Genomic DNA, 56,751 nt, shown 5'->3' with positions numbered 1-56,751 from the left:
TCCTGTCCCGCCGACGGGGGATCCCGCCGCCGCGGCGGTGCGGAGGCGTTCGTCATCCAGTCGCCGGGCCGCGTCACACAGCGGCTGGTCAGCGCGCAGATCCGCGATTTCGGGCCGGAACGGCCTCCGCCACGGCACGCCCGGGAAGAGGTCACGATTTGACCCGTGACGTTGCACTTGCCAACTGCCTACGATGCCTTCGCAAACCCTTCTTCTGCGAGATTGTGGGGACTACATGAACAAGAACACAGCTGGTGCGGCCCTGGCGGTGGCGATCGGGTTCTCTGCCCTGGCGGCGGCGCCGGCGGCGGCCGCGCCGGGCGACCCGATGGTCTTCTCCGACTGCGCCACGGCCAACCAGTACGGCGTCCACAACATCCCCGTCGGCTCGGTCAGCTACAGCGCGAGCCTCGTCGACGACGACGGCGACGGGATCGTGTGCGAGAGCGCCGAGTGGACCTACGACCCCACGCGCATCCCCGTGGAGAACGAATCGGGGGGCTACACCCACACCATCATCGACTGGATCCCCGGAGCCGGCCCCGGCCCCGACGCCCAGCCCGGCGTGGTGCCCGGGGTCGACCCGTACACCCAGGTGGGCGAGGTCCCCGTGGGCGGCGCCGACACCGGTGCCGCCGTGGAGGAGGGCTCCGGGACGAGCGGTCTCGTCCTCGGCGGCGGTCTCGCCCTGGCCGCCGCCGCGGTGGCCGTCCGCCGGCGCAGCACCGGCCGGGCGTAGCCCGGGCCCACCCGGCGCACTCGGAACCGATCCCCGTGACGGATCCCACCGCCGACCGCCGCAGGGGCCGCCTGGCCTCTGCGGCGGTCGCCCTCCTGCTGCTGAGCGGCTGCGCGGGCGAGGCCCCCGCGCAGCCCGCGGCGCCGTCGTCGACGGCGTCCGCCACGTCCTCGCCGATCCCCTCGGCGAGCCCGTCCCCCGCTCCCACGACGCCCGCACCCAGCACCGTGGCCGCGCCCGCCCCGGAGCCCGGGCCGGCGGTCCTGGCGGCCTCGTCGCCCGTGTCGATCCGGATCCCGTCGGTGGGTAGCGCGTCCCCGCTGCTGCACCTGGGCCTGCGCCCCGACGGATCGCTGGAGGTGCCGCCGACCCACCCCGGTGCCCCGGCGTCCTGGTACATCGGCTCACCCACCCCGGGGGAGCGCGGCCCGGCGGTGCTGCTGGGCCACGTCAACGCGACCGACGGCGGTCCCGGCGTGTTCGCCGGCCTGCGCAGCCTGGTCCCCGGCGACACCGTCGAGGTGGCGCGGGAGGACGGCAGCACGGCCGTCTTCGCGGTGCAGCGCGGGGAGCAGTACGCCAAGGACGCGTTCCCCACCCAGACCGTCTACGGCGACACCGCGGGGGCGGAGCTGCGCCTGATCACCTGCGACGGCTACGATCCCGCCACCGGGCTGTTCGACGACAACTACGTGGTCTACGCGCAGCTCGCCGGCTGAGCGGCCGTGCCCCGCGCGGGGGAGGGCCGGGGTGAAAGAGGGGACACGCCTCGTCCGCTCGATGGAGGTGCTTCCGCTAATTTCCCGGGAGGATGGAGGAGCGAGCTCTGCCCGTCCCACCGAAGGAGATCCCCATGAGCGACCCGCATCCCGACCGGCCCGGCAACCCCGCCGGCCCGCCCCGCTACAGCGCGGACAGCGGCGACCAGTACGGCGCCGCCCGGCCCACCGGGGCCGCCCCGCCGGAGGTGGGCCGGCTCCTGACCCTGACCCTCGCCTCGGCGGGGGTCTACTTCCTGAACCAGATCGCCGGGCTCTTCACCGACCAGAGCCAGAGGTACGCGGATCTGGGCCTGTCCGCCGACCAGATCGCCCAGGCCGAGAGCGGCGCGACGGTCACCACGATCGTGACCGTCGTCGTGGCCCTGGCGATCTACGCCCTGATCTACGTGTTCCTGAAGAAGGGCAAGAACTGGGCGCGCGTCCTGGGCATCGTCCTGTCGATCCTGAGCATCGTCGGGGCCGGCCTCGGCCTCATCGGCACCCTGGCCTTCGGAGGCGTGGGGATCGTCCTGCTGGTGCTCGGGCTGCTGCTGATCGTGGTCAACGTCCTGTGGCTCGTGACCGCGTTCAAGGCCCCGGTCAAGCAGTGGTTCTCCCAGCTGCACCTGGCCTGAGCCGCACCACCGGCGCCCGGCCGGAACGCCGCCCCGGCCGGGGCGGCGTTCCGCAGTCCAGGCGACTCCGGCCGAACGCCGGGGTCCCCCGGGATGTGCGGGGACCCGGGCGCTCAGGCGGGCGGTTCGATGACGCGGTCGCGGCCCACCTGCAGCGCGGAGACGCACAGCACCACCATGAGACCCGCCATGAGGAGCAGGGGCGGTTCCCAGCGGCCTCCGGCGTCGTAGAGGGCGCCGAAGACGGCGGGGGCGACCGCTGCCATCCCGTAGCCCACGGACTGGGCCATCCCGGACAGCGCCGCGGCCTGCTGGGGGCTGCTCGAGCGCAGGCTGAACAGGGACAGGGCGACGACGATGAGGCTGCCGCAGCCGGCGGCCCCGAGTACCACCCACAGCAGGACCAGCGACGGCGCGGCGGCCAGGCCCGCGTAGGCGGCCAGCGCCAGCGCGGCCCCGGTGAACGCCACGGCGCGCTGGTCGCCGAACCGGGTCATCAGCATCCCGGAGCCCAGGCTGGCGGCCGTCCCCACCAGCAGGAACAGGCCCATGTGCGCGCCCGCGGCGGTCGCCGAGACGCCGTGGCTGCGCTCGATGCTCGGCAGCCACGCCATGAGGACGTAGAACGCCACCGACTGCAGGCCCATGAACAGGGTGACCTGCCAGCCCAGTGCGGAGCGCCACGGCGAGCGGAAGCGGTCCGGGCCCTGCTCGTGCGCGCCGGCCGCGGCGGGCCGGCGCCGCAGCCAGGGGAAGAGGACCGCCAGCGCGAGCACGGCGAGCACCGCCCACACCGCCAGGGCCAGGCGCCACCCGGCCGGGCCGGCGTGGGCGATGGGCACCACCGCTGCGGAGCCGGCCGCCGCCACCGCGCTCTGGATCGACGTGTAGAGCCCGGTCACCTGGCTCACCCGCTGCGGGAACTCCCGTTTCACCAGGGAGGGCAGCAGCACGTTGAGGAAGGCGATCCCGATGCCCACCAGGGCGGTGCCGAGCCACACCGCGCCCGGGACCGGCGCGGAGCGGCCCACGATGCCGACGGCGAGCAGCAGCAGGGACAGCCACAGGGCCCGGTCCAGTCCCGTCCGGGCGGCCACCGCGGGGGCCACGGGGGAGAACAGGGCGAACATGGCCAGCGGCAGCCCGGTCAGGAGCCCGGCCTGGCCCGCGGAGATCCCGAGGTCGCGGCTGATCTCCTCGAGCAGCGGGCCCACGGTCACGAAGCCGACCCGCAGGTTCACCCCGATCAGCACCACGCCGAGGAAGCCGAGGCCCAGCCGGGTCCGGCGGCCGGTGGCCGGTGACGCGTCGGAGAGCACGGAACGCCCTTTCAGGAGACGGAACAGGGATCTCCGGACAGGGTACGGGGCGGCGTGCCCACGGCGCGCCGCCCCGTGCCCCGTCCGGTCCGTGCCGGGTCAGCCGAGGAAGAGATTCAGGATGAACAGCAGCGGGATGGACCCCGCCCAGACCGCGGTGGTGATGCCGGACCAGCCGCGCAGCGCGTCCAGGCCCTGCAGGCCCGTGAAGCGGGTGACCACCCAGAAGTAGGAGTCGTTGAAGTAGCTGAAGCACATCGAGCCGGCGGTGCACGCCAGGACGGCGACCACGGGATCGATGCCCAGGCTGCCCACCAGCGGGGCGGTCACGGAGGCCGCGGTGATCATCGCGACCGTGCCGGAGCCCTGGGCGATGCGCACGAGGGTGGCGATGAGGAAGGGGACCAGGAAAGCCGGGAGCGGCGTCGCGGCCACGGCCTCGGCGAGGGCGTCACCCACGCCGGAGGTGCGCAGCACCTGGCCGAACGCACCGCCGGCGCCCGTGATGAGCAGGATCAGTCCGGCCGAGGCCGCGGCCTCGGCGAACCAGCCGTGCGCCTTGTTGCGCGGGCTCCACCGGGGGAGGAGCACGTAGAGGGCCAGGATCATGCCGATGACCAGGGCGACCACCGGGTTGCCGACGAAGGCGAAGGGCACCGCCCAGGCGGAGGGCTCGTACTCGTCCCCGCCGATCACGCCCTGGGCGTTCTGGTCGATGGCGCCGGTGACCGTGTTGGTGATGATCAGCAGCAGGGGGATGAGCAGCGGCAGGGAAGCGGTGAACGCGCCGATCCTGTGCGGCTTCGCGCCCTCCGGCGCCCGGCCGAGATCCACCGACGGGTCGGCGGTGGGGGGCTGCCCCGTCTCGGCGTCGAGGCCGCCCCGGGGGCCGTCGTCGAGGGCCGTGCCCGCGGCGTGGGCGCCGCCGACGCCGGCGGTCGCGACGGTCCCGTAGACGGCCTCGCGCACGTGCTCCTCCACCTTGGGCTCGAGCTTCGGGCCGATCCACCGTGCGTAGGCGACCACGATCGGCAGCAGGACCACGGTGAACACCAGGCCGACGAGGATGACCGCGCCGAGGTCCGCGCCGAGGATGCCGGTCACGGCCAGCGGGCCGGGCGTGGGCGGGACGAGGTGGTGGGTGAGCGTCATGCCGCAGCCCAGGGCCAGGGCCAGCGTCACGTAGCCGGCCCGCTCCACACGGGCGATCGAGCGGGCGAGCGGGTTCATGATCACGTAGCCGGAGTCGCAGAACACGGGGATGGAGACCAGGGCGCCCACGCTGCCCATGGCCCAGGGCTCCCGGCCCTTGCCGAAGGCGCGCAGGAAGGCGTGCGCCAGGGAGTTGGCGGCGCCGGAGACCTCGAGGATCTTGCCGATGCCCACGCCCAGGCCGATGACGATGCCGATCGAGGCGAGGGTGTTGCCGAAGCCGGTGGTGATCGCGTCGACGATCTCGAGCGGGGCCTGGCCGGCGACGGCGCCGGTCAGCAGGGCCGCGATGAGGAGGGCCACGAACGCGTCCAGGCGGGTGCGCAGCACCAGGACGATGATGGTGGCGATGCCCAGCACGAGGGCCAGGAGGAGTTGTAGATCCACGGTGATGCAGCTCCTTGCGGACGGGTGGGACGCCCGGTGCCCGGGCGGCGGTGCCCGGGTCCGGGGAATTGACGGGCTGGGCGTTGCATGTGAGGCTAATCACACATAAGACGTCTGACAAGAGGCAGGAACGCTGTGACCGCTGAAACCGACGTGCTCGCCGGCTACCCCCCGGAGGTCCCCGTGGACCCCCGGGACGTCGCGGCGTCCGTGGCCGCCACGGGCCGCGTCCTGGTGGTGCTCGACGACGACCCCACCGGGACGCAGTCCGTCTCCGACCTGCCGGTGCTCACCCGCTGGGAGCCGGAGGACTTCGCCTGGGCGTTCGGCACCGGCGCCGCCGCCGTGTACGTGCTCACCAACACCCGCAGCCTGGACCCCGACGAGGCCGCCGCCCGCAACCGGGAGGCGGTCGGCAACGCCCTCACGGCGGCGCAGGAGGCCGGGGTGGCGCTGGGCTTCGTGAGCCGCAGCGACTCGACGCTGCGCGGCCACTACCCCCTGGAGCCCGACGTCATCGCCGAGACCCTCGCCGAGCGCACCGGGGAGGACGTCGACGGCGTGGTCATCGTCCCCGCCTTCCCCGAGGCCGGGCGGATCACCGTGGGCGGGGTCCACTACACGCGCGACGGCCACGGCGGGCTGGTCCCCGTGGCCGAGACCGAGTTCGCCCAGGACGCCACGTTCCGCTACCACCACTCCGAGCTCGCCCGCTACGTCGAGGAGAAGTCCGCCGGGCGCTTCCGGGCCGCCGACGTGCTCGTCCTCGACCTGCACGCCGTGCGCGGGGGCGCGGCGGGGATCGCCGACGCCCTCGAGCCCGCCGCGCACTCCACCCCGGTCGTCGTGGACATCGTCACGGAGAACGACCTGCGCGCCCTGGCCCTGGGCCTGGCCGAGGCCGAGCGCCGCGGCAAGAGGCTGCTCTACCGGGTGGGCCCGCCGTTCGGCCGGGCCCGGCTCGGCCAGGACGAGCGCCCGCCCCTCACCGGCGCGGACATCCCGGCCGGCGGGGCCGGCCCCGGTGCGGTCGGCGGACTCGTCGTCGTGGGCTCCCACGTGGGCCTCACCACGCGCCAGCTCGAGAACCTCACCGCCCGGCACCGCCACGCCACCACCGTGGAGCTCTCGGTCGAGGCGGTCCTGGACCCGGACCGCGCCGAGGACCATCTCGCCGGCACCGTCGACGCCGTCGTCGCCGCGCTCGCCGCGGGGGACGTCATCCTGCACACGAGCCGCCTGCTGGTGCGCGCCGAGGACCCGGCGGAGAGCCTGCGGATCGCCCGCACGGTCTCCGCGGCGGTGGTCGCCGTGGTCAACCGGACCCTGAAGACCTCCCCGCCGCGGTTCGTCGTGGCCAAGGGCGGCATCACGTCCTCCGACGTCGCCGCGCACGGCCTCGAGATCCGCCACGCCATGGTCCGCGGGCCCATGCTCCCGGGCATCGTCTCCCTGTGGGAGCCCGTGGACGGCCCGGCCCGCGGCATCCCCTACGTCGTCTTCGCCGGCAACGTGGGCGGGGACGAGTCCCTCGCGGACGTCGTCGCCAAGCTCAGCAGCACCTTCTGACCCCGTCCGGCCCCCATCCGACCCCGTGAGGAACGAGAACCCCGCCATGAACCACTCCACGGTCGCCGTCCTGGGCCTCGGGGCCATGGGCCTGCCCATGGCCGCCCGCCTGGCCGGCGCCTTCGCGGTCAACGGCTACGACATCTCCGAGGAGCGGCTGCGCCTGGCGGAGGACGCCGGCGTGCGCCGCCACGACTCGGCCCGCTCCGCGGCCACCGGCGCGGACGCCGTGCTCCTGGCGGTCCGCAACGCCCCGCAGCTGGACGAGGTGCTCTTCGGCGCCGACGGCGTCGCCGCCGCGCTCGCCCCCGGGGCGGTCGTGATCCTCGGCTCCACCGTGGGCCGGGAGGTGATCCCGCCCGTCGTCGAGCGCCTGGCCGAGCACGGCGTCGCCCTCGTCGACGCGCCGCTGTCCGGCGGACCGGTGCGGGCCGGCGCCGGGGACCTGCTGATCGTGGTCGGCGCGGAGCCCGCCGCGCTCGCCACCGCCCGGCCCGTCCTGGAACGCCTCGCCTCGACCCTCACCGTCGTGGGGGACGCCCCCGGGGACGGGCAGGCCCTGAAGACCGTCAACCAGCTGCTGTGCGGGGTGCACATCGCCGCCGCGGCCGAGGCGCTGGCGCTGGCCGACGCCCTGGGCCTGGACCAGGAGCGGACCCTCGCGGCCCTCGAGGCCGGCGCCGCCGGGTCGTTCATGCTCTCCAACCGCGGCCCGCGGATCCTCGAGGCCTACGCGGAGGACGGGGCGGAGGTGCTGAGCCGGCTCGACATCTTCGTGAAGGACCTCGGGATCGTCGGCTCCGCCGCCCGCGCGGCGGGCCTGGCCGCCCCGGTCGCCGCCGCGGCCGAGCAGCTCTTCCTGCTGGGCCAGGCGCACGGGCTCGGCGCGGCGGACGACTCGGCCGTGATCAGGGTGGTCGCCCCGGAGCGGCGCGCCGATGGCTAGGAAGTCGCTCGTGGAGTCGGTCGCCGAGGAGCTGCTCGAGCGCATCCTGCGCGGCGAGGTGGGCCCGCACGAGGCCCTCCCGCCCGAGGCGCAGATCGCGAGGGAGAACGAGGTCAGCCGGCTCACCGTCCGCGAGGCGCTCAAGGCCCTGCAGGCGCAGAACATCGTCCAGGTCCGGCGCGGGCTCGGCACCTTCGTCAACCCGCCGGACGAGTGGACCGGCCTCGAGGCCATCCTGAAGGCGGCCTCCCGCGGCGTGGCCTCGAACCAGGTGGCCCTGCGGCTGCTGGAGGTCCGGCGCATGGTCGAGACCGGCTCGGCGGAGCTGGCCGCCCAGCACGTCACCGACGAGGACCTCGCCGCGATGGAGACCGCGGTCCGGGAGCTGGAACTGGCCCACGAGGCGCAGGACCTGGACGCGGTGACCGGCGCGGACATGGCCTTCCACGACGCCGTGCTGCGCGCCTCCGGCAACCCGTTCGTCCCCGTCCTGCTGGGCCAGCTCTCCCAGCTGCTCTACACCGAGCGCCGGGCCACCTCCGCCTTCCCGGAGGTCCAGCGCCACGCCATCCGGCACCACCGCCTGGTCCTGGCGGCCATCGCCTCCCGCGACCCCGTGGCCGCCCGCCAGGCCATGCAGGACCACATCGACCAGACCTACGAGGACTACGAGCACTACATCGGCCACCCGGCCGCCGCGGTCCCCGGACCCGACCAGCACCCGTCCCACGACCCCTCGTCCCAGCCCGGGCAGCACAGCACAGGAGATGACTGACATGACCGAGACCACCGCCTTCCCCGCCGAGCGCACCGCCGTGCTCACCGGCGCCGCCTCCGAGCGGGGCATCGGCCGCGCCACCGCGGACCTGCTCGCGAGCCTGGGCTGGAGCGTCGCCATCCTGGACGTCGACGGCGACGCCGCCGCCGAGGCTGCCCGGGACATCGCCGGCCGGCACGGCGTGCAGGCCCTCGGGCTGCGCACCGACGTGTCCGACGAGGCCTCCGTGCACGAGGCCGTCGACCGGGTCGAGGCGGAGCTGCCCCCGATCGTGGCCCTCGTGAACTGCGCCGGGATCAGCTCGCCCACCAGCTTCATGGAGGAGACCCGCGAGACCTGGGACCGGGTCTTCGCGATCAACATGACGGGCACCTTCATGGTGACCCAGCGGGTCCTGACCGGGATGATCGAGCGGAGGCTGGGCCGCGTGGTCAGCATCTCCTCGGTCTCCGCCCAGCGCGGGGGCGGCACCTACTCCAAGTCCGCCTACAGCGCCTCCAAGGCCGCGATCATCGGCTTCACCCGGGCCGTGGCCCGCGAGATGGGCGAGCACGGGATCACCGTGAACTGCATCGCCCCCGGCCCCGTGGACACCGACATCATGGGCGGGACCCTGACCGAGGAGCGGAAGGAGGGCATGGCCGAGGACATCCTCGTGGGCCGCGTGGGCACCGTGCGGGACATGGCCGCGCTGCTCGCCTTCCTCGTCGGGGAGGACGCCGGATATATCACGGCAGCGACATACGACATCAACGGCGGGCTGCAGATCTCCTAGTCGGACCGCAGACAGCCTCGCGGGCGCGGCGGCGGGCGCCGCGTCCGCCGGGTCCGGCCGGCCCCGGGCTCGGCCGCCGCCGGGCTCAGCCGCCGCCGAGGAGGTGGCGCAGGGTCAGGGCGTTGCGCACGGCGTGGCCGTGGCCGTCGTTGTTGAAGTACGCGTACACCTCGTGGCCGGCGCGGTCCCACTCGCGGATCCGCTCGGCCCACCAGGCCAGGTCCGCGTCCGGGTAGGACCCGGCGTAGAGGTGCTGGTGGTCCGGGCCGTGGAAGCGGACGTAGACCACCGGGGCCGTCGCCTCGAGGACGCAGGGCAGCCCCGCTCCGCTCATCACGCAGTACGCGGCGCCGTGCCGGCGCAGGATCGCGAACACGTCCGGGTGCACCCAGCTGTCGTGGCGGAACTCCACGGCCACCTGGATCCAGTCCGGCAGCGCGGCCAGGAACCAGTCCAGCCGCGCGTCGTCGCGCTCGTGGGCGGGGGCGAGCTGGACCAGGAGCACGGCCCGCCGGTCCCGCAGCTCGTGCCAGGACCCCGCGATGCGCTGCGCCCACACCTCCGGCGCGTAGAGCTTCTTGGCGTGCGTGAGACCGCGCGGGGCCTTGACCGACATCCGGAAGCCCGGCGGGAGACGACGGTTCCAGCCGGCGAAGGTGCTCTCCCGCGGCCACCGGTAGAAGCTCGCGTTGAGCTCCACGGTGGAGAAGACGCCGGTGTAGCGCGCCAGGCGTCCCGCCGGGGGTGTGCCCGGCGGATAGAGGACGTGCTCCCAGTGCTCGTAGCTCCACCCGGAGGTGCCGATGTGCCAGCCCATGCGTCCACGCTAACCGCACGGGGCGGCCCGCGGCGCCGTGCCGTCGTCGTGCCCGGCCCCGGGGCGGGGCACGACGACGCGGCCGGTCACCAGCGGGGGTGGACGCTCTCGCGGAAGTACGCGTCGTAGATCCGGCGGACGCCCTCGTCCAGCTCGCGGCCCAGCTCGCCGGTGTCCGCGGCCGAGGCGTTCGCGCGGGCCTGCTCGACGTTGCGCGCCCCCGGGATCACCGTGCTCACGCCCTCCTGGGCGATGACCCAGGCGAGGGCGGCCTGCGCCGTGGTCGTCCCGTCGGGCAGCAGCTCGGAGAACTCCTGGACGGCCTCGAGCCCGCGCTCGAAGTCGACCCCGGAGAAGGTCTCGCCGACGTCGAAGGCGGTGCCGGTCCGGTTGTAGTTGCGGTGGTCGTCCTCCGCGAACCGGGTGTCCTTGGTGTACTTCCCGGAGAGCAGGCCCGAGGCCAGGGGCACCCGGGCGATGATCCCGACGCCGGCCTCCCGCGCCATCGGCAGGACGGCGTCCAGCGGCTTGAGCCGGAAGGCGTTGAGGATGATCTGGACGGTGGCGGTGTTGCCGCGCGCGATGGCGGCCAGGGCCTCGTCGGTGCGCTCCACGCTGACGCCGTAGTGGCGGATCGCGCCCTCCTCGACGAGGGTGTCCAGCGCGTCGTAGACCTCCTGGTCGCTGTGCACGGACGTGGGCGGGCAGTGCAGCTGGACCAGGTCCAGGACGTCGGCGCCCAGGTTCCGCCGGGAGCGGTCCACCCACTGCCGGAAGTTGGCCAGGACGTAGTTCTCGGGGAGCTGGTCCACCCGGCGGCCCATCTTCGTGGCCACCGTGACGTCCAGCTCCGGGTTCTCCTGCAGGAACGCGCCGATCGTCTGCTCGCTGCGGCCGTCGCCGTAGACGTCGGCGGTGTCGAAGAAGGTCACCCCGGACTCCACGGCCGCCTCCAGGACGGCGGTGGCCTCGGCCGGCTCGACCTCGCCCCAGTCGGCGCCCAGCTGCCAGGTGCCCAGCCCCACGGTCGATACGGTCCGTCCGGTCCTGCCCAGTGTGCGGTGTTCCATGCGTCGTGTCATCCGTTCCGCGTTCGATGGAGATCTCCCCGACCCCGCGGGAGACGGCGCCCCGCAGCTCGGGTGGCACCGGGGACAACCATGCGGTGCGGTGTGCCCTGTGCGCAAGCACCCGCGCCGCGGCCGGGCCGCCGCGGCCGGGGCCGTACACGGGGGTGCCGGCGGACCCGCCCCGGCCGTGGAGTACCGTTCTGGCCATGACCGACGAGGGTGGTGCGAGCGCCGCACGCCCTCGGCGTGCCCCCAACATCCGGGACGTGGCCCGGGCGGCCGGGGTCTCCCACCAGACGGTGTCCCGGGTGATCAACGGCCATCCGAACCTGCGGGACTCCACGCGCCGGCGCGTGCTCGAGGCGATGGAGGAGCTGCGCTTCCGCCCCAACCGGGCCGCGCGGGCCCTGGTCACGAGCGAGTCCCGGATCATCGGAGCCCTGGTCTCCTCGGGGGCCGAGTACGGGCCCACGGCGAGCCTGCAGGCCGTGCAGACCGCGGCCAACGAGGCCGGCTACGTGGTGGACACCGTGCACATCGACCACGCGGACCGCGCCTCCATCGAGGCGGCGCTGGACCGGCTGGTGGGCCACGCGGTCGAGGGGCTGGTGCTCCTCGCCCCGCAGTCGCGCACCCTCGAGGTCATCGAGCAGCTGTCCATCAGGATCCCGTTCGTCACGGTGCACTCGCTGCACGGCGCGGACCACCGGATGTCGGTGGACCAGATGGCCGGCGCCCGGCTGGCCACCCGTCACCTGCTCGAGCTGGGGCACCGGCGCGTGCTCCACGTCCCCGGGTCCGAGGGGTGGGTCGAGACCGACGCCCGGCGCGAGGGCTACCGGGAGGAGATGGCCGCCTGGGGGCTCGAGCCCGTCCTGGCCGCCGCGGGCGAGTGGACGGCTGAGTCCGGCTACCGCGTGGGCCTCGCGCTGCGCGAGCGGCGGGACTTCAGCGCGGTCGTCTGCGGCAACGACCACATCGCACTGGGGCTGGTGCACGCGCTGGCGGAAGCCGGGCTGCGGGTGCCGGAGGACCTCAGCGTGGTCGGCTTCGACGACGTCCCGGAGTCCGCGCACTTCCTGCCACCGCTGACGACGATCCGGCAGGACTTCCCCGAGCTCGGCCGCCGCTGCCTGGCCGTGCTGCTGGCCGAGCTGCGCGGCGACGAGCCGGTCCGGATCGAGGACGTGGCGCCCGAGCTCGTGCGGCGGCGCTCCACGGCGGCACACCCGGCCTGACCCCGCCCTTTCCGCCGTTACCGAACTGTTATCAAATCCTGTGTCACAGATCACCCGACGGCACGGTACGGTAGCTCGGACATGCAAATGTGACCGTTCACATTCGGGTTCGCGGACCACACCGCGCGATCCGGAACGGGCGGTCCGAGCGACAACGAGGTCCACGGTGAGCCAGAGCAGCGATACCCCCACGTACGTCGTCGGCGTCGACTACGGCACCCTCTCCGGGCGGGCCGTGGTCGTGCGGGTGCACGACGGCGCCGAGCTGGGCTCCGCGGTGCACGAGTACCGGCACGGCGTCATGGACACCGAGCTGGCCGCCACGGGCGCGCCCCTGCCGCCCGAGTGGGCGCTGCAGGTGCCCGCCGACTACGTCGAGGTCCTGCGGCAGGCGGTGCCCGCCGCGGTGCGCGCCGCCGGCGTGGACCCGGCCTCCGTGGTGGGCATCGGCACCGACTTCACCGCCTGCACCATGGTCCCCGTGCTGGCCGACGGCACGCCCCTCAACGAGCTCCCCGGGCTCGAGGACCGCCCCCACGCCTACGTGAAGCTGTGGAAGCACCACGCGGCCCAGGCCCAGGCGGACCGCATCAACGACCTCGCCGCCCGGCGGGGGGAGCGGTGGCTGCCCCGCTACGGCGGGCTGATCTCCAGCGAGTGGGAGTTCGCCAAGGGGCTGCAGCTGCTCGAGGAGGACCCGGAGCTCTACCACCGGATGGACCACTGGGTCGAGGCCGCCGACTGGATCGTGTGGCAGCTGACCGGCAACTACGTCCGCAACGCCTGCTCGGCCGGCTACAAGGGGATCCTGCAGGACGGGGAGTACCCCGACCGGGACTTCCTGGCCGCGCTCAACCCCGGCTTCGCCGGCTTCGCCGAGGAGAAGCTGGACCGGGAGGTGGGCGCCCTCGGCGACATGGCCGGGACGCTCAGCGCCGAGGCCGCGGCCTGGACGGGTCTGCCCGCCGGCATCGCCGTGGCCGTCGGCAACATCGACGCCCACGTCTGCGCCCCGGCCGCCCGGGCCACCGCCCCGGGGCAGATGGTCGCGATCATGGGCACCTCCACCTGCCACGTGATGAGCTCGGACACCCTGCGCGAGGTGCCCGGGATGTGCGGTGTGGTGGACGGCGGGATCATCGACGGGCTCTACGGCTACGAGGCCGGCCAGTCCGGGGTGGGGGACATCTTCGGCTGGTTCACCGCCCACTTCGTGCCGGGCCCCCTGCGGGAGGAGGCCGCCGCCCGCGGGCTGAGCGTGCACGAGCTGCTCACCGAGCAGGCGAGCCGCGAGCCGGTGGGCGCCCACGGGCTCGTGGCCCTGGACTGGCAGTCCGGCAACCGCTCCGTGCTCGTGGACCACGAGCTCTCCGGACTGCTCGTGGGACTCACCCTCGCCACCCGCCCGCACGAGGTCTACCGGGCGCTGCTGGAGGCCACCGCCTTCGGTGCCCGCACGATCGTCGAGACGTTCGCGACCGCCGGCATCCCCGTCACCGAGTTCGTGGCGGCCGGCGGGCTGATCAAGAACGCGTTCCTCATGCAGGTCTACGCCGACGTGCTCGGCATGCCCATCTCCGTCATCGGCAGCGACCAGGGCCCCGCCCTCGGCTCCGCCATCCACGCGGCCGTGGCCGCCGGCGCCTATCCCGACGTCCGGGCCGCCGCCGAGGCGATGGGCCGGCTCGAGCGCTCCGCGTACACCCCGGACCCCGCCCGCACCGAGGCCTACTCGGCGCTGTACGCGGAGTACACCGCACTGCACGACCACTTCGGCCGTGGCGGCAACGACGTCATGCGCCGGCTCAAGGCGCTCCGGCGCCACGCCCGATCCGCCCAGGAGGTCTCCGCATGAACACCGTGACGCCCGAGCTCGAGGAGCGCATCGCCCGGATCCGGCAGGAGGTCGCGGACCTGCACACCGAACTCGTGCGCTACGGCCTGGTCGTGTGGACCGCCGGCAACGTGTCCGGGCGCGTGCCCGGGACCGACCTCTTCGTCATCAAGCCCAGCGGCGTCAGCTACGACGAGCTCGGCCCCGACAACCAGATCCTGTGCGACCTCGACGGCCGCCCCGTGCCCGGGACCCCCGGCGCGGAGCGCTCGCCGTCCAGCGACACGGCCGCCCACGCCTACGTGTACCGGCACATGCCCGAGGTCGGGGGAGTGGTGCACACCCACTCGCCCTACGCCACGGCGTGGGCCGCCCGCGGCGAGCCCGTCCCGTGCGTCCTCACCGCCATGGCGGACGAGTTCGGCGGGGAGATCCCGGTCGGGCCTTTCGCGATCATCGGCGACGACTCGATCGGGCGCGGCATCGTGGAGACCCTCGCCGGGCACCGCTCCCGGGCGGTCCTCATGCGCAACCACGGTCCGTTCACCATCGGCAAGGACGCCCGGGACGCCGTCAAGGCCGCGGCCATGCTCGAGGACGTGGCCCGCACGGTCCACCTGTCCCGCCAGCTCGGCGAGCCGCTGCCCATCGAGGCCGGGCACGTCGACGCCCTGTTCGACCGGTACCAGAACGTCTACGGCCAGCAGCCCGCCACCTCCCCCTCGATCCCAGGAGCGCACTCCCTTGAGCCCTCTCAGCACCGCCCTTGAGCCCTACGAGGTCTGGTTCCTCACCGGCAGCCAGGACCTCTACGGCGAGGACACGCTCCGCCAGGTGGCCGAGCAGTCCCGCGCGATCGTCGGGATGCTCGACGACGCCGGCCTGCCGGTCCGGGTCGTCTGGAAGCCCACCCTCAAGGACGCCGCCTCGATCCGCCGGACCGCGCTGGAGGTCAACGCCGAGGACCACGTGATCGGCGTGGTCGCGTGGATGCACACCTTCAGCCCCGCGAAGATGTGGATCACCGGCCTGGACGCGCTGCGCAAGCCGCTGCTCCACCTGCACACCCAGATCAACGTCGCGCTGCCGTGGGGCGAGATCGACTTCGACTTCATGAACCTCAACCAGGCCGCGCACGGGGACCGGGAGTTCGGCTACATCCAGACCCGGCTCGACGTCCCGCGCAAGACCGTGGTGGGCCACGTCTCGGCCCCCGAGGTCACCGGGCAGATCGCCTCCTGGCAGCGCGCGTGCGCCGGCCGGGCCGCGGTCCAGGGGCTGCGGATCGCCCGGTTCGGGGACAACATGCGCAACGTCGCCGTGACCGAGGGCGACAAGACCGAGGCCGAGCTGCAGTTCGGGGTCTCCGTGAACACCTGGGGCGTCAACGACCTCGTGGCCGTGGTGGACGCCCAGTCCGAGGACCGTGTGGACGAGCTCGTCGCCGAGTACGAGGAGCTCTACGACGTGGTCCCCGAGCTGCGCCGCGGCGGCGAGCGCCACGAGTCCCTGCGCTACGGGGCCCGGCAGGAGCTCGGGCTGCTCCAGTTCCTGGAGGACGGCGGCTTCGGCGCCTTCACCACGAACTTCGAGGACCTCGGCGGGCTGCGCCAGCTGCCGGGCCTGGCCGTGCAGCGGCTCATGGCCCGCGGCTACGGGTTCGGCGCGGAGGGCGACTGGAAGACGGCCCTGCTGGTCCGGGCGGCGAAGGTCATGGGCGCCGGGCTGCCCGGCGGCGCCTCCCTGATGGAGGACTACACGTACCACCTGGTCCCCGGCGAGGAGAAGATCCTCGGCGCCCACATGCTGGAGATCTGCCCGAGCCTCACCACGGCGAAGCCCTCCCTCGAGGTGCACCCGCTGGGCATCGGCGGCAAGGAGGACCCCGTGCGCCTGGTGTTCGACACCGACACGGGCCCCGGCGTGGTCGTGGCGATGTCCGACATGCGCGACCGCTTCCGGCTCACGGCCAACACCGTGGAGGTCGTGCCCCCGGACGCCCCGCTGCCCCACCTGCCGGTGGCCCGGGCCGTGTGGCGCCCGCACCCGGACCTCGCGACCTCGGCCGCGGCGTGGCTCACGGCCGGTGCCGCCCACCACACGGTGCTCACCACCGCCGTGGGCGCGGACGTGGTCCGGGACTTCGCGGACATCACCGGCACGGAGCTGCTGCTCATCGACGACTCCACCACGCTGCGCGAGTTCCAGCGCGAGGTGCGCTGGAACGCGGCGTACTACCGCCTCGCGCAGAAGCTCTGACCCACCGACCCACGGACATCCGGGCAGCGACGCCCGGACCGACGAAAGGCACGACCATGATCGCCAGGACCACTGTGCAGAAGACCCTCACCGGGGTGACCGCCCTGACCCTCGCCCTGGGTCTCACGGCCTGCGGCGGCAGCCGCGGCGCCGGCGGGGAGGAGGGCTCGAACGAGGGGGCCCGGATCGGCGTGGCGATGCCCACGCAGCAGTCCGAGCGCTGGATCGCGGACGGGGAGAACGTCAAGGCCCAGCTCGAGGAGCTCGGCTACGAGGTGGACCTCCAGTACGCCAACGACGACATCCCCACCCAGATCTCCCAGATCGAGAACATGATCAACGGCGGGGCCAAGGCCCTGGTGATCGCCTCGATCGACGGCACCACGCTGACCAGCGTGCTGGACACGGCCGAGACCCAGGAGATCCCCGTGATCGCCTACGACCGCCTCATCAACGAGTCGGAGACCGTGGACTACTACACGACCTTCGACAACTACGAGGTGGGCGTGCAGCAGGGCACGTCGCTGCTCACCGGCCTCGGGGTCCTCGACGAGAACGGCGAGCCGACCGGCGAGAAGGGCCCGTTCAACGTGGAGCTCTTCGCCGGCAGCCCCGACGACAACAACGCGACCTTCTTCTGGGACGGCGCGATGGACACGCTCCAGCCCTACCTGGACGACGGCACGCTCAACGTCCCCAGCGGCCAGACCGAGTTCGAGCAGGCCGCCATCCTGCGCTGGCTGCCGGACACCGCCCAGGACCGGATGGAGGACCTCATCACGGTGGGCGGCGGCGACCAGCTCGACGGCGTGCTCTCCCCCTACGACGGGCTCTCGATCGGCATCATCTCCGCGCTGCGCTCCGGCGGCTACTCCCAGGACGAGCTGCCCGTGGTGACCGGCCAGGACGCCGAGATCGGATCCGTGAAGTCCATCGTCAACGACGAGCAGTACTCCACGATCTTCAAGGACGTCCGTGAGCTCGGCGAGCGCGCGGTGCTCATGGTGGACTCCCTCATGAAGGGCGAGGAGCCCGAGGTCAACGACGAGGAGACCTACGACAACGGGGTGAAGGTGGTCCCCGCCTACCTGCTCGAGTCGGAGATCGTCACGAAGGACAACTACCAGGAGGCCCTCGTGGACAGCGGCTACTACGAGGCGTCCGAGGTCGAGTGACCGCGACCGGCCGGGCGGCCCGACGCCGCCCGGCCGGTCCGTCCCACCCACCACCATCCAGCTCGAGACGAGGAGGCCCGCATGAGCGAGCACGTTCTGGAGATGCGCCGGATCAGCAAGTCCTTCCCCGGCGTCAAGGCGCTGCAGGACGTCACCCTGGCCGTCGCCCGCGGCGAGGTCCACGCGATCTGCGGGGAGAACGGCGCCGGCAAGTCCACCCTCATGAAGGTGCTCTCCGGCGTGTACCCGCACGGCACCTACGAGGGGGACATCGTCCTGGAGGGCGAGACCGTCTCCTTCCGGGACATCAAGGACAGCGAGCGCAGCGGGGTGGTCATCATCCACCAGGAGCTGGCGCTGTCCCCGTTCCTGTCCGTCGGGGAGAACATCTTCCTCGGCAACGAGCGCGCCACCCGCGGGTTCATCAACTGGAACGAGACCAACGCCAGGGCCGCCGACCTGCTCCGGCGCGTGGGCCTCGACGTGAACCCGAGCGTCCCGGCCGGTGACATCGGGGTGGGCAAGCAGCAGCTCGTGGAGATCGCGAAGGCGCTGTCCAAGGACGTGAAGCTGCTCATCCTCGACGAGCCCACGGCGGCCCTGAACGACGAGGACTCCGCGCACCTGCTGGGCCTGGTCCGGGGTCTGCGCGAGGACGGGATCACCTGCATCATCATCAGCCACAAGCTCAACGAGATCCGGGCGATCGCCGACTCCGTGACGATCCTCCGCGACGGGCAGACCATCGAGACCCTCAGCCTGCACGACGGGTCCGTCACCGAGGACCGGATCATCAAGGGCATGGTGGGCCGCGAGCTCACGAACCGGTACCCGGAGCGGGTCCCCGACATCGGTGCGGAGGTGCTCCGCGTCGAGGACTGGACCGTGCACCATCCCCAGGAGCACTCGCGGGTGGTCGTGGACGGGGCCCGCCTGACCCTGCGGGCGGGCGAGATCGTGGGCATCGCCGGGCTCATGGGCGCCGGGCGCACGGAGCTGGCCATGAGCATCTTCGGGCGCAGCTACGGGTCCAACATCACCGGACGGCTGTACAAGAACGGTGAGGAGATCACGGCGCGCACCGTCAGCGAGGCGATCCGGCACGGCATCGCGTACGCCACGGAGGACCGCAAGCGCTACGGGCTCAACTTGATCGACGACATCAAGCGGAACATCTCCTCGGCGGCCCTGGGCAAGCTCACGTCCGCGGGCTGGGTGGACGGCGGGCGCGAGACGCTGGTGGCGCAGGACTACCGGACCAGCATGAACATCAAGGCGCCCTCGGTGTCCTCGATCACCGGCAAGCTCTCCGGCGGCAACCAGCAGAAGGTCGTCCTGTCCAAGTGGATGTTCGCCGATCCCGACGTGCTCATCCTCGACGAGCCGACCCGCGGCATCGACGTGGGCGCGAAGTACGAGATCTACACGATCATCAACGCGCTGGCCGCGCAGGGGAAGGCGGTCCTGGTGATCTCCTCCGAGCTGCCGGAGCTGCTGGGGATCTGCGACCGGATCTACACGCTCGCGGAGGGCCGGATCACCGCCGATCTGCCCATCGCCGAGGCCACCCCCGAACGACTCATGCAGCACATGACCAAGGAAAAGGACTGACCCATGGTTTCCACCCTCGCCGACGAGGAGCGGGCCCTCGCCAGCAGAAGCCCCCAGAAGAACTCCACCGTGGCCGGTGCCGGCCGGTTCCTCATGAGCCGGCTCCGCCAGATCGGCATCTTCCTGGCCCTGCTGGTGATCGTGACGCTGTTCCAGGCCCTCACCGGAGGCGCGCTGCTCCAGCCGGACAACGTCTACAACATCATCGTCCAGAACAGCTACATCCTGCTGCTGGCGATCGGCATGGTCATGATCATCGTGGCCGGGCACATCGACCTCTCGGTCGGCTCCGTGGCCGCGTTCGTGGGCGCCATGTCCGGGATCATGATCCGGGACTGGAGCCTGCCGTGGTGGGCGGCCCTCGTCGCCTCCCTCGCGGTCGGCGCGCTCGTCGGGGCCTGGCAGGGCTTCTGGGTGGCCTACATCGGGATCCCCGCCTTCATCGTCACCCTCGCCGGCATGCTCGTCTTCCGCGGTCTGACGCAGATCGTGCTCGAGAACCAGCGGATCACCGGGTTCCCGCCGGAGTACCGCCAGCTCGGCGGCGGCTCCCTCTTCCCGGGCCTGTTCCCGCCCGCGACCAACATCCTGGACTGGACCACGGTGGGCATCGGCCTCATCGCCACGGCGCTGCTCGTGGTGAGCCAGCTCCGGGGCCGGGCCAACCGCGCGAAGCTCGCCCTCGAGGACGAGCCGCGCGCCTGGTTCCTCACGCGCCTGGTCTTCGGCGTCGTCGTCATCCTCGCGCTGACCTTCCTGCTGGCCAGCTCGCGCGGCGGCACGCCGATCGTGCTCGTGGTCCTCGGCGTGCTGGTGGTCGCCTACAGCGCCGTGATGAACCGGACGGTCTTCGGCCGTCACGTCTACGCCCGCGGCGGCAACCTCCAGGCCGCGCAGCTCTCCGGCGTGAACACCAAGCGCGTCGACTTCCTGCTGTTCGTCAACATGGGCGTGCTGGCCGCCCTCGCCGGCCTGGTGTTCACCGGCCGGCTCAACTCCGCCGGACCGGGCGCCGGAAGCCTGTTCGAGCTGGACGCGATCGCCGCGGCCTTCATCGGCGGCGCCGCCGTGACCGGTGGGGTGGGCACGATCATCGGCGCCATCACCGGCGGTCTCATCATGGGCGTGCTCAACAACGGCATGTCCCTCATGGGGGTGGGGATCGACTACCAGCAGTTCATCAAGGGCCTGGTGCTGCTGCTGGCGGTCGGCTTCGACGTCTTCAACAAGCGGCGGGCGTCCAACGCCCTGAAATGACGGACGAGCCCGTCCGGCGCGGTCGCCGGACGGGCTCGTGGTCACCGCCCACCGCGGCGCCCTTCCGGGGCCGCGGTGGGCGCCGTCGTCTAGCGGCGGCCGTTCTTGTTCTCGCGACGCTTGGCCATGACGCGGCTGAAGACGGCGGTGCCGACCATGAACAGGATCTTGCGCATGCTGGTGCTCCTTCCGTTGTCCCGATCGGATCCGTTCCGGCCTGCCGGGACGGATCCGGGCGGCCCGCGGCACGCCTGCCGGCGTGCACGGTGCGGACCGCAGTGGTTCCACGCTACGGGGTGCGGCCCGAAAAGGTAAGCGGGCTGAAGGATGTCCGGTGGCGGGTCGTCGCCGGGCGCGTCGTCGAAGGCCGCGACGACGTCGGGGCGGTGCCGCGCGGCACCGCCCCGACGTCGTCCTCGTCCGGAGGTCAGTCCTCCGGCAGCTTCGCGGTGAGGATCTCGCGGATGTAGTCGCGGTTGACGGCGGACACGCTGAGGCCGTCGCCCCCGTAGTGCTCCACGCACATGGGCCCGTCGAAGCCGGCCTCCAGGGCCATGCCGATGGCGTCGCGGTAGTTGATGTAGCCCAGGGCCAGCGGCGCCGGGGCGGAGGCGTAGGAGCCGGTGGCGGGGTCGTGGTCGCGGAAGTAGTTCTTCAGCTGCCAGTAGTTGGTGTGGGGCAGCATCGTGGTCAGCATCTCGCGCCAGTCCTCGACCTCGCGGTGCAGGCGGACGATGTTGCCGATGTCGGGGCACAGGCCCACGTTGGGCAGGTCCACGGCGGTGACGAGCTCCACGGAGCTGTCGGCGGTGCCGAGGAAGGTGCCCTCGTACATCTCCAGGGACAGGCTGACCCCGCGCTCCCCGGCGTACTCGCCCAGCTCCCGGAAGCGCTCGGCGGCCTTCTCCCGGTTCTCCGGGGTGTCCTCGTCCTCGGCGCCCGGTGCCAGCCAGAACCAGGCGGCCTCCTTCTGCGCCTCCGTGAACGGGTCGTGCAGGCCCAGGCAGACCATGGGCGCCTCGAGGTCCACGGCGGCGTCGATGGTGCGCTTCGTGTAGGCGATGTTCTCCTGCGCCCGGTCCTCGTCGGGGGTGATCACGCTCTTGCGGGTCACCGCGATGTCGCTGAAGGCGAGGCCGTAGGAGCGGGCCGTCCCGAGCAGCTGCCGGCGTCCGTCGGCGGTGAGGTCCGCCGGGCGGACCCAGGAGTCGGTGAGGTCGACGTGGTCGAAGCCTGCGAGACGGACCTCGCGCAGGGTCTGCTTCCAGGCCCCGGGGCCGGCCGCGGTGCGGTCGCGGCCGTCGGCGGTGGTGCCCGTGAAGTTCAGCAGGGCGGCCCCGATGGGCCAGGTCTCGGGGGTGTGCGGCATGGTGCTCTCCTTGGTGGGTGGTCTGGGCGAGGGGGTCACGCGGCGAGGGCGTAGACGACCCACGCGAGGGCGAAGGCCATGAACCCGATCGCGGTGGCGATCACGGTCCACGTCTTCAGCGTGGTCACGGTGTCGAACCCGCAGAACTTGCCGATCAGCCAGAAGCCCGAGTCGTTGACGTGCGAGAACGTGATGGAACCCGCGGAGATGGCGACGACGATGGCGGCCAGCGCGACCCCGGACAGCCCCAGCTCCGCGACCGCCGGCGCCATGATGGAGCCCGCGGTGGTGGCGGCCACGGTCGCGGAGCCCTGGGCCACGCGGAAGGCGATCGCCACGAGGAAACCGGCCAGGATGACGGGCAGCCCGGCCGCGTCCAGGCCACCGGCGATGGTGGAGCCGATGCCGGTCTCGGTGAGCACCCGGCCGAAGGCGCCGCCGGCGCCGGTGATGAGGATGATGGAGCAGACGGGGGCGAGGGCGTTGTCGACCAGGTCCTCCAGCGCGCCGCCGATGGTGCCCCGGCCGCGGCGCGGGCGCAGGTACAGCAGGTACATCGCGAACAGCGTGGCGATCAGCAGGGCGATCGGGGTGCTGCCGATGAGCCGGGACAGGCGGAAGAGGACGTTGTCCTCGCCGACGACGTCGCTGGCCTCGAGGGTGGTGAACAGGGTGTTGAAGAAGATGAGCACCAGCGGCAGCAGGAGGACGAAGATGATCGTCCAGAAGCCCGGGCGGGGGGTGTCCTCGTCGAGGTCCGCCTCACCGAGCAGGTTGGGCACGGGCATGCCCGGGTAGCGCTTGGCGATGACCAGGCTGAGCCGGTAGCCGGCGAGGTACCAGGTGGGCAGGCCCACCAGCAGGGCGATCAGCACCACCATGCCCACGTCCGCGCCCATGACCGTCGCGGCCGCAGTGGGGCCGGGGTGGGGCGGGGTGAGGGCGTGCATCATCAGGAAGGCGCCGATGGAGGGCAGCACGTAGAGCATGAAGGACCCGCCCAGACGCCGTGCCACCGTGTAGATGATCGGCAGCATGACGATGAACCCGGCGTCGAGGAAGATCGGGAAGGCGTAGAAGAGGGAGGCGACGGCCAGGGCCAGGGGCGCCCTCTTCTCGCCGAAGCGCCGCAGCATCGCGTCCGCGAGCACCTGGGCGCCGCCCGAGATCTCGACCAGACGGCCGAGGACCGCGCCGAAGCCCACGAGCAGGGCCACGTTGCCCACGGTGGTGCTGAACCCTGCCACGACCACCGCCACGACGTCGGCGACCCCGATGCCGGCGGCCAGCGCCGTGAGGAGGCTGATGATGATCAGGGCGAAGAACGCGTGCAGGCGGAGCTTGATGATCAGGAACAGCAGCGCGGCGATCGCCGCGACCGCGATGGCGATGAGCGCCCACGTGGGCCGTTCCGCCAGGACGAGGGCGTCCGCCGTGGCGGCGGGAAGAAGGATGTGCATAGCTGAATCACCTTTGATCAGGATGCGAGCCGCCCACTCTCTCGCTGTGGCGTGGACCACATCCGGCGGGCCATTGGCCAATACCCTATAGGATATTGGTGAGCTGTCCAGCCTGTTGTGGAATCGGCGTCATAGTGGGGCTTCTGGCTCCGCACCCGGCCCGGCCGGCACGTGGGACAATTCCTGTCAGGGCGGACGCGAGCGAGGGAAGCGGCATGGAGAAGGACGTTTCGAGTGGCGCGTGGGTGCAGCGCAGCATCCTCGCGGACCAGGTCTACAAGGAGATCCTCTCGCGCCTCATGGACGGGCAGCTGAAGTCCGGCGACCCCATCAGCATCGACGGCACGGCTCGTGAGCTCGGCGTCTCCCCGACGCCCGTCCGGGAGGCCCTGGCGCGGCTCGAGTCCACGAACATGGTGGTCCGCGCCGCGCTGCGCGGCTACCGCGTGGCCCCCCTGCTCACCCACGAGGAGCTGCTCGACCTCATGGACGCCCGGCTGCTCATCGAGCCGTACAACGCCGAACTGGCCTGCACCCGCGCGGATCCGCCGTTCCTGGCGGCCCTCGAGCGCTCCATCGACGACCTGCGCGAGGCGCCGAACGGGCCCCACTTCTCCGACTACCGCTCCTACTGGGAGGCCGACGAGCGCTTCCACCGCCTCATCGCGGAGCAGGCGGACAACAAGTTCGTCCTGGGCGCCTACGAGTCCCTCGGGGGGCACGTGCACCGGTGCCGGCTGTTCAGCGGCCTGGGGGTGCAGGACGCCCGCAGCGCCATCGAGGAGCACGCGCGGATCCTCAAGGCCCTGCGCCGGGGGGACGCCGCGGCCGCCCGGATCGCCATGGCCGGGCACATCTGCGGAGTGCGGGAGCGGGCGATCCACGAGTACGAGAGCGCCGACCGGGTCGACCGGGGGGCCCGGAGCGAGAGCGCCTGAGGCCCGTTCCGGCCCCGGTGGTGCGACGCAATGTGGTTGACACCACACTCGGGCCCGTGGATCCTATAGGAAACACGGCGAAGACTTGATCCGGTGTCCGAGGTCGTTCCCGACCCGCGCTCCGATGCCGCCGTGTCCCAGGCGGAACACGTGCACATCAGAGGAGATGGCGATCATGACTCAGCGCTCAGTGGCAGTTGTCGGTTCGGGATACATGGGCGGGGGCATCGCCCAGGTGCTGGCCCTCGGCGGGGCGCGGGTCGCGCTCGCCGACATCTCCCAGGAGATCGCCGAGAAGAACCTCGAGCGCCTGCTCGGCGAGGCGGAGCAGTTCGTCGCGGACGGGCTCTTCCCGGCGGACGCGGTCGAACGCCTGCGCGAGAACCTGTGGGCCGCCCCCAGCATCGAGGAGGCCGTCGCGGACGCGTCCTACGTGGAGGAGGCCGTCCCGGAGATCCTCGACATCAAGCACGGCACCCTGCGCCGGATCAGCGACGCCGCACCGGCGGACGCCGTGATCGGCTCCAACACCTCCACCATCTCCATCGCCCAGCTCGCCGAGGCCGTCGAGAACCCGGGCCGCTTCCTCGGCGTGCACTTCTCCAACCCCGCGCCGTTCATCCCCGGCGTCGAGGTCATCCCCCACGAGGGCACCACGCCCGAGACCGTGGGAACGGCCCAGGAGATCGTCGAGCTGACCGGCAAGAAGTCCGCCGTGGTCAAGGACGTCACCGGGTTCGTGCTCAACCGCCTGCAGTACGCCCTGTTCCACGAGGCCGCCCAGCTGGTCGAGGAGGGCATCGCCTCGGCGGAGGACGTGGACACCCTGGTGCGCACCACCTTCGGCTTCCGTCTCCCGTTCTTCGGGCCCTTCGCGATCGCGGACATGGCCGGGCTGGACGTCTACTCCTTCTGCTACGCGTCGCTGCAGACCTCGTTCCCCGAGCGCTTCGCCACGCCCGCGGTCCTCCAGGACCTCGTCGACGCCGGGAAGCTCGGCACCAAGTCCGGCGCCGGCTTCCTGCAGATCCCCGCCGAGCGGTCGAACGACCTCGTCGCGTACCGCAACAAGGCCTACGTGGCCATGGGCCGCCTGCTCGACGAGCTGGGCCCCAGCCCCGTCGACGAGGAGACCGCCCAGCAGGGCGGCGCGTCCGCCGACGCGGGCTGAGCCGGCAGCAACAGCAGATACTGTCGGCAGGAGCGGTGCCCGGCGCCGCTGTCCTGCCGGCGACCCTCCGAGACCACCGAGGCTGGAACGATGACTTTTCTTGTGAACGATCCTGCGGAGTTCGCGTCCGACGCGCTGCGGGGCTATGTGGCTGCTCATCCCGAGCACGTGGCCCTGGCCCACGGCGGGGTGGTGCGCTCCTCCGAGACGCCGGTGGGACAGCCGGCGCTGGTGATCGGCGGGGGGTCGGGGCACTATCCGGCCTTCGCCGGGTGGGTGGGCCCGGGGATGGGCCACGGTGCGCCGTGCGGCAACGTCTTCTCCTCGCCCTCGGCCTCCCAGGTGTACTCCGTGGCGCGCTCGGCCGAGAACGGTGGGGGCGTGGTGCTGGGCTTCGGCAACTACGCCGGGGACGTGCTGCACTTCGGGCAGGCCGCCGAGAAGCTGCGGGCCGAGGGCGTGGACGTGCGGATCGTCCGGGTGTCCGACGACATCGCCTCGGGCCCGGCCGAGGCCCATCGTGAGCGCCGTGGCATCGCCGGGGACCTGGTGGTCTTCAAGATCGCCGGGGCGGCGATCGAGGCCGGGGCCGATCTGGCGGAGGCCGAACGGGTGGCGTGGAAGGCCAACGACGCGACACGGTCCTTCGGCGTGGCCTTCGAGGGCTGCACCCTGCCCGGGGCCGGGGAGGCGCTCTTCCACGTGCCGGCCGGGGAGATGGCGATCGGGCTCGGGATCCACGGGGAGCCGGGGGTGCGGGAGGTGCCGATGGGCACGGCCGACGAGATCGCCGATCTGCTGCTCGACGGCGTGCTGGAGGAGGAGCCGGCCCGGGCCGAGGACGGCTACCAGGGGCGGGTGGCGGTGCTGGTCAACGGTCTGGGCACGGTCAAGTACGAGGAGCTGTTCGTGGTCTACGCCCGGGTGGCCGAACAGCTGGCCGAGCGGGGCCTGACCGTGGTGGCCCCGGAGGTCGGCGAGCACGTCACCAGCCTGGACATGGCAGGGCTGTCGCTGACCGTGGTGTTCCTCGACGAGGAGCTGGAGCGCCACTGGCTGGCTCCGGCCGACACCCCCGCCTTCCGCCGCGGCACGGCGGACACCACCGACCGGCCGGCGCGCACGGGGGTGCACACCCCCGGACAGGAGGACGTGCCCCCGGCCGCCGCGGCCTCGCAGGAGGCGGCCGCACGGATCGTGACGGCCCTGGAGGTCCTGGAGGCCACCGCGGCCGAGCACGAGGAGCACTTCGGGCGCCTGGACGCCATCGCCGGCGACGGCGACCACGGCCAGGGCATGGCCTACGGGACCCGGGGCGCGGTCGCGGCCGCCCGGGCCGCCGCCGAGGACGGGGCCGGGGCCCGCACGGTCCTGCTGCGGGCCGGGGACGCCTGGGCCGAGGAGGCCGGTGGCACCTCCGGGGCGCTGTGGGGCGCGGCCCTGACCGCGGCCGGCGGGGTCTTCACCGACGACGCCGGGGCCGGGGCGGACGAGGTGGTGGCCGCCCTGGTGGCCGGCATCGACGCGATCGTGCGGCTGGGCGGGGCCGCCCCCGGGGACAAGACCATGGTCGACGCCGCCCTGCCGTTCCGCGAGAGGCTGCTGGCCGAGTTCGAGTCCTCCGCCGAGCTGGCCGGGTCGACGAAGAAGGCCGCGGCCGTGGCCCGGGAGGCGGCCGAGGCCACCGCGGAGATCACCGCCCGCCGCGGGCGCTCGAAGGTGCTCGGGGACAAGAGCCTGGGCACCCCGGACCCCGGGGCGCTGTCCTTCTCCGTGCTCATGGACGCCCTGGGCGACCTCTTCGCCCAGGCCCCGGACGCCCGGACCCCGGACGGGCGGTAGGGGACGATCATGACGGTGTGGATCGGCACGAGCTGGAAGATGAACAAGACCCTGGCCGAGGCCACCGACTGGGCCCGGGGCCTGGGCGAGTTCCTGGCCGGGCGCGAGCTCGGGGCCGTGCAGCCCTTCGTGATCCCCCCGGCCACCGCGATCGCCGCGGTGGCCCAGGCCCTGACCGACGAGCCCCGGGTGCTCGTCGGGGCGCAGAACGCCCACTGGGAGGACGCCGGGGCCTGGACCGGGGAGGTCTCGGTGCCCCAGGTCGCCGACGCCGGGGCGCGGATCGTGGAGATCGGCCACTCCGAACGGCGCGAGCACTTCGGCGAGACGGACGAGACCGTCCGGGCCAAGGTCGCCGCGACCCTGGCCCACGGGCTGGTGCCGCTGCTGTGCGTGGGGGAGCCCGCGGCGGTGAAGGACGCCGGCGGCTCGGCCGCGTTCATCGCCGACCAGGCCGCCCGCGCCCTGGAGGGCCTGGCCCCCGAGCAGCTGGGACGGGTGCTGATCGCCTACGAACCGATCTGGGCGATCGGGGCGCACGGGCGCCCGGCCACCACCGCGGAGCTGGAAGAACCCTTCGCCGCCCTGGCCCAGGCCTGGGGGGAGAAGGTGCAGGGACTGCTCTACGGCGGGTCGGTCGGACTCGACAACGCCGCCGATCTGCTGGGCCTCGCCCCCGTCGACGGGCTCTTCGTGGGCCGCACGGCCTGGCAGCTCGACGGGTACCTGCGCCTGCTCCAGATCGCAGCCCACCCCTGAACCACCACCGCACCACCCACCAGCGCATCACCCACCAGCGCACCACCGACCCAGACGACGACAAGATGAAGGAGCACCCCATGAGCGAGCAGAAGCTGCGGATCGTGATCGGCGGCGACGACGCCGGATTCGACTACAAGGAGGTCCTGCGCCAGGACCTGGAGGCCGACGAGCGGGTGGCCAGCGTGGTCGACGTCGGCGTCTCGAAGACGGAGAACACGGACTATCCGCACGTGGCCGTGGAGGCCGCGCGCAGGGTCGCGGCCGGGGAGGCCGACCGGGCGCTGCTGATCTGCGGCACGGGCCTGGGGGTGGCGATCTCGGCGAACAAGGTTGCGGGGATCCGGGCGGTGACCGCCCACGACTCCTACTCGGTGGAGCGTTCGGTGCTGTCGAACAACGCTCAGGTGCTGTGCATGGGCCAGCGGGTGGTGGGTCTGGAGCTGGCCCGGCGTCTGGCCAAGGAGTGGATCGGCTACGCCTTCGATCCGGCCAGTGCCTCGGCGGCCAAGGTGGATGCCATCACCGGTTACGAGAACTGCTGACCCGCACCCGGCACGGTGAGGGCCCCGGGGCGGACCCACCGCCCCGGGGCCCTCACCGTGCCCGCGCCGCGCGCAGGTGCCCCAGGACCGCCGCGGTGACCTCCTCCGGTCGCTCCTCGGCGAGGAAGTGCCCGGCGTCAACCGCCCGGCCGGTCGCCCGGGGGAAGTGCCGCCGCCACCGTTCGAGCGGGTCCTCCCGGGCGCCGACCCGACCGCGGGCGCCCCACAGGACGAGCGCGGGAACTCCCCGCTGCGCGTCCTCGTCCGCCCGGTCGATCTCCACGTCCGGGCCGGCCGCGGCGCGGTAGTCGCGGCACCACGCGTCGACCACGTCCGGGTCGCTCGCCGCCTCCTCGTACGCGGCGAGCGCGCCGGGGTGGAACCCGACCTCCGTGCCGCTGAGTCCCTGCAGCGTCGCGCGCACGAAGTAGGCGGGGTCGTGGCCGATCAGGGTCTGCGGCAGCCCGCCGCCCTGGGCGAGGAAGGCCCAGTGGTAGTACTGCTGGGCCAGCCACGCGTCCATCGACCGCCACACGTCCAGCGTGGGCAGGACGTCGAGCAGGGCCACCGAGAGCACGGCGTCGGGGGCGTCGAAGGCCATGCGGTGGGCGGTCCGGGCGCCGCGGTCGTGCCCGACGACGTGGAACCGGTCGTGGCCCAGGGCCCGCATGAGCTGCACCTGGTCGGCGGCCATCGCGCGGAAGGTGAAGTCCTCGCTGCCCGTCCTGGAGCGGCCGTAGCCGCGCAGGTCGGCCGCGACCACGGTGAACTCGTCGGCCAGCACGGGGGCGAGGAGGTGCCACATCGCGTGGGTCTGCGGGAAGCCGTGCAGCAGCAGCACGGGCGGGCCGTCGCCGCCCGTGCGGGCGTGGATCGTGCCGTCGGCCACGGGGACGTCGTGGGCGGTGAAGTCGGGGAGCACGGTTCCTCCTGCGGGTCGGGGACGGGCCGCGCGGGCCCGGGACTGGAGTGCGGGGCGGGCGACGTCGTCCGTGACGGGGCCGGATCCCGCAGGCTCCAGCCAACACCAGCGAGGAACCGGGAGGAACCCCGTGGAGCACGCCCTGACGCGGTTCGCCGCCCGCAGGAGGTTCGACAGGTGCCCGGCACGCCACCGGATCCACGGAAGCCGTGCGTGCCGACCACCTGCGGCTCGTCAGGGCCGACTTCAAGTCGTTGACATGTGTTCTGGGTCACTCTAGGCTGGCCGGAAAGCGCATTCCAGATCGCACTCAGCAACTACCGGCACGGCATATACGGGTCGTATGCACAGCGCGGACGACGGAACCCACTCCTGGACTCGCCCCCCACGTCGTCCGTCCTCGGAGGGAGCAGCAGATGCCAGTTCGACACAGCGGCGGGGAGCCGACCGCCACAGCAGGCAGAGGGCGGCGCGCGCTGCGCCGCAGACGTTCGGTCCGTCGGGTCGCGGTGGTCGGCATCGCAGCCCTCACCGCGACCCTCATCGCACCGGCCGGCGCCTGGGCCGCGCCCGAGCAGGAGGGCGCCGCCGAACCGCAGGCGCCGGAGCACTCGAGTGCCTCCCTCGAGTGGCGGGAGACCACCTTCGGCCAGTCCACCGACCTGAACTTCTCCTCCAACGTGCTGCCCGACAAGGTCGGCGTGAACCTGGCGAGGCCGGAGACCCCCGGGTCGATCGACGGCGACGTCTTCATGGAGAGCCGCGGCGGGAAGCTCGCCCCCGGCCACGACGGGCTCACGTTCTACCACGTCGACCTCGATCCCCGCGAGCACAACTTCGTCCTCGAAGCGGACGTGACCGTCCACCAGCTCGGCCCGGAGACGGGCGCCAACCCCAGCGGGCAGGAGGGCGCCGGCCTGATGGTCCGCGACGTCAACGGCGCAGCGCGCCAGGACCCGATGCTGGACGGGTTCGAGGAGGTCCCGGCGGCCTCCAACTACGCCTCCACGACCGTGCTGCGCCAGGGCCCGGTGGCCATGACGCGCACCGGTGTGACCGAGCCGTGGGGAACGGTGGGCTCGGAACGGCAGACACACCGGCTGGGAGCCCACGGCCTCCTGACCGACGTGCCCGTGACCATGCGGCTGGAGCGCACCGACGACTCCTTCGTGATGTCCACGACCTACACGCACCTCGGTGAACCCCAGACGCACACCCGTCAGCTGGAGGGGGCCGACTGGGTGCAGGACATCGACCCCGACTCGATGACCGTGGGCTTCTTCGCGTCCCGCAACGTCGCCGTCACCTTCTCCGACGCGTCCCTGGTGCTGAGCGACGCCGACACCCAGCCGCGACCGCAGCGGCCCGAGGCGGTGACCCCGGCGTCCTTCGACCTGCGAGCCCCGGCGCGCTCCGGCAGCACGGACTACCACGTGGCGGCCTCGGCCCCCTACGCGGGCAGCGTGGATCTTCTCGTGGACGGCGCTCCGGCGGCCGAGGGGCTGCCGATCGGCGCCGGGAACGACCTGAGCCACACGATCACGATCCCCTCGGGGCGCTCCACGGTCACGGCGACCTACTCGCCCTCGGAGGGCCCGGACCCGACCCCGATCACGCGCAGCGTCGACGTGACGGTCCGCGAGTTCCACGAGGGCGCGCTGATCGTCGGCCCCGCAGGCACCTCCGACGGTGCGGGCACCGTCGCATCGCCGCTGGACATCACGACCGCCGTCGAGCACGTGCTGCCCGGACAGTCCGTCGAGCTCCTGGAGGGCACCTACGCGCCTGCCGGCACCATCCAAATCGCTCCCGAGTACTCCGGCACGGCCGACGCGCCCAAGACCCTGACCGCCCACGACGGCGCAGAGGTCGTCATCGACGGACGCTCCGCTCTCCCCCAGGTGATGAGAGCCGATGCCGACCACTGGGTGGTCTCGGACCTGGAGCTGACCCGGGCCGCCGGCAACGGCATGCGGTCCTCCGGTTCGCACAACACCTTCGACTCGATGGTCTTCAGCCACAACGGCAACACCGGGTTCCAGCTCAGCGGGAGCGGTGCCCCGGAGAACTGGCCGGCCGAGAACCTGATCGTCAACTCGGAGGCCCACGACAACCGCGACCCGTCCGACATCAACGCCGACGGCTTCGCGGCGAAGCTGGGCGTGGGCCCGGGCAACGTGTTCCGCGACAACGTCGCCCACCACAACATCGACGACGGCTGGGACCTCTACAACCGCACGGACGAGGGCCCCAACTTCCCCATCACCATGGAGAACAACATCGCCCACCACAACGGTCAGCTCTCCGACGGCTACAACACGGACTCCAACGTCGGCACCGGCTTCAAGGTGGGAGGCGAGGGGCTCCCGGTGGACCACGTGCTGACCGGCAACCTGGCCTACGCCAACAACCTCGACGGGTTCTCCGACAACTTCAACCCCGGACGGCTCTCCGTCACCAACAACACCGCGGTCGACAACAAGCGGTACAACTTCATCTTCCGCACCAACCCGTACTTCGGGCCGGAGGAGCAGGGGGTCTTCCGCAACAACCTCTCCGTGTTCACCGGCAGCCACGACCGTGCCGACCAGGTCTCGGGCGACGTCGACAGGACCAACGTCTTCTACGACGGATCCGAATCGCGCATCGACGGCGGCAAGCGGCTGGTGTTCCCGAGGGACTTCGTCTCGCTCGAACAGCCGGCCCGGCACGAGCGCGCCGACGACGGTTCGCTGCTCTTCGGCGACTACGCCCGACCCACGTTCCGGTCCTTCCTGGCCACGGGCGGGGAGGACGGCCGGCACATCGGGGCCGTCGACCCGACCAGTCACCCGGGAGGCCGCAAGTAGGCCCCGGGCCGCGGCAGCGGCACCAGAGCTGAACGCAGGCGCGCGCGGATGCTGGACCTCCAGCTTCTGCGCGCGCCGCGTTCGTCCACATCGGTGCGGCCCGGCAGCCGCGAGGTGTGGCCGCGAGGTGCTGCGCCGGAGCACGCGCCCGGCGATGCGCCTCTCCGTCCGGCGCCGTCGGCCCTCGCTACGCTGACCCGTCTCAGCCCGCCCCGGCGGAGTCCTTCCCGGCGGACTGCTCCCCGCGGGCCAGGGCCGACTCGATGCTGCCGGCGAGCTGCGCCGGCGAGGTCTTCGGGGCGAAGCGGCGGATCACCCGGCCGTCCCGGCCCACCAGGAACTTGGTGAAGTTCCACTTGATGTCGTCACCCATGATCCCGCCCTTCTCCTCGCGCAGCCAGGACCAGAGCGGGTGGGCGCCGGGGCCGTTGACGTCGACCTTCGCGAACATCGGGAACGTCACGCCGTAGTTGCGGCTGCAGAAGTCGGCGATCTCCTCCTCGGAGCCCGGCTCCTGGTGGCCGAACTGGTCGCAGGGGAAGCCGAGCACCACGAGACCGTCCTCCCGGAAGCCCCGCCACAGCTGCTCGAGGCCCTCGTACTGCGGCGTGAACCCGCACCGGCTCGCCGTGTTGACCACCAGCACCACCTTCCCGGCATACGCGGACAGCGGCTGCTCGCGCCCGTCCAGGGTGGTCGCGGTGAAGTCGTGCAGCGTGGTCATGGGTGCCTCCCGGGCTCTCGACGACGACGGTCCGCTCCCATTCTGCCGCCGAGGCCCCGCGCGCGCCCGCAAGAGCGCCGAGGTCGCGGCGGCCGGCGGCCGCGACCTCGCGGGTCAGCGCCGCGGGCCCTTCATGCGGGCGAGGAAACGGAACCGGTCCCCGCGGAACACCGATCGGGTCCACTCCACGGGCGAGTCGTCCGCCGTGAACCCGAGCCGGTGGATCAGCAGCAGAGGGGCCCCCATCTCGATGCCCAGGAGCCGGACCTCGTCCGGGCCGGCGAGCCGGGTCTCCACCGTGTCCTCCGCCTCGACGATGTCGATGCCGTAGTCCTGGCGCAGCGCGGTGTACAGGGATCCGGTCCGGCCCAGGTGCTCCGCCAGGTCGGGCAGCGGTCCGGTGAGCAGGGCGACCTCGTGGGCCAGCGGCTCGCCGTTGATGAGCCGGATCCGCTCCACCCGCGAAAGCTCGGCGCCGGGGGGCACGCGCAGCCGGGCCGCGGCGTCGTCGTCGGCGGCCGTGCGGCTCACGTCGAGGACCGTGGAGGAACTCGCGAGGCCCTGGGCGTCGGCGTCGTCGCTGAACGAGGTGAGCTGGCGGACGTAGGTGAACCGCGGCGGGGCCACGAAGGTCCCCCGGCCCTGGGCGCGGCCCAGCACTCCCTCCGCCACCAGCTCGCCGATGGCCTGGCGGACCGTCGTGCGGGAGGTGGCGTACTGCTCGGCGAGCGCCCGCTCCGTGGGGATGAGCGTGCCGGGGGCCGCGTCCCGCACGAGCGCCCGGAGCTGCTCCTTGAGCAGGTAGTACTTCGGGACGGCCCGCGGCTCCGCGCTCATCGGCCCAGCATATCGGCCCGGCCGTTCCGGTCGCCGCGGCTGCATCCTCCAAGTGTGACCGTTGACACACAAATTGGTCTAGTCCAAGCTGGGGAAGACGGAAGCCGCAGCCATCGCGAACCCTGCGACGAAGAGAAGGGAACTGCTCATGAGTGCACGAACGAGGCGCCGGTCCGGGGCCGTGGTGCTGGGGACCGGCCTGTCGATGGCCATGGTGCTGTCCGCCTGCGGTGGCGGGGAGAGCGCGAACGCGGAGGGCGACGGCGTGGTCGAGGTCTGGGCGCACAGCGGCCAGGCGGCCGAGGCCGAGGCGCTCGAGGCCCTCGTGGCCGAGTACAACGACTCGCAGGAGGACGTCGATGTCGAGCTGACCCTCATTCCCGAGGCCGACTACACCAGCACCGTCCAGGCGACCTCCGCGGAGGACCTGCCCGACGTGATGGAGATGGATGCCCCGACGATGGCGTCCTTCGTCTACGACCGCAAGCTCGTGCCCCTCGACGACGTGGTGTCGCAGGAGACCCTCGAGAACCGGATCGAGGGGGTGCGGGAGAGCGGCACGTACCAGGACCGGACCTACGCCGTCGGGATGTTCGACGTCGGCCTCGGGCTGTGGGGCAACCAGCAGCTTCTCGACGCGGCGGGCGTGGATGCCCCGGCCACCGCCGACGAGGCGTGGACGGCGGAGGAGTTCGAGCAGAACCTGCAGAAGCTGGCGGAGGTCAGCCCCTCGGGCAACGCGATCGACCTGGGCGAGGCCAACGGCTTCGCCGCCGAGTGGGGCACCTTCACCACCACCCCGGTCCTGTGGTCCAACGGTGGCACGCTCCTCCGGGACGGCGAGGCCGAGGGGGTGCTCAACAGCGCCGAGAACGTCGAGGCGCTCGAGGAGTGGGCCTCGTGGAAGGAGCACACGGACCCCAACACCAGCGGCACCGCCTTCCCCGACGGCGACGTCGCCCTGACCTGGACCGGCAACTGGATGTACCCCACGTTCAGCGATGCCCTCGGCGAGGACCTGGTCCTCATGCCCCTGCCCGACCTCGGCAACGGCACCAAGGCGGGTCACGGCTCGTGGCAGTGGGGCGTGACACCGGCGGCCGGAGGGGACCAGGCCGCGGCCGGCGCCTTCCTCGACTTCCTGCACTCCGACGAGAGCATCGCCAGGATGGTCGAGGCCAACGCGGCGGTGCCGGGCACCACGAGCGCCCTCGAGGGCAGCGAGCTCTACGGCGAGGGCGGCCCGCTGGAGCTGTTCGCGACCAACCTGGCCTCGGCCTGCAGCTCGGAGGACGTCACGCAGGACTGCATCGCGGTGGCGCGGCCCATCACTCCGGGCTATCCCACGATCACGAGCTCCTACGGCAGCGCCCTCGCGGCCATCTGGGGCGGGGCGGACCCGCAGGCGGAGCTCGACAGGGCGGCGCGGGCCGTCGACGCCGACTTCGAGGACAACAACGGCTACCAGGACGAGTGACCGCCGCGGCGGGGCCGCCCGTCGGCCCCGCCGCGCACCTGCGAGGAGTGCACCATGACCACCACACCGGGCCTCGCGGCCCCCACGTCGGCCCCGGCGGACGTGCCCGAGGCTCCACCACCCCGGAAGGGGCTCCGGCGGGACGGCCTGGCCGGCGCGCTGATGACGGGTCCGGCCGTGCTGCTGCTCGTCCTGTTCGTCGCGGTCCCGTTCTTCGCGGCCATCGGCTTCTCCTTCTACAACGTCCGGCTCGGCGACCCGCGCGATCCCGCCTTCATGGGGCTGACCCAGTACGCGCGGATCTTCACCGATCCCGACGTGTCGAGCCGGTTCCTCAGCGCGCTGCTCCACAACCTGGTCTTCGCGGCCGTGGTGGTCCCGGTGCAGACCGCCCTCGCGCTCGGGCTGGCCCTGCTCGTGCAGAAGAGCATCCCGGGGATCGGGATCTTCCGCTCCGTCTTCTTCCTGCCCGTCGTCTTCCCCATCGCGCTCGTAGCCCTCATCTGGCGGCTGATCCTCGCCCGGGGGGACGACGGCCTCCTCAACTCCCTGCTCGGGTTTTTCTCGGGCGGGAACCTCGGGGCCCAGGACTGGCTGGGCTCCGAGCTCACGGCGCTGGCCTCGGTCATCGTCCTGTCGATCTGGCAGGGCGTGGGCTTCCAGATGGTGATCCTGCTGGCGGCCCTGCAGCAGGTGCCCGCCGACCTCTACGAGGCGGCCCGCCTGGACCGGGCCAACGCGTGGCAGCGCTTCGTGCACGTCACCCTGCCCGGGATCAACACCACCCTCGTCTTCGTGGCGCTCTACACGATGATCCTGTCGCTGCGTGTGTTCGACCAGATCTACGTGTTGGCGCGCTCCGGCGGCGGGCTCAACGAGGACGCCACCCGCACGGTGATGTACGAGGCCGTGACCTCCGCCTTCGACGAGAACAACATCGGGCGCGCGAGCGCCATCTCCGTGGTGTTCTTCGTGATCGTGGTGGTCCTGTCCCTCATCCAGCGCCGCGCCACCCGCGAACGGGAGGACTGACATGACGCAGACCGGTTCCACCGCCCCTGCCGGCCGCCGCCGGCGCGGGACAGACGTGCCCCGCTACGCGGTGCTCGTCGTCACGAGCCTCTTGTTCTTCGCCCCGGTCGCCTACATGGCGGCAGCCTCGCTGGCCCCCGCCTCCCGGACGCTCGCCGGCTTCGAGGTCTTCGACCCGCGCGGGTGGGGCCTGCACAACTACACCGGGGTGGCCTCGAGCCTGTCCTCGGACAGCACCGGGCACCTGTGGCGGTTCTTCTTCGTGTCCATCACCGTCACGGTCTCCGTGGTGGGGCTCGGGCTCGTGGTCAACTCGATGGCGGCCTTCGCCCTGTCGCGGCTGCACTGGCGGGGCAGGAACCTGGTGCTCCTGGGCATCCTGCTGCTGCTCATCGTCCCGTTCGAGGCCGTGGCCGTGCCCATGTTCTACCTCTACAACGACGCCCGGAACACGCTGTGGATCCAGATCGCCCCCTTCGTCGGCAACGCACTGTCGATCTTCCTCTTCTACTCGTTCTTTTCCGGGATCCCCCGCAGCATCGACGAGGCCGCCCGGATGGACGGCGCCGGACCGCTGCGGGTGTTCTGGCAGATCATCGCGCCCATGAGCAAGCCCGCCTACGCGTCGGTGGCGGTGCTGACCTTCCTGACGCAGTGGGGCGCGTTCCTGTGGCCGGTGCTGATGATCTCCGAGCCGAACCTGCGTCCCCTGCCCCTCCAGGTCAGCGTCTTCGCGGGTCAGCTCCCTCCGGCGTGGGGGGAGGTCATGGCCTTCGGGGTGCTCCTGGTCGTGCCCGTGGTCGTCGTGTTCCTCGTCTTCCAGCGCTGGTTCATCGAGGGCGTGGCGAGCTCGGCCGTCAAGGGCTGAACCGGCCCGTCCCGTCACCGTCCGCCTCCACCCGTCGTCCGGAAGGACCTCTCATGGAAGTGCTCGTCCTGCCCACGCCCGACGACGTCGATGCGCGGGCGGCCGACGTCGTCGCCGACCAGGTCTCGCGTCGGCCGGACACCGTGCTGGGAGTGGCCACGGGCTCGTCCCCCCGGGGGGCGTACCGGGAGCTCGCCCGCCGCCAGGCCGAGGGGTCGTTGGACCTCTCGCGGCTCCGCTGCTTCGCCCTCGACGAGTACGTCGGGCTGCCCGCCGGCCACCCGGCCGGCTACGCCGCCGTCCTGGAGCGCGAGCTCGCCCGGCCCTTCGGCCTGGCGCCCTCGCGGGTGCGGGTGCCGGACGGGTCCCGGGACGATCTCGAGGCGGCCTGCCGCGACCACGAGGAGGCCGTCGCCCGCGCCGGCGGCATCGATCTCCAGCTCCTGGGCATCGGGGCCAACGGCCACATCGGCTTCAACGAGCCGGGGTCCTCGCTGTCCTCGCGCACCCGGGTCAAGGCGCTGTCCGCGCGGACCCGTGCCGACAACGCCCGGTTCTTCGAGGACCCCGACGACGTCCCCACCCACTGCGTCACCCAGGGGCTGGGCACGATCCTCGACGCCCGCCGGGTGCTCCTGGTCGCCCAGGGCGAGCGCAAGGCCGACGCCGTGGCGGCCGCCGTGGAGGGGCCCGTGTCCGCCATGTGCCCGGGGTCGGTCCTGCAGTTCCACCGGGCGGTCACGGTCGTGGTGGACGAGGCGGCGGCGAGCCGGCTCGTCCTGACCGACTACTACCGGGTCGTGGCCGAGGCCGGGCACCGGCTGCGCCAGGAGGACCGATGACGTTCCGCCTCGCGGACCACTGGGTCTGGGACAGCTGGCTGGCCGACGACGGACAGGACTACCACCTGTTCTTCCTGCGGGCCAGCCGCGCCCTGCGGGACCCCGACCGCCGCCACCGCCGGGCCTCGATCGGGCACGCCGTCTCGTCCGACCTCGAGACCTGGACCCTGCTGCCGGACGCCCTCGTGGCCGGCGACGAACCGTCCTGGGACGACCTGGCGACCTGGACGGGCAGCACCGTCCGGGGCCACGACGGCCGGTGGCACCTCTTCTACACCGGCATCGGCCGCGCCGAGGACGGGCTGCGGCAGCGCATCGGCTCGGCCGTCTCGGACGACCTGATCACCTGGGAGCGCACCGGCGCGAGCCCGCTCGAGGCGGACCCCCGCTGGTACGAGAAGCTCGGCGAGGGCACCTGGCCGGACGAGGCGTGGCGGGACCCGTTCGTCTTCTACGACGACCACACCCGGCAGTGGCAGATGCTCGTCACGGCACGCGCCGCCATCGGGGACCCGGACGCCCGCGGCGTGGTCGGCCACGCGGTGAGCGACGACCTGGAGCACTGGTCCGTCCGTCCCCCGCTGAGCGCGCCCGCCGGCTTCGGGGAGATGGAGGTCGTCCAGTCGCAGGTCGTGGACGGGACCGGAGTGCTGATCTTCTCCTGCCTCCCGCGGCTGGCCCCCGGCATCCCGTTCTCGGAGGCGAGCACCGGGACCTGGATCGCCCCCGGCCCCGGCCGGCTCGGGCCGTGGGAGCTCCAGCGGAGCTCCAGCTTCTTCGTGCCCGGCGTCTACGCCGCCCAGCTGTTCCGCAAGCGTGACGGCCAGTGGGTCGTGTTCGGTTTCCAGAACAGCGTGGACGGGAGCTTCGTCGGCGAGATCGCGAGCCCGGTGCCGCTGACGGACCTGCTGACGGAGGGCCGGCTCTTCCCCCTCCACGAACGATCACCCATCCCCACCCCCTGCACAAGGAGCACCTCATGATGAAGAAGCTGATCGCCGCGGGCTCCGCGGCTGCCCTGCTCGTGACCGCCGGCGTGCTCGGCGCGACCCCCGCGGCAGCGGCCCCGGACCGCGGTCCGGACCGGAGCACCGACCTCCGCGTCATGTCCTTCAACATCCACCACGGCGCGGACGGGGACGACGTGCTGGACCTGGAGCGCACCGCCGCCGTGATCGAGGCGTCGGGCGCGGAGGTGATCGGCCTGCAGGAGGTCGACGACGCGTGGTCCTCGCGCAGCGACTTCGAGGACCAGGCCGCCCGCCTCGCGGAGCTCCTGGGCATGCACTACGTGTACGGCGCGAACCTGGACGTGGCACCCGCCGAGGGCCGGACCGGAAACAGCCGGTACGGCAACGCGATCCTCAGCGAGTACCCGATCATCGACGCCGAGAACCACCTGCTGACCAGCATCGAGTACACGGAGCAGCCCACCGAGCAGCGCGGTCTGCTGGAAGCGGTGATCAACGTGAGGGGTCACCACGTCGGGTTCTACAGCACCCACCTCGACCACCAGCGTGCCGAGCAGCGTGAACTGCACGCCCGGGAGATCCTGCAGATCACGGGTGAGAGCCGGCGCCCGGCGGTGGTCGTCGGGGATCTCAACGCCGAGCCCGGCGCCCCGGAGCTGCAGGGCCTCTTCGAGGTGTTCACGGACACCTTCGCGGCCCTGGGCCAGGACGACGCCTACACCTTCGCCCCGGACGGCGCCCCGGTCGAGGACGCGAGCCTGCGCATCGACTACGTCCTCGTGTCCGAGGGCGTGCGGCCGCAGGCCGCGCACGTGGTGCGCACCTCCGCGTCGGACCACCTGCCGATCGTCGCCGACCTCGGGATCCCCCGGTCCCCGAACGGGCTGGTCCGGTAACCCCGAGCCGATCCGGCCGCCCCGCACGACGCCCGTACGGCCAGAAGGAGGTGAGGCCCTTGGTCTCCGAGGAGTCCCCGCGCAGGACGATCCTCTCGGGCCGCGTGCACACCGGGTACGCCGAGCACCAGGACGGCCTGGTGGTCGTCGAGGGCGATCGCGTCGTCCACGCCGGGCCGCGCTCCGGGCACCGCGGCGGCGACCCGGGGGAGCACCACGTCCTGGCCCCCGGGCAGATGGTGCTGCCGGGGCTCGTGGACGTGCACTGCCACGGCGGTTTCGGCGCGGACTTCTCCTCCTCGGAGGAGGGCCCGATCCGCGCCACCCTCGAGGCCTTCCACCGCCAGGGCACCACGACGCTCGTGGCCAGCCTGGTCACCGCCTCGCGGGAGGAGCTGCTGGCCGCCGAGCCGCTGCTGGCGGCGCTCACCGGGGAGGGACTGGTCGCCGGGATCCACCTCGAGGGCCCGTTCCTGTCCACCTCCCGGTGCGGGGCGCAGGACCCCGCGTGGATGCGGGAACCGGACCCCGGGCTGGCCGCCGAGCTCGTCGCCGCCGCGGCGGGGACGCTCCGGACCATGACCTTCGCCCCGGAGCTGCCCGGCGCCCGGGAGCTGGCCGAGCTGCTGGTCGCCCACGGCGTGGTCCCGTCCCTCGGGCACACCGACGCGGACACCACGACCGTCGACACCGCCCTGCACCACCTGCAGGCGCTGCTCCGCGACGCCTCCGGGGACGGCGCGCCCCGGAGGCCCACGGTGACGCACCTGTTCAACGCCATGCCGGCCATCCACCACCGCGCACCCGGTCCGGTGCCCGCCTGCCTGCGTGCCGCCGCGGCGGGCCGTGCCGTCGTGGAACTCATCGCCGACGGGACCCACCTGGACCCCTGCATCGTGCTGTGGGCGTTCGAGCTGGCGGGCGCCGACAACATCGCGCTGGTCACGGACGGGATGGCCGCCACCGGGCTCTCGGACGGCACGTACCAACTGGGACCGGCCGATGTCCGGGTGCGGGACGGGGTGGCCACCCTGGTGTCCAACGGCACGATCGCCGGCGGCACGGCGACGATGCTCGACGTGCTGCGCGAGACGACCGCGGCGGGGGTGCCCTTCGGCGACGCGCTGCGATCGGCGACCGTGGTCCCGGCGCGCGTCCTGGGCCTGGCCGGCGAGGTCGGGAGCCTGCGGCCGGGGGCGCTCGCAGACCTCGTGGTCGTGGACGAGGACCTCGAACCGGCGGCCGTGATGCGGCGGGGCGAGTGGATCACTGCGGGCCCTCCCCGGTGACGCCGGACCTGCTCACGGCACCGAGGGCGCGGTGAGCGCCCCCGCCGGCAGGCGCGTGGCGCTCCTCCGCGGCCCCGTGGAATGCGCGGGGAGAAGGGTGGGTAACGATCCCCGGCCGGGCCGGTCGGGTACGCCGGGCCCGGCGTACCCTGGCCGTGTCGGAAGGAGTCCCTCATGACGCAGCGCAGCGAACCGTGGCCGGCGGGAACACCCTGCTGGGCGGACCTCGTGACCTCCGACCTGGGCCGGACGCAGGAGTTCTACCGGCAGGTCCTCGGCTGGCAGTACGACGAGCCCCGGCCCGAGCACGGCGGCTACTGCACCGCCCTCCTCGACGGCGCTCCCGTGGCCGGGCTCGCGCCGGCGGCCCCCGACCTGGCGGGAGTGCCCCACGTGTGGCAGGTCCACCTGGCCACGGACCGGATCGAGCTGGGCGCGCGACGGGTCCTGGACGCCGGCGGCACGCAGCTGGTGGAGCCCACGGACCTCGGCCCGCTCGGCGTGACGGGCGCCTGGCAGGACCCCACCGGAGCCGTCTTCGGGATGTGGCAGCCCGGTGAGCACACCGGCTTCGGCGTCGTCGACGTGCCCGGCGCCGTGGCGTGGTGCGAACTCACGACGCCCGACCACCGTGCCGCCCGGGACTTCTACGCGCAGGTCTTCGGCTACAGCTACGAGGACATGGGCGGTGAGGGCGTCCCCTACACCGTGTTCACGGTGCCGCAGGGGAACGGCCCGGCCGGTGGCATCGGCGGGACGGACCCCTCCGCGCAGGACGCGCCCGCGGTCTGGGCCGTGTGCTTCCGGGTGGACGGCGTCGACGCCGTCGTCCAGCGGGTGCGCGACGCCGGTGGCTCGGTCGTGGAGGACCCGTTCGACTCCTCGTACGGCCGGCTCGCCGTGGTGGCGGGCCCGGACCGGGAGTCCTTCGCGATCATGGCCCCGGGGGCGCCGGCGCAGGGCCGGACCCGGTAACCGGGAGCGGGTCGGCGCTAGGATTGTGATCCAGCAGACACCCACCGCCACCTCCACACAGATTGGGAGCGAGATGAACTCCATCGTCCTCGCCGTCGTCGGTGTGGCCATGATGCTCCTCGGGTACCTCCTGTACTCGAAGTTCGTGGCCCGCCGGATCTACAAACTCCAGGAGTCCTTCGTCACCCCGGCCCACGAGCTGAGCGACGGCGTGGACTACGTCCCCACCAACAAGTACGTGCTGTGGGGCCACCACTTCACCTCCGTGGCCGGTGCCGCGCCCATCGTCGGCCCGGCCATCGCCGTCATCTGGGGCTGGCTGCCCGCGTTCCTCTGGGTGACCCTCGGCACCGTCTTCTTCGCCGGCGTCCACGACCTCGGCGCCCTGTGGGCGTCCAACCGGCACAAGGGCAAGTCCATCGGGTCGCTGTCCGGGCAGTACATCGGCCACCGCGGCCGGAACCTGTTCCTGGTCGTGATCTTCCTCGTCCTGCTCATGGTCAACGCCGCGTTCGCCGTGGTGATCTCCAACCTGCTGGTCGGCACGCCCACCGCCGTCATCCCCACGTGGGGCGCCATCGTCGTCGCGCTGCTCATCGGCCAGGCGGTCTACCGCTACAAGTGGAACCTCGCCGTCGTGTCCGTCGTCGGCGTCGTGGCGCTCTACGCCCTCATCCTGGTCGGCGACCGGTTCCCGGTGGTCCTGCCGGAGACGGTCCTGGGCCTGCCGGCCAACGCGTTCTGGATCGTGGTCCTGTTCCTCTACGCCGGTGTGGCCTCGGTGCTGCCGGTGTGGATGCTGCTGCAGCCGCGCGACTACATCAACGGCCTGCAGCTGTTCATCGCCCTGGGCATCCTCTACGGCGCGGTGCTGATCTCCTCCCCGACCGTCGTCGCCCCGGCCTTCAACGACTCCGTGCCCGAGGGCACACCGAGCCTCGTGCCCCTGCTGTTCGTGACCATCGCGTGCGGGGCGATCTCCGGGTTCCACGGCATCGTGGCCTCGGGGACGTCCTCCAAGCAGCTGGACAAGGAGACGGACGCCCGCTTCGTCGGCTACTTCGGCGCCGTCGGCGAGGGCCTGCTGGCGCTCGGCGCGATCATCGCCACGACCGCCGGCTTCCGCACGATCGCCGACTGGGAGGCCGTGTACACCGCGTTCGGCCAGGGCGGCGTGGCCGCCTTCGTCCAGGGCGGCGCCTCGGTCGTCAACACCGGCCTCGGCATCCCCCCGTCGCTGAGCGCGACCATCCTCGCGACCATGGCCGTGCTCTTCGCGGCCACGACCATGGACACCGGCATCCGCCTGCAGCGCTTCGTGGTGCAGGAGGCGGGCCACATCATGGGCGTCAGCATCGGCAAGGCGCTCGCCACCGTCATCGTCCTCGCCGTGGCCATGGGACTGACCTTCAGCGCCGGTGCGGACGGCTCGGGCGGCATGCTCATCTGGCCATTGTTCGGCACCTCGAACCAGCTGCTGGCCGGCCTGACGCTGTCGATGATCGCGGTGATCCTGCTGCGCAAGGGCCGCCCGGTGCTGCCCGTGCTGGTCCCGCTCGTGTTCCTGCTGGTGATGTCGGTCTACGCGCTGATCGTGCAGCTGGGGCAGTTCTACGCCGCCGAGAACTGGTTCCTGCTCGTCCTCGACGTCATCATCCTGATCGCGGCCGTGTGGGTGATCTTCGAGTCCGCGATCGCGATGTCCCAGGCCCGCAAGAACCCGCCGGAGCTCGACGAGGACGCCCGGGTGGGCGCGGCGCCGGGGAAGCGGTCCTCCCGGTGAGCCGGTGACGGTCCTCGACCGGCTGCGCACCGTGCAGGCCCGCCTGAGCGCGGGCCTGCACGAGTTCTACGTGGCCCCCTACCGCCGCACCTTCGCCCGCGCCCAGCGCGACGAGGAGGACCTGTTCATGATGCTCGTGCTCTCCGAGGCGCTGGGGGTGCCCAACCCCGCCAGCTACTACACCGTGGAGCTGCTGCCCGTGGTCTACGACCGGTTCCACGACTGGCACCGGCGGATGGGCATGGACCGCTCGCCCCTGGAGCACGTCTCGTGCTGCTAGAGCTCGCCGCGACCCGCCGGGTCCTGTTCGTGGGCGGCAAGGGCGGCGTCGGCAAGACCGCCGTGGCCTCCGCCACGGCCCTGGCCCAGGCCCGGGCCGGGCGGCGGGTGCTGGTGGTCTCGACCGACCCCGCCCACAACCTCGGGCACCTGTGGGAGCGCCCGGTGGGGGACCGGATCACCCCGCTGGCCCGGGACCTCGACGAGCCCGAAGACGGCGGCGAATCCGGCGGCGGGCTCCTCGACGGCATCGAGGTGGACCCGGTCGCCACGACGGACGCCCACCTCGCCGCCGTGGGCGCCACCGTCCGCCGGCTCATGCCCGAGCACCTCGCCGGGGAGGTCGACAAGCACATGCGGCTGGCCCGCGACTCGCCCGGCACGCACGAGTCCGCCGTGCTGGAGCGGATCGCCGAGCTCGTCGGCACGGGCCTGGACGACTACGACCTCGTCGTCTTCGACACCGCGCCGTCCGGGCACACCGCCCGGCTCATGGCCCTGCCCGAGATCATGTCCGCCTGGACCGAGGGCCTGCTGCGGCGCCGGGTCCGGGCCGAGCGGTTCGGCGCCGCCCTGCGCGGGCTCGAGGACCGGGACGCCGCGAGCGAGAGCATCGTGGGCACCGAGCGGCCCCGGGACCCCCGGGAGGAGCGGGACCTCGAGATCCGGCGGATCCTGCTGCGCCGGCGCGCACGCTTCGAGGCGCTGCGCGAGGTCCTCGTGGACCCACGGCGCTGCGCCTTCGTGATCGTCCTCGCCGCCGAGCGGCTGCCCGTCCTGGAGACGGTCGAGCTGCACGAGCAGCTGGTCCGCGCCGGGGTGCACGTGGGGGCGCTGGTGGTCAACAAGCGCTCCCCGGCGGACGCCGGGGACTTCCTGGCCGAGCGCCGCGCCCTGGAGGAGGCGCACCTGGCCACCCTGCGTGCAGCCCTGCCGGGGATCCCGCTGCTGCAGGTCCCGCTGCTGCCGGGGGACGTGGTGGGCGAGCGGGCGCTCGAGAGCTTCGGGGCCGCGCTCGTCCAGGCGGATCACAGGGCCGGCTGACAGCCTGGTCCCCATGACCACCACCTCAGCCCGGCCGGACGCCGGACCAGGACGACGACGCTCCGCCGGTGCCGGCCCGTGGGTCCTCGCCGGCGTCGCCGCGACGGCCCTCGCGGTGGGCCTGGCCGAGCTGCTGGCCTGGGTGACCGGTCCGGTCGGCTCCCCGCTCAACGCCGTGGGCGGGGTGATCGTGGACGCGGTCCCCGCCCCCGTGAAGGACGCCGTGATCGCGCTGTTCGGCACCGCGGACAAGCTCGTGCTCCTGCTCGTGATGGCGGCCGGGCTGGTGGGGATCGGCGCCGGCATCGGGACCGCCCAGCGCGCCAACCGGCCGATGGGGGCGGTGCTGCTCGGTGTCCTGGGGCTCCTCGGGCTGCTGGCGGTGCTGACCCGGCCGGGGGTGACCGTGGCGGACGCGGTCCCCGTCGTCGCCGGCACGGCCGCCGGGGCGCTGTGCCTGGCGGTGCTCACCCGCCGGGCCGAGGCGCCGGCGGACGCCGCCGGGAGCCTGGACCGGCGGGGCTTCGTCCGGGCCTCCGCCGCCGTGGCCGTGCTGGGCGCCGCCGCCGGGGTGGCCGGGCGCTGGGTGTCCTCCGCGGCCGCCCGCGTGCCCGCGGCGCGGGAGGGGCTGAAGATCCCCGCCCCGGCGGTCCGGGAGACGATCCCCGCCGGTGTGGACCTCGGGATCGAGGGCGTGGAGCCCTGGCTCACCCCCGCCGACGACTTCTACCGCATCGACACCGCCCTGACCGTCCCGCGCATCGACGTGGACGAGTGGGAGCTGCGGATCCACGGCATGGTCGACCGGGAGCTGACGCTGCGCTTCGACGACCTCACCGACCGGGCCCTGCTCGAGCGGGCCGTGACGCTGGCGTGCGTGTCCAATCCCGTGGGCGGGGACCTCGTGGGCAACGCGGTGTGGACCGGTGTCCCGATCCGGGAGCTGCTCGCCGAGGCGGGCGTGCAGCCCGGCGCCGACATGGTGCTCTCGACCTCCCAGGACGGCTTCACCGCAGGGACCCCGCTCGACGCGCTGCTGGACCCGGGCCGGGACGCCCTGCTCGCGGTGACCATGAACGGGGAGCCGCTGCCGTTCGAGCACGGCTACCCGGTGCGCATGGTCGTCTCCGGGCTCTACGGCTACGTGTCCGCCACCAAGTGGCTGGTGGACCTGAAGGTCACCCGCTTCGACCGCGACGAGGGCTACTGGACCCCCCGCGGCTGGTCGGCGCGCGGGCCGATCAAGACCGCCTCCCGGATCGAGGTCCCCCGCCCCGGGGCCCGCGTGGACGGCGGAGAGGTCGTCGTCGCCGGCACCGCCTGGGCCCAGGACACCGGCATCGCCGCCGTGCAGGTCAGCGTGGACGAGGGCCCGTGGCAGGAGGCCGACCTGGGCGAGGTGCCCTCCGACGACACGTGGCGGCAGTGGGTGCTGCGCACCGAGCTGGCCGGCGGTCAGCACACCGCACGGGTGCGTGCGGTGGACCGGGACGGGACCGTCCAGACCGCCGACCGGGCGGCGCCGGCCCCGGACGGGGCCTCCGGGTGGCACGAGCGGACCTTCACGGTGGCCTGACCGGTGCCCTCGCCGGCCCGCGAGCGCACCGGTCCGCGCCGCCCGTCCCGCTGATCCGCCGGTCCCTCCCCGCCTCGCCGGTCCCACCGGCTCCGGCCCGGGCCGCCGGCACCGAGCTCCGGCCCAGGGCGGAACCGGTGCGGCCGCGCGGGCGGGTCCTGTCATGATGGGGCGGGATCTCTCCTGGACCGGACGGAAGGTGGTGCGCGATGACGCTGGTGGACAACGCGGTGTACGTGAGCGGGGTGCGGACGTCGACCCCGCGCGACCTCGACGAGACCTACGAGGTCATGCGCGCTCGCGGCGGCATGGCGTGGATCGGTCTCTACCGCCCCGGGGCCGCCGAGGTGCAGTCCGTGGCTCGCGAGTTCGGCCTGCACCCCCTCGCTGTCGAGGACGCCCTCAAGGGCCACCAGCGCGCCAAGCTGGAGCGCTTCGGGCACACCCTCTTCGTGGTCCTGCGCCCGGCCCGGTACCTCGACGACGTCGAGAAGGTCGAGTTCGGGGAGCTGCACGTCTTCGTGGGAGCCGACTTCGTGGTCACCGTCCGGCACGCCGAGTCGCCCGACCTCGCGGCGGTGCGGAACCGGCTGGAGTCGTCGGCGGAGCTGCTGCGGATGGGGCCGCAGGCCGTGCTGTACGGGATCCTCGACGAGGTGGTCGACGGCTACCTGCCCGTCCTGGCGGGGCTGGAGAACGACATCGACGAGATCGAGGACGAGATCTTCGCCGCGGACGAGGACGTCTCCCGCCGCATCTACGAGCTCTCCCGCGAGGTGATCGAGTTCCAGCGCGCCGTGCACCCGCTGGTGCACATGCTCGACGCCCTGCAGCGGGGCTCCGAGAAGTACCAGCTGGACGGGGAGCTGCAGACCCGGCTGCGGGACGTGCAGGACCACGCCATCCGCGCCGCGGACCGCGCCGACTCCTTCCGGGCGCTGCTGCAGAACGCCCTCACGGTGCACGCCACCCTCGTGGGGCAGCGGCAGAACGACGAGATGCAGCGGCTCACCGAGTCCGCCCTGGCGCAGAACGAGGAGGTCAAGCGGATCTCCGCCTGGGCGGCCATCCTCTTCGCCCCGACCCTGGTGGGCACGGTGTACGGGATGAACTTCGAGCACATGCCGGAGCTCGCGTGGTCGCTGGGCTACCCGTTCGCGCTGCTGGCCATGCTCGGCATGGGCGTGGTCCTCTACGGGGTGTTCAAGTGGAAGAAGTGGCTGTGAGCGACACCGGTCGACCGCCCCGGCGGAGCGCTCAGATGCTGTTGCGCATCGCCCGGATCCCCACGGTCAGCCCCAGGGCGGCCACGACGACAGCCGCGACGGCGCCGGCCGCCACGGACGGGTCGCCGAACTGGCCGTTGAACAGGGCCCGCTCCGCGTCGACCATGTAGGTGAGCGGGTTGAACCGCGAGAGCACCTGCATCCACCCCGGACCGGCCTCGAGCGGCAGGAGCATCCCGGACAGCAGCATGAGCGGGAACAGCAGTCCCTGCTGCACGGTCCAGAACATCCAGTCCCGGTTCCGGGAGACGATGGCCAGGGCGTAGCTCAACGCCCCCAACCCCACCCCGAAGACCGCGAGGACCACCAGGCCCACCACCATGCCGGGCAGGGACGGACGGAAGCCGAAGAACGCGGCCACCCCCGAGATCACCAGGGCCTGCAGGACGAGCGGCACCATCTCCTTGCACGCGCGTCCCACCATGAGCGCCGAGCGGGTCACCGGGGCCACGAGCATCCGCTCGTGCGCCCCGGACTGGATCTCGAACAGCAGGTTCGAACCGGTCATCGCGGTGCCGAACAGCGCGATCATCACCACGATGCCCGGCACGAACCACTGGAACGCCCGGTCGATGGGCAGCCCGGTCATCCCGCCCAGGAGCGGGCCGAAGAAGGCGAGGAACATCAGCGGCTGCATGAGCGAGAACACCAGGCTGAAGGGGTCCCGGAGCACCGGCCGCAGCTCCCGGACGAAGACGCTGACGCAGTCGTGCAGGACCCCGGCCGGGCGTGCCTGGGCGGGGCCGCCGGGAGTCCCTCCGGGCGACTCGCGCGTGGTCGGAACGGTGGTCATCGGGGCACTCCCACGCTCGTGGCCTCGGGGGCCGGGCCGGTCTCGGGCGCGCTCGGGTTCTCCTCGCGCAGGCTCCGGCCGGTGAGCCGGAGGAAGACGTCGTCCAGGGTCGGGCGGGTCAGCTCGGCGGTCCGCACGGTGTGTCCGCCGCGGTCGAGCGCGCGCAGCAGAACGGGCAGCACGCGCTCGCCGTGGTCGACCGCGACGACGACGCGGGCGCCCTCCCCGGCCGGGTCCGCCTCCGGCACGGTGCCCGTGATCCCCGCGGCGTCGGCCGCGCCGCGGACGGCCGCCACCGCGGCGGCCGGGTCGGCGTCCACGGTCAGGGTGATCCGGTCGCCGGCCAGGTCCGACTTCAGCCGGGACGCCGTGTCGTCGGCGATGATCCGGCCCCGGTCCACGACCATGACCCGCTCGGCGAACTGGTCCGCCTCGTCGAGGTAGTGGGTGGTGAGGAACAGGGTCGTCCCGTAGCGCCGGCGCAGCTCGAGGATGTGTTCCCACAGGTGCGCGCGGGACTGCGGGTCCAGCCCGGTCGTGGGCTCGTCGAGGAAGAGCAGCTGGGGCCCGGGGATCAGGCCGAGGGCGATGTCCACGCGGCGGCGCTGACCGCCGGAGAGCTTCATGGTGGGGCGGCGCACGAGCTCCCCGAGGCCGAGCGCCTCCACGAGCTCGTCCACGCGGCGCCGGGTCTCCGCGCGGCCCAGCCCGTAGAGGGCGCCCTGGCTGAGCAGCTCGTCGCGGACCCGCTGGTACTGCCCGGCGCCGTTCTTCTGGCCGATGTAGCCGATCCGGGCGCGCACCTCGGCCGGTTGCCGGGCGACGTCGAACCCGCACACGGTGGCGCTGCCGCCCGTGGGCCGCAGCAGCGTGGTGAGCATGCGCAGCGACGTGGACTTGCCCGCGCCGTTGGGCCCGAGGAACGCGGTCAGCGTGCCGGGTGCCACGTCCATGGTCAGGTCGTTCACCGCTTCGACGGTCCGGCCGCCGGGCCCGCGGAAGCTCTTGCTCAGCCCGCGGGCACTGATGATGGGTGGGGTGCTCATGGGTCCACGGTAGAAGGCGAACAGGTCCTGTGCCCTCCGCCGCCGGGCGCAGATTGCGGGACATGTCGGATCCTGCGTCGCGGGGCTCCGGATGCTGTCCCTGCTCCGCGCCCGCTGCCACCGGCCGGAGCCCGGCCCGCCGGGGGACGAGGTGCGGTGACGGGCGGGACCAGCCCCTAGAGTCGGGTGCGTGACCGTCCAGACCACCGCCCTCGCCCCCGCACGGGTCCGGCGCGCCCGGATCGCGGTGTCCGCGTTCTTCCTCACCAACGGCGCCCTCTACGCGAACCTGCTGCCCCGACTGCCGGAGGTCAAGGACGCGTTCGGGCTCTCCAACACCCTCTACGGCCTGGTGGTCGTGGCGTTCCCGCTCGGGGCGATCCTCGTGGGCGCCCTCCCTGCGCGGGCCATCCGCCGCTTCGGCTCCGGCCGCGTCGCGGCGCTGGGCACCGTGCTGCTCGCCGTGTGCCTCGCGGCCGCCGGAGCAGGTGCGGGCCTGGGGGCCGGAACGCAGGCCGGGGTGGTCGTCTTCCTCGCGGCGATGCTGCTGGGCGGCGCGCTGGACGCCCACGTGGACACCGCCCAGAACGCCCAGGGGATGGAGGTCCAGCGGGCCCGCGGCCGCTCCATCATCAACTCCCTGCACGCCCTGTGGAGCCTGGGCGCCGTGCTCGGCGGGCTGATGGGGGCTGCGGCGCTCGCCCTCGGCGTTCCGCTGGGATGGCACCTGCCGCTGAGCGGGCTCGTGTGGAGCGCGGTCGCCCTCGTGGCGCTGCGCTCCGCACTGAGCCCGGCGGAGGGCCGGGGGCTGCGCACGATCGGCCCCGACGACCCGCTGCCGGAGGGCGCGACGACGCCGGACCCGGGCGCGGCCGGCCCCCGCCCGGAACCGGGCTCAGCGCGCGCCGGGAGCGGGCACCGCTCGGCCGCGCGCATCGTCGTCGTCAGCCTCCTGCCCGTGGCCGTGATCGCGATGGCGGGGGTCATGGTGGAGGACGTGGGGATGAACTGGTCCGCGGTCTACCTCAACGCCGAGCTCGGCGCCCCGCTGACGACCGCCGGCCTCGGGCTCGTGGCGCTGATGGCGGCGCAGTTCGTGGGCCGGCTGCTCGGGGACCCCATGGCCGACCGCTGGGGCCGGGTCGCCGTGGCCCGTGCCGGCGCCGTGCTGAGCGCGGCCGGCATGCTGCTCGTGGTCCTGGCCCCGGTCCCGGTCGTGGCGGTGGCCGGCTTCGCGGTGGCCGGCTTCGGCTGCGCGACCCTCGTGCCCGCCGCCTTCCACGCCGCGGACGACATCCCCGGCCTGAGGACCGGGACGGGTCTGGCCCTGGTCAGCTGGCTGATGCGGATCAGCTTCCTCAGCCTGTCCCCGGCCGTCGGCGTCCTGTCCGACGCCGCGGGGCTGCGTGCCGCGCTGGTCGTGGTGCCGGTCTTCGCGCTGGTCGCCGCCCTGACGGCCGGTGCGCTGCGGGAGCGCCGGGCGCCCTGATCCGCCACTCGGCCTTCTCGAGCGCCGGGTCCCCGCCGAGCGCGCCCGGCTCGCCGGGGATCCGGCAACGGGGCGGACAGGAGCCGGTGATCCGGGGCTATCCTGGGTCCACCATGTTCCACCACTTCTTCCTCTGACGGGTCCCTGTCCCGCCGCGCAGCACATCCGCCGCGGCGGGTCCTCGTCCAGCCCACCCGTCCCCTCGCCAGGAGCCCCGTCCCCCCGCGCACGGCTCCCCACCCCGGAGGAAGCATGTCCACCGCCCCCGCCCACCGTCCCGCCGTGCCCGAGGGAGAGCGCGCCCAGCTGGTCGCCACGGGCATCCGCCTGATCCGCGGCACCCGGACCGTGCTCGACGGCCTCGACCTCACCGTCACGCCCACCACCCGCCTGGGGGTGGTGGGGGAGAACGGCCGCGGCAAGACCTCGTTGCTGGGCGTGCTCTCCGGCGCCCTCCACCCGGACGCCGGCACGGTGCGCCGCACCGGGACGCTCGCGGTGGTGGACCAGGAGCTGCCCGTGCCCGTCGAGGCCACCGTGGGCGATCTCCTCGACGTGGAGCTCGCCGCCGAGCACGCCGCGGTGGCGCACGTGCAGGACGCGGCCCGGGCCCTGGCCGCGGGAGCGCCCGGCGCCGACGAGGACTACGCCCGGGCCCTGACGACCGCCCAGGCACTCGACGCCTGGGACGCCGACCGCCGGGTGGACCTGGCCCTCCAGGCACTGGGCGCGGTCACCGACCGCTCCCGGGTGCTCAGCACCCTCTCCGTGGGCCAGCGCTACCGGGTGCGCCTGGCCTGCCTGCTGGGCACCGTCCACGACCTCCTCCTGCTCGACGAGCCCACCAACCACCTCGACGCCGCGGGGCTGGCGCACCTGGGGACGGCGCTGCGGGAGTTCCGCGGCGGAGTGGTCCTGGTCAGCCACGACCGGCGGCTGCTGGGCCAGGTGGTCGACACCGTCCTGGACCTCGACCCCAGCCGGGACGGCCGCCCGCGGTGGTACGGCGGCGGGATGGCGGGCTGGCGAGCCGGGCGGACCGCCGAGCGGTCGCGCTGGATCCACGACCACCAGGAGCAGCTGGCCGAGCACGCCCGCCTCGGCGACGACCTGGCCCGCGCCCGGTCCCGGCTGGTGGACGGATGGCGCCCGGAGAAGGGCACGGGCAAGCACACCCGGGCCACGCGCGCCCCCGGGATCGTGCGCTCGGTGCACCGCCGGCAGGAGGACCTGGAACGGCACCGGCTCGACGTCCCGGAACCGCCCCTGGCCCTGTCCGTGCCGGAGCTCCCGGCCCTGCCGGACGCCGAGCTGGTGCGGGCGGAGGGCGTCACGGTGACGGGGCGGCTGCCGCGGCCCGTGGACGTCGGGCTGGGGTCCGGGGACCGGCTGGCGGTCCGCGGGCCCAACGGGGTGGGCAAGTCCACCCTGCTGCAGGTCCTGGCCGGCGCGCTGGCCCCCGACACGGGCTCCCGCGACGCGGCCCCCGGGGTGCGGATCGGCCTGCTGGCGCAGGAGGGGTCGCGGCCCGGGAACCGGTGCGCGCAGGAGGTGTACGAGCAGGAGCTGGTCCGGCTCGTGCTGGCGGGCCGGCTGGACGAGTCCGAGGTGCTGCCGCTGTCCGAGCTGGGCCTGCTGGCCGCGCAGGACCGGCGGCGCCCGCTGGCGGAGCTCTCCGCGGGGCAGCGGCGCCGCCTGGACCTCGCCCTGGTGCTCGCCGCCCGGCCCCACGTGCTGCTGCTGGACGAGCCCACGAACCACCTGTCCATGGTCCTGGTGGACGAACTGACCGCGGCGCTCGCCGCGACGGCCGCGGCGGTGGTGCTGACCACCCACGACCGTCAGCTGCAGCGGGACACGAAGGGCTGGCCGCGGCTGGTGCTGTGACGGTCCCGGACCGGGCTCTGCTCAGTCGAGCCTGACCTCGCGCACCCCGTGCTCCAGCCCCAGTTCCACTGCCGCGACGGCGTCGTCGATGTTGTGCCCGGGGGGCAGCGTGGGCGGCGGCCCGGCCAGCGCGCGGTCGACGAGTCCCGTGTCCATGTGGGGCAGGCGCGCGTCCACCACGGCGATCCGGCGGCGCCGCAGCTCCCGCCGCAGCGAGCCGAGCCAAGAGGCCATCGCGGCCTTGCTCGCGGCGTAGGCGGCCATCCCGGCCACCGGCAGCTCCGCGACCACGCCGGTGAGGACCGCCACCGCGCCGCCGTCCGCGAGGTGCGGCAGCGCGGCGCGGAGCACGGCCATGGGACCGAGGGCATTGACCTCGAAGAGCTCCTCCACGACCGCCTCGTCCTCCTCGGCGGCGGGGCCGAAGGCGGCGACCCCCGTGGCGACCAGCACGGCGTCGAACCCGCCGAGCTCCTCGGCCGCCGTGCGCACCACCGCGACGGCCTGGTCGTGGTCCACCAGGTCCAGGGCGTGGGCGGCGCGGAGCCCGAGCCGTTCGCGCAGCCGCTCCGCGTCCGCGGCGGAGCGGCCGGTCACCACGATCTCGGTGGTGTGCTCGCCCAACCGTTCGCACAGTCGCTGCCCCAGGACGCCGGTCGCGCCCACCACGAGGATCCTCGCGCCGTTCAGGTCCATGGTCGATCTCCTGCCCTCTCGCGGGTCCCGGACCGGGGCCGTGACCCGAGCGTACCGAGCCGCGCGGACACCGCCCAGAGCCGGGGCTGCCGCCGGGCCGACCGGCCGGACCCGGAGATTTGCAGTTCGGCAACGATCGGCCCCCGAGGCCTCCGGACCGTTGCCGGTGGAGCGCTGACCTGCGTAGATTGCAGTCCTCGGGGCCGTGCCGGGCGACCGCCCGCGACGCACGGGTCCCACGAACGGGGGTCCGGAACATGTCTTCGACCACGTCACGAACGACCCGGGCGCTGAGCGCCGCGGCAGCGGCTCTCCTGCTCCTGGTCTCCTGCGGAACCCCGACCGGCGAAGGGCCGGCGGGGGAGGGCACAAGTCCGGCAGCCGGCGCGACGGCCACCGGGGCCGAGTCCCCGTCGAGCCCGCCCCCCGCCTCGGAGGAGCCGACGGAGGAGCCGACGGAGGAACCGACAGGGGAGCCGACGGGGAGTCCGACCGCAACCGGGGAGCCGACCGCCGCCCCGACGGAGTCGGGGGCTCCCACGGGGAGGCCGACGGCATCGGAGGCCCCGACCGGGGTGCCGTCGGGGAGTCCGTCCGCGACCCCGACGACCTCCCCGACGGCCGCTCCCGTGGAGCTCGTCACGTACTCGGGCACCGCCGCCGACGCGGCGTTCGCCTTCGAGCTGCCCGCCACGTGGTCGGTGGACGGGGAGTTCTCCGACGTCGGCGGCACGGTGACGGTGCTCGGCCCGGACGGCGCCCCCCTCGGCGACCTGTCGGTCCTCATCGCGTGGGGCGCCGAGTGCGGCCCCGACTGCTCGATGCCGCCGGTGGTCCACCTCGGGGACGTCCCGGGCGGTGTGCCGCTGTCCAGCAGCGGGGAGTTCGTGGTGCGCTCCGTGGCCATGGACCTGAGCGCCGCGCCCGAACTGCGCAACGCGTACGGCTGGTCGGACGCCGTGCGGCTCGTGACGTCGCTGACCGATGCGGACGACCCTCCGCCCACCGCGATGCTGCCGCACGTCATGTACGGCCTGGGTCAGGTCGAGGCCGGCGTGGTCGCCCCCAACGGCATCACCTACCGGACGGTCATCTTCAGCTCGATCCACGACTTCCCCACGCTCGAGGCCGCCCGGGAGTACGCCGCGTCGGAAGAGCATCGGCAGATCGAGGCGATGATCGCCTCGTTCCGCGCCTAGCGTCCAGCAGGTGCCCGCCAGGGGCGCGCGAGCGGCGGCGGGCCACCGGGGCGCTGCGCGAGCACCTGGTTGACGCCCTGCCGGCCCGACTCGAACGTCCAGACGGCGGCGGCCATGTAGAGCCGCCACGCGCGGGCCCGCCCCTCCCCGACGAGCTGGACGGCCTCCGCCCAGTGCTCCTCGAGGCGCTGCGCCCAGGCCCGCAGCGTCAGCGCGTAGTGGGGGCGCAGAGCCTCGACGTCGAGGACCTCCAGGCCGTTCGTCTCCAGCACGCCGATCATCCGGGTGAGGCTGAGCACCTGGGAGTCGGGGAAGACGTAGCGGTCCATGAACGTGTCGGAATCGTCCCGGGGCCCGCCGGTCCCCCGGAGGTCCCCGGTGTGCCGGGCGATCGCATGGTTGAGCAGGCGGGCGCCGGGGCGCAGCAGCCCGTGCAGGTGCGCGGCGTAGCCGTCGATCTGGTCGTCGCCGACGTGCTCGGACATGCCGATCGAGGAGATGGCGTCGAAGGGCCCGTCGTCGACGTCCCGGTAGTCCTGGACCCGGATCTCGATCCGGTCGGCCAGCCCGGCCGCGAGCACGCGCTCGCGGCCCAGGGCGGCCTGCTCGGGGGAGAGGGTGACCCCGAGGACGTCGGCCCCGTAGCGCTGAGCGGCGTGCAGGGCGAAGCTGCCCCAGCCGCAGCCCACGTCCAGCACCCGCATGCCGGGCCGCAGGCCCAGCTTGCGGCAGACCAGGTCGTGCTTGGCCTCCTGCGCCGCCTCCAGGCCGGCGGGCGGGTCGTCCCAGACGGCGCAGGAGTAGACCAGGGAGGGGCCGAGGACCAGGGCGTAGAAGTCGTTGCCGACGTCGTAGTGGTGCGAGACGGCCGCGGCGTCGCGGTCCTTGGAGTGCCGCCCTCCGGCACCGCGCAGGTCCACCTCCTCCGGGGGCGGGGCCGGCTCAGGCCCCAGGGCGCCCAGCGCGGCGGTGCTCCGGAGCAGGCTCCACCGTTCGCGCGCCGTCAGGGGAACGGGCTCGGTGAGTCTCCCGGTGGAGGTCAGGGCGGCGACGGCGGCGAAGACGTCGCCCGGGAGCTCGAGCTCGCCCGCCACGTAGGCGCGGCCCAGACCGAGCTGCCCGGGCGACCAGAGGATCCGGCGCAGTGCCCTGCGCGAGCGGATCTCGACGACCGGTGCACCGGGCGGCCCGGCCTCCGAGCCGTCCCAGGCGCGCAACCGGACCGGGATCCGGTCCGTGCCCAGCAGGATGCCCAGCATCCCGGCCAGTCGCGGGGCCGCCCCTGGCGTTCTCACCATGTCGATCACTCCTTCCCCGGCGCCGGGAGCCGCCACGGTCCCGCTCCGCCCGTGGGACGGACCTCGGTGGGTCCGGGGCGACGGCGGTCGTGGGCGCTGGTTCTCACCTGACGTCACGCATCCGCGGTGCGGAACCTCCTGCTAGGAGTCGGCGAAGGGGACGTACCCCATGCGCCTGCTCACGCGCAGACCGGCTTCCTTGAGGTCCTCGACGACGTCGGCCATCT

Annotated in this window: 49 protein-coding genes; 36 read left to right on the top strand and 13 right to left on the bottom strand. The window is 73.1% G+C overall.

The features are described from left to right. The first annotated feature begins 235 nt into the window (after nucleotides 1-235). The 3 genes from RE027_RS10475 (at nucleotide 236) to RE027_RS10465 (ending at nucleotide 2,135) form a co-directional block, all read left to right on the top strand. Complete coding sequence (locus tag RE027_RS10475) at nucleotides 236-739, top strand: excalibur calcium-binding domain-containing protein (RefSeq protein ID WP_368808202.1); 504 nt, start codon at nucleotides 236-238, stop codon at nucleotides 737-739. Nucleotides 740-774: 35 nt separating this feature from the next. Next, nucleotides 775-1,458 carry a class F sortase gene (locus tag RE027_RS10470; protein WP_368808201.1) on the top strand — a complete coding sequence of 228 codons (684 nt, stop codon included), beginning with the start codon at nucleotides 775-777 and terminating at the stop codon, nucleotides 1,456-1,458. A 134-nt stretch (nucleotides 1,459-1,592) separates the two neighbouring features. Beyond that, a complete protein-coding gene (locus RE027_RS10465) occupies nucleotides 1,593-2,135 on the top strand; it encodes a hypothetical protein (protein ID WP_368808200.1) in 543 nt (180 codons plus the stop codon). 113 nt (nucleotides 2,136-2,248) lie between these two features. On the opposite strand, the gene RE027_RS10460 is transcribed toward RE027_RS10465, so the two are convergent. Together RE027_RS10460 and RE027_RS10455 are read right to left on the bottom strand one after the other, a co-directional pair. Then, complete coding sequence (locus RE027_RS10460; protein ID WP_368808199.1) at nucleotides 2,249-3,454, bottom strand: MFS transporter; 1,206 nt, start codon at nucleotides 3,452-3,454, stop codon at nucleotides 2,249-2,251. Between the two features lie 99 nt (nucleotides 3,455-3,553). Continuing rightward, nucleotides 3,554-5,053 carry a GntP family permease gene (locus RE027_RS10455; RefSeq protein ID WP_368808198.1) on the bottom strand — a complete coding sequence of 500 codons (1,500 nt, stop codon included), beginning with the start codon at nucleotides 5,051-5,053 and terminating at the stop codon, nucleotides 3,554-3,556. A gap of 135 nt (nucleotides 5,054-5,188) precedes the next feature. On the opposite strand from RE027_RS10455, the gene RE027_RS10450 reads away from it, so the two are divergent. The 4 genes from RE027_RS10450 to RE027_RS10435 are packed head-to-tail and all read left to right on the top strand — an operon-like array spanning nucleotide 5,189 to nucleotide 9,121. Beyond that, nucleotides 5,189-6,622 (top strand): four-carbon acid sugar kinase family protein, encoded by a 1,434-nt coding sequence (locus tag RE027_RS10450; RefSeq protein WP_368808197.1) that lies wholly within the window; start codon nucleotides 5,189-5,191, stop codon nucleotides 6,620-6,622. 46 nt (nucleotides 6,623-6,668) lie between these two features. Further along, entirely contained in the window at nucleotides 6,669-7,568 is a 900-nt protein-coding gene (locus tag RE027_RS10445) for an NAD(P)-dependent oxidoreductase (RefSeq protein ID WP_368808196.1), read from the top strand. After that, nucleotides 7,561-8,343, top strand: a complete 783-nt coding sequence (locus RE027_RS10440) for a FadR/GntR family transcriptional regulator (protein WP_368808195.1) — start codon at nucleotides 7,561-7,563, stop codon at nucleotides 8,341-8,343. The genes RE027_RS10445 and RE027_RS10440 overlap by 8 nt, the downstream gene beginning before the upstream one ends. A 1-nt stretch (nucleotide 8,344) precedes the next feature. Then, the gene (locus tag RE027_RS10435) at nucleotides 8,345-9,121 is read left to right on the top strand and encodes an SDR family NAD(P)-dependent oxidoreductase (RefSeq protein WP_368808194.1); all 777 of its coding nucleotides are present in this window, start codon (nucleotides 8,345-8,347) and stop codon (nucleotides 9,119-9,121) included. Nucleotides 9,122-9,206: 85 nt separating this feature from the next. Here the strand turns inward: RE027_RS10435 and RE027_RS10430 are convergent, their stop codons facing one another. Together RE027_RS10430 and RE027_RS10425 are read right to left on the bottom strand one after the other, a co-directional pair. After that, nucleotides 9,207-9,938, bottom strand: coding sequence for a DUF72 domain-containing protein (locus RE027_RS10430; protein ID WP_368808193.1), 732 nt, complete (start codon nucleotides 9,936-9,938; stop codon nucleotides 9,207-9,209). Nucleotides 9,939-10,024: 86 nt separating this feature from the next. Further along, entirely contained in the window at nucleotides 10,025-11,008 is a 984-nt protein-coding gene (locus tag RE027_RS10425) for an aldo/keto reductase (RefSeq protein ID WP_368808192.1), read from the bottom strand. Between the two features lie 206 nt (nucleotides 11,009-11,214). Between RE027_RS10425 and RE027_RS10420 the strand changes: the two genes are divergently transcribed. From RE027_RS10420 to mmsB, 7 genes are all read left to right on the top strand, one after another. Beyond that, on the top strand, nucleotides 11,215-12,246 hold the full coding sequence (locus RE027_RS10420) for a LacI family DNA-binding transcriptional regulator (protein WP_368808191.1): 1,032 nt from the start codon (nucleotides 11,215-11,217) through the stop codon (nucleotides 12,244-12,246). A 166-nt stretch (nucleotides 12,247-12,412) separates the two neighbouring features. Continuing rightward, nucleotides 12,413-14,101, top strand: a complete 1,689-nt coding sequence (gene araB, locus RE027_RS10415; protein WP_368808190.1) for a ribulokinase — start codon at nucleotides 12,413-12,415, stop codon at nucleotides 14,099-14,101. Further along, complete coding sequence (locus RE027_RS10410; RefSeq protein ID WP_368808189.1) at nucleotides 14,098-14,850, top strand: L-ribulose-5-phosphate 4-epimerase; 753 nt, start codon at nucleotides 14,098-14,100, stop codon at nucleotides 14,848-14,850. Before araB ends, RE027_RS10410 begins: the two co-directional genes overlap by 4 nt. Then, nucleotides 14,825-16,339, top strand: a complete 1,515-nt coding sequence (araA, locus tag RE027_RS10405; RefSeq protein ID WP_368808188.1) for an L-arabinose isomerase — start codon at nucleotides 14,825-14,827, stop codon at nucleotides 16,337-16,339. The genes RE027_RS10410 and araA overlap by 26 nt, the downstream gene beginning before the upstream one ends. Nucleotides 16,340-16,395: 56 nt before the next feature. Beyond that, nucleotides 16,396-17,514 carry a multiple monosaccharide ABC transporter substrate-binding protein gene (gene chvE / locus RE027_RS10400; RefSeq protein ID WP_368808187.1) on the top strand — a complete coding sequence of 373 codons (1,119 nt, stop codon included), beginning with the start codon at nucleotides 16,396-16,398 and terminating at the stop codon, nucleotides 17,512-17,514. 81 nt (nucleotides 17,515-17,595) lie between these two features. Continuing rightward, entirely contained in the window at nucleotides 17,596-19,125 is a 1,530-nt protein-coding gene (mmsA, locus tag RE027_RS10395; protein WP_368808186.1) for a multiple monosaccharide ABC transporter ATP-binding protein, read from the top strand. Nucleotides 19,126-19,218: 93 nt separating this feature from the next. Further along, entirely contained in the window at nucleotides 19,219-20,382 is a 1,164-nt protein-coding gene (gene mmsB, locus RE027_RS10390) for a multiple monosaccharide ABC transporter permease (RefSeq protein ID WP_368808299.1), read from the top strand. Between the two features lie 427 nt (nucleotides 20,383-20,809). On the opposite strand, the gene RE027_RS10385 is transcribed toward mmsB, so the two are convergent. After that, the gene (locus tag RE027_RS10385; protein ID WP_368808185.1) at nucleotides 20,810-21,751 is read right to left on the bottom strand and encodes a sugar phosphate isomerase/epimerase family protein; all 942 of its coding nucleotides are present in this window, start codon (nucleotides 21,749-21,751) and stop codon (nucleotides 20,810-20,812) included. Nucleotides 21,752-21,786: 35 nt separating this feature from the next. Further along, nucleotides 21,787-23,211 carry a GntP family permease gene (locus RE027_RS10380; protein WP_368808184.1) on the bottom strand — a complete coding sequence of 475 codons (1,425 nt, stop codon included), beginning with the start codon at nucleotides 23,209-23,211 and terminating at the stop codon, nucleotides 21,787-21,789. Nucleotides 23,212-23,426: 215 nt separating this feature from the next. Between RE027_RS10380 and RE027_RS10375 the strand changes: the two genes are divergently transcribed. The 5 genes from RE027_RS10375 (at nucleotide 23,427) to RE027_RS10355 (ending at nucleotide 28,466) form a co-directional block, all read left to right on the top strand. Beyond that, on the top strand, nucleotides 23,427-24,149 hold the full coding sequence (locus RE027_RS10375) for a GntR family transcriptional regulator (RefSeq protein WP_368808183.1): 723 nt from the start codon (nucleotides 23,427-23,429) through the stop codon (nucleotides 24,147-24,149). A 175-nt stretch (nucleotides 24,150-24,324) separates the two neighbouring features. Then, nucleotides 24,325-25,320 carry a 3-hydroxyacyl-CoA dehydrogenase family protein gene (locus RE027_RS10370; protein ID WP_368808182.1) on the top strand — a complete coding sequence of 332 codons (996 nt, stop codon included), beginning with the start codon at nucleotides 24,325-24,327 and terminating at the stop codon, nucleotides 25,318-25,320. A 90-nt stretch (nucleotides 25,321-25,410) separates the two neighbouring features. Continuing rightward, a complete protein-coding gene (locus RE027_RS10365) occupies nucleotides 25,411-27,162 on the top strand; it encodes a dihydroxyacetone kinase family protein (RefSeq protein WP_368808181.1) in 1,752 nt (583 codons plus the stop codon). A 9-nt stretch (nucleotides 27,163-27,171) separates the two neighbouring features. Beyond that, nucleotides 27,172-27,921: a triose-phosphate isomerase gene (locus RE027_RS10360; RefSeq protein WP_368808180.1), complete on the top strand. Its 750-nt coding sequence runs from the start codon at nucleotides 27,172-27,174 to the stop codon at nucleotides 27,919-27,921. An 80-nt stretch (nucleotides 27,922-28,001) separates the two neighbouring features. Further along, the gene (locus tag RE027_RS10355; RefSeq protein ID WP_368808179.1) at nucleotides 28,002-28,466 is read left to right on the top strand and encodes a ribose-5-phosphate isomerase; all 465 of its coding nucleotides are present in this window, start codon (nucleotides 28,002-28,004) and stop codon (nucleotides 28,464-28,466) included. A 52-nt stretch (nucleotides 28,467-28,518) separates the two neighbouring features. Here the strand turns inward: RE027_RS10355 and RE027_RS10350 are convergent, their stop codons facing one another. Beyond that, nucleotides 28,519-29,388 (bottom strand): alpha/beta fold hydrolase, encoded by an 870-nt coding sequence (locus RE027_RS10350; RefSeq protein ID WP_368808178.1) that lies wholly within the window; start codon nucleotides 29,386-29,388, stop codon nucleotides 28,519-28,521. A gap of 509 nt (nucleotides 29,389-29,897) precedes the next feature. Between RE027_RS10350 and RE027_RS10345 the strand changes: the two genes are divergently transcribed. Then, complete coding sequence (locus RE027_RS10345) at nucleotides 29,898-32,237, top strand: right-handed parallel beta-helix repeat-containing protein (protein ID WP_368808177.1); 2,340 nt, start codon at nucleotides 29,898-29,900, stop codon at nucleotides 32,235-32,237. A 202-nt stretch (nucleotides 32,238-32,439) separates the two neighbouring features. Here RE027_RS10345 and RE027_RS10340 read toward each other — a convergent pair whose 3' ends face one another. Both RE027_RS10340 and RE027_RS10335 read right to left on the bottom strand, forming a co-directional pair. Then, the gene (locus RE027_RS10340; RefSeq protein WP_368808176.1) at nucleotides 32,440-32,961 is read right to left on the bottom strand and encodes a glutathione peroxidase; all 522 of its coding nucleotides are present in this window, start codon (nucleotides 32,959-32,961) and stop codon (nucleotides 32,440-32,442) included. A gap of 114 nt (nucleotides 32,962-33,075) precedes the next feature. Next, complete coding sequence (locus RE027_RS10335) at nucleotides 33,076-33,798, bottom strand: GntR family transcriptional regulator (protein WP_368808175.1); 723 nt, start codon at nucleotides 33,796-33,798, stop codon at nucleotides 33,076-33,078. A 148-nt stretch (nucleotides 33,799-33,946) separates the two neighbouring features. Here RE027_RS10335 and RE027_RS10330 point away from each other — a divergent pair, with 148 nt between their 5' ends. The 13 genes from RE027_RS10330 (at nucleotide 33,947) to RE027_RS10270 (ending at nucleotide 48,056) form a co-directional block, all read left to right on the top strand. Continuing rightward, a complete protein-coding gene (locus RE027_RS10330; RefSeq protein ID WP_368808174.1) occupies nucleotides 33,947-35,275 on the top strand; it encodes an ABC transporter substrate-binding protein in 1,329 nt (442 codons plus the stop codon). A 54-nt stretch (nucleotides 35,276-35,329) separates the two neighbouring features. After that, a complete protein-coding gene (locus RE027_RS10325; protein ID WP_368808173.1) occupies nucleotides 35,330-36,307 on the top strand; it encodes a carbohydrate ABC transporter permease in 978 nt (325 codons plus the stop codon). Between the two features lies 1 nt (nucleotide 36,308). Then, entirely contained in the window at nucleotides 36,309-37,175 is an 867-nt protein-coding gene (locus tag RE027_RS10320) for a carbohydrate ABC transporter permease (protein ID WP_368808172.1), read from the top strand. A gap of 53 nt (nucleotides 37,176-37,228) precedes the next feature. Continuing rightward, on the top strand, nucleotides 37,229-38,017 hold the full coding sequence (nagB, locus tag RE027_RS10315; protein WP_368808171.1) for a glucosamine-6-phosphate deaminase: 789 nt from the start codon (nucleotides 37,229-37,231) through the stop codon (nucleotides 38,015-38,017). Next, nucleotides 38,014-39,000 (top strand): glycoside hydrolase family protein, encoded by a 987-nt coding sequence (locus tag RE027_RS10310; protein ID WP_368808170.1) that lies wholly within the window; start codon nucleotides 38,014-38,016, stop codon nucleotides 38,998-39,000. The genes nagB and RE027_RS10310 overlap by 4 nt, the downstream gene beginning before the upstream one ends. After that, nucleotides 38,997-39,884: an endonuclease/exonuclease/phosphatase family protein gene (locus RE027_RS10305; protein ID WP_368808169.1), complete on the top strand. Its 888-nt coding sequence runs from the start codon at nucleotides 38,997-38,999 to the stop codon at nucleotides 39,882-39,884. The genes RE027_RS10310 and RE027_RS10305 overlap by 4 nt, the downstream gene beginning before the upstream one ends. 59 nt (nucleotides 39,885-39,943) lie before the next feature. After that, nucleotides 39,944-41,173, top strand: a complete 1,230-nt coding sequence (gene nagA, locus RE027_RS10300; RefSeq protein ID WP_368808168.1) for an N-acetylglucosamine-6-phosphate deacetylase — start codon at nucleotides 39,944-39,946, stop codon at nucleotides 41,171-41,173. Between the two features lie 174 nt (nucleotides 41,174-41,347). After that, on the top strand, nucleotides 41,348-42,148 hold the full coding sequence (locus RE027_RS10295; protein WP_368808167.1) for a VOC family protein: 801 nt from the start codon (nucleotides 41,348-41,350) through the stop codon (nucleotides 42,146-42,148). 73 nt (nucleotides 42,149-42,221) lie between these two features. Further along, nucleotides 42,222-43,931 (top strand): carbon starvation CstA family protein, encoded by a 1,710-nt coding sequence (locus RE027_RS10290; RefSeq protein WP_368808166.1) that lies wholly within the window; start codon nucleotides 42,222-42,224, stop codon nucleotides 43,929-43,931. Between the two features lie 4 nt (nucleotides 43,932-43,935). Next, nucleotides 43,936-44,211 carry a cory-CC-star protein gene (locus tag RE027_RS10285; protein WP_368808165.1) on the top strand — a complete coding sequence of 92 codons (276 nt, stop codon included), beginning with the start codon at nucleotides 43,936-43,938 and terminating at the stop codon, nucleotides 44,209-44,211. Beyond that, nucleotides 44,202-45,254: an ArsA family ATPase gene (locus RE027_RS10280; protein ID WP_368808164.1), complete on the top strand. Its 1,053-nt coding sequence runs from the start codon at nucleotides 44,202-44,204 to the stop codon at nucleotides 45,252-45,254. The genes RE027_RS10285 and RE027_RS10280 overlap by 10 nt, the downstream gene beginning before the upstream one ends. A 13-nt stretch (nucleotides 45,255-45,267) precedes the next feature. Continuing rightward, entirely contained in the window at nucleotides 45,268-46,830 is a 1,563-nt protein-coding gene (locus tag RE027_RS10275) for a molybdopterin-dependent oxidoreductase (protein ID WP_368808163.1), read from the top strand. 209 nt (nucleotides 46,831-47,039) lie between these two features. Then, nucleotides 47,040-48,056 (top strand): magnesium and cobalt transport protein CorA, encoded by a 1,017-nt coding sequence (locus RE027_RS10270; RefSeq protein ID WP_368808162.1) that lies wholly within the window; start codon nucleotides 47,040-47,042, stop codon nucleotides 48,054-48,056. Between the two features lie 31 nt (nucleotides 48,057-48,087). Here RE027_RS10270 and RE027_RS10265 read toward each other — a convergent pair whose 3' ends face one another. Together RE027_RS10265 and RE027_RS10260 are read right to left on the bottom strand one after the other, a co-directional pair. Then, a complete protein-coding gene (locus tag RE027_RS10265; protein ID WP_368808161.1) occupies nucleotides 48,088-48,909 on the bottom strand; it encodes an ABC transporter permease in 822 nt (273 codons plus the stop codon). After that, entirely contained in the window at nucleotides 48,906-49,955 is a 1,050-nt protein-coding gene (locus RE027_RS10260; protein ID WP_368808160.1) for an ABC transporter ATP-binding protein, read from the bottom strand. The genes RE027_RS10265 and RE027_RS10260 overlap by 4 nt, the downstream gene beginning before the upstream one ends. Before the next feature lie 190 nt (nucleotides 49,956-50,145). Here RE027_RS10260 and RE027_RS10255 point away from each other — a divergent pair, with 190 nt between their 5' ends. Both RE027_RS10255 and RE027_RS10250 read left to right on the top strand, forming a co-directional pair. Beyond that, nucleotides 50,146-51,444, top strand: a complete 1,299-nt coding sequence (locus RE027_RS10255; protein ID WP_368808159.1) for an MFS transporter — start codon at nucleotides 50,146-50,148, stop codon at nucleotides 51,442-51,444. Nucleotides 51,445-51,696: 252 nt separating this feature from the next. Then, entirely contained in the window at nucleotides 51,697-53,331 is a 1,635-nt protein-coding gene (locus RE027_RS10250; RefSeq protein ID WP_368808158.1) for an ATP-binding cassette domain-containing protein, read from the top strand. A 21-nt stretch (nucleotides 53,332-53,352) separates the two neighbouring features. Here the strand turns inward: RE027_RS10250 and RE027_RS10245 are convergent, their stop codons facing one another. Further along, entirely contained in the window at nucleotides 53,353-54,027 is a 675-nt protein-coding gene (locus RE027_RS10245) for an SDR family NAD(P)-dependent oxidoreductase (RefSeq protein WP_368808157.1), read from the bottom strand. A 629-nt stretch (nucleotides 54,028-54,656) separates the two neighbouring features. Between RE027_RS10245 and RE027_RS10240 the strand changes: the two genes are divergently transcribed. Then, nucleotides 54,657-55,226 carry a hypothetical protein gene (locus RE027_RS10240; RefSeq protein WP_368808156.1) on the top strand — a complete coding sequence of 190 codons (570 nt, stop codon included), beginning with the start codon at nucleotides 54,657-54,659 and terminating at the stop codon, nucleotides 55,224-55,226. Here the strand turns inward: RE027_RS10240 and RE027_RS10235 are convergent. Continuing rightward, on the bottom strand, nucleotides 55,223-56,524 hold the full coding sequence (locus tag RE027_RS10235; protein WP_368808155.1) for a class I SAM-dependent methyltransferase: 1,302 nt from the start codon (nucleotides 56,522-56,524) through the stop codon (nucleotides 55,223-55,225). The two genes, RE027_RS10240 and RE027_RS10235, sit on opposite strands and share 4 nt — an antisense overlap. Nucleotides 56,525-56,751 lie beyond the last annotated feature (227 nt).

Source organism: Kocuria sabuli (assembly GCF_040981185.1).
In the GTDB taxonomy this organism is placed as follows: Bacteria; Actinomycetota; Actinomycetes; order Actinomycetales; family Micrococcaceae; genus Kocuria; species Kocuria sabuli.
Note: the sequence above shows the minus strand (reverse complement) of the source record. Positions and strands in the feature narration are given on the sequence as shown.

Excerpts from the sequence above, each read along its gene's own strand:
- RE027_RS10475 (WP_368808202.1), top strand. The coding sequence starts at position 236 with ATGAACAAGAACACAGCTGGTGCGGCCCTGGCGGTGGCGATCGGGTTC.
- RE027_RS10465 (WP_368808200.1), top strand. The coding sequence starts at position 1,593 with ATGAGCGACCCGCATCCCGACCGGCCCGGCAACCCCGCCGGCCCGCCC.
- RE027_RS10445 (WP_368808196.1), top strand. The coding sequence starts at position 6,669 with ATGAACCACTCCACGGTCGCCGTCCTGGGCCTCGGGGCCATGGGCCTG.
- RE027_RS10440 (WP_368808195.1), top strand. The coding sequence starts at position 7,561 with ATGGCTAGGAAGTCGCTCGTGGAGTCGGTCGCCGAGGAGCTGCTCGAG.
- RE027_RS10435 (WP_368808194.1), top strand. The coding sequence starts at position 8,345 with ATGACCGAGACCACCGCCTTCCCCGCCGAGCGCACCGCCGTGCTCACC.
- RE027_RS10430 (WP_368808193.1), bottom strand. The coding sequence starts at position 9,938 with ATGGGCTGGCACATCGGCACCTCCGGGTGGAGCTACGAGCACTGGGAG.
- RE027_RS10425 (WP_368808192.1), bottom strand. The coding sequence starts at position 11,008 with ATGGAACACCGCACACTGGGCAGGACCGGACGGACCGTATCGACCGTG.
- RE027_RS10420 (WP_368808191.1), top strand. The coding sequence starts at position 11,215 with ATGACCGACGAGGGTGGTGCGAGCGCCGCACGCCCTCGGCGTGCCCCC.
- RE027_RS10410 (WP_368808189.1), top strand. The coding sequence starts at position 14,098 with ATGAACACCGTGACGCCCGAGCTCGAGGAGCGCATCGCCCGGATCCGG.
- chvE (WP_368808187.1), top strand. The coding sequence starts at position 16,396 with ATGATCGCCAGGACCACTGTGCAGAAGACCCTCACCGGGGTGACCGCC.
- mmsA (WP_368808186.1), top strand. The coding sequence starts at position 17,596 with ATGAGCGAGCACGTTCTGGAGATGCGCCGGATCAGCAAGTCCTTCCCC.
- mmsB (WP_368808299.1), top strand. The coding sequence starts at position 19,219 with ATGAGCCGGCTCCGCCAGATCGGCATCTTCCTGGCCCTGCTGGTGATC.
- RE027_RS10385 (WP_368808185.1), bottom strand. The coding sequence starts at position 21,751 with ATGCCGCACACCCCCGAGACCTGGCCCATCGGGGCCGCCCTGCTGAAC.
- RE027_RS10380 (WP_368808184.1), bottom strand. The coding sequence starts at position 23,211 with ATGCACATCCTTCTTCCCGCCGCCACGGCGGACGCCCTCGTCCTGGCG.
- RE027_RS10375 (WP_368808183.1), top strand. The coding sequence starts at position 23,427 with ATGGAGAAGGACGTTTCGAGTGGCGCGTGGGTGCAGCGCAGCATCCTC.
- RE027_RS10370 (WP_368808182.1), top strand. The coding sequence starts at position 24,325 with ATGACTCAGCGCTCAGTGGCAGTTGTCGGTTCGGGATACATGGGCGGG.
- RE027_RS10365 (WP_368808181.1), top strand. The coding sequence starts at position 25,411 with ATGACTTTTCTTGTGAACGATCCTGCGGAGTTCGCGTCCGACGCGCTG.
- RE027_RS10360 (WP_368808180.1), top strand. The coding sequence starts at position 27,172 with ATGACGGTGTGGATCGGCACGAGCTGGAAGATGAACAAGACCCTGGCC.
- RE027_RS10355 (WP_368808179.1), top strand. The coding sequence starts at position 28,002 with ATGAGCGAGCAGAAGCTGCGGATCGTGATCGGCGGCGACGACGCCGGA.
- RE027_RS10340 (WP_368808176.1), bottom strand. The coding sequence starts at position 32,961 with ATGACCACGCTGCACGACTTCACCGCGACCACCCTGGACGGGCGCGAG.
- RE027_RS10335 (WP_368808175.1), bottom strand. The coding sequence starts at position 33,798 with ATGAGCGCGGAGCCGCGGGCCGTCCCGAAGTACTACCTGCTCAAGGAG.
- RE027_RS10330 (WP_368808174.1), top strand. The coding sequence starts at position 33,947 with ATGAGTGCACGAACGAGGCGCCGGTCCGGGGCCGTGGTGCTGGGGACC.
- RE027_RS10325 (WP_368808173.1), top strand. The coding sequence starts at position 35,330 with ATGACCACCACACCGGGCCTCGCGGCCCCCACGTCGGCCCCGGCGGAC.
- RE027_RS10320 (WP_368808172.1), top strand. The coding sequence starts at position 36,309 with ATGACGCAGACCGGTTCCACCGCCCCTGCCGGCCGCCGCCGGCGCGGG.
- nagB (WP_368808171.1), top strand. The coding sequence starts at position 37,229 with ATGGAAGTGCTCGTCCTGCCCACGCCCGACGACGTCGATGCGCGGGCG.
- RE027_RS10310 (WP_368808170.1), top strand. The coding sequence starts at position 38,014 with ATGACGTTCCGCCTCGCGGACCACTGGGTCTGGGACAGCTGGCTGGCC.
- RE027_RS10305 (WP_368808169.1), top strand. The coding sequence starts at position 38,997 with ATGATGAAGAAGCTGATCGCCGCGGGCTCCGCGGCTGCCCTGCTCGTG.
- RE027_RS10295 (WP_368808167.1), top strand. The coding sequence starts at position 41,348 with ATGACGCAGCGCAGCGAACCGTGGCCGGCGGGAACACCCTGCTGGGCG.
- RE027_RS10290 (WP_368808166.1), top strand. The coding sequence starts at position 42,222 with ATGAACTCCATCGTCCTCGCCGTCGTCGGTGTGGCCATGATGCTCCTC.
- RE027_RS10275 (WP_368808163.1), top strand. The coding sequence starts at position 45,268 with ATGACCACCACCTCAGCCCGGCCGGACGCCGGACCAGGACGACGACGC.
- RE027_RS10270 (WP_368808162.1), top strand. The coding sequence starts at position 47,040 with ATGACGCTGGTGGACAACGCGGTGTACGTGAGCGGGGTGCGGACGTCG.
- RE027_RS10265 (WP_368808161.1), bottom strand. The coding sequence starts at position 48,909 with ATGACCACCGTTCCGACCACGCGCGAGTCGCCCGGAGGGACTCCCGGC.
- RE027_RS10260 (WP_368808160.1), bottom strand. The coding sequence starts at position 49,955 with ATGAGCACCCCACCCATCATCAGTGCCCGCGGGCTGAGCAAGAGCTTC.
- RE027_RS10250 (WP_368808158.1), top strand. The coding sequence starts at position 51,697 with ATGTCCACCGCCCCCGCCCACCGTCCCGCCGTGCCCGAGGGAGAGCGC.
- RE027_RS10245 (WP_368808157.1), bottom strand. The coding sequence starts at position 54,027 with ATGGACCTGAACGGCGCGAGGATCCTCGTGGTGGGCGCGACCGGCGTC.
- RE027_RS10235 (WP_368808155.1), bottom strand. The coding sequence starts at position 56,524 with ATGGTGAGAACGCCAGGGGCGGCCCCGCGACTGGCCGGGATGCTGGGC.